We start from the raw sequence: 57,671 nt of genomic DNA on the forward strand, positions 1-57,671 counted from the left end.
CCACAACGCCTTCTACTCGTGCAAAAACACAAGGGAAAATAGATGTGTTTATTGCGCTAGCTGGAGCTTCTGGTGGAGCGATGTCAGGTATGGTAGTAGCGAATTCTAGTTATGCCGCATTATCATTAGCAGGAGGAGTGTTAGCTTGCATGCTTATTCCTGTTGTTATATGGTCTCGGACAGGTAAATAAAATTAAGATAAAAGAAGCTGCATTCAAAGAGAGGTAACCAATCTTTGAATGCAGCTTCTTTGCGATTAACTAATAATTTAACTGGAATCGTTGATATATTGTGAGTTGTGATAGATAAATTCGAAAAATCGTTGATATGATTTCATTTACCGTAATGTTAGTTGTATAAAAGGAAATTTCAGTCCTTCATTCCAGTTCTTTGCACAATCTATTCATCATTCGTATGGACCAACTTTTCTGAAACGTTATTAGACAATATTTGATTTGGAGCTTAAGTACCCATTGCAGTAAGATTTAGAATGCATAGGAACATCTCCTAACTTATTTTTAAAACTTGATTCTAGTACCAGATAATAACGCGGTCGATTTAAATTTCTTTAATCTAATATATTTATATAAATATAAATAAAAGGAGTTTGAGAGAGGATGTCAAAATAATATACAGGAAGCTTTTAAACTTGATAATGAAGGGGTTTGAGATTCTTGAAAAGAATCGTATATTTTTTGTCTCTTGTTTTAATATGTAGCGTTACTTATTTTATTTTGCCAGGGAAGTCTTATGCATGTGATTGTACGAAAATTGTACCAGAAGATGCATTTCAAAATAATGATGTAGTGTTTGAGGGGAAAGTAATTGAGGTTGGAAGAAAGGAAGGGGTTGGAACTGAAGTATTATTTGAAGTGAAGAAAATTTGGAAAGGGACAAATTCTTCGCAAATTATTGTGTATACAAATGGTGGTGATTGTGTGTATCACTTTATAGAAGGAGGAGAATATTTAGTGTTTTCTTCTCAAAGAGGGGAAGGGAAACAATTATTCACACATAGTTGCAGTGGTACGAAAAGGTTAGATGAGGCAGAGGCGGACAAAGTGGCTTTAAGCCATATTACAAAAGAGTCTAGTCCGACGAAGAAAGTAGATTTAAAAGGTGAGATGGTGAACGGTTTAAGTTGGTGGCAAGTTGCTATCATTTTCGTTGGTCTGTTATTAATCATTGCTTTTGTTATTTTTGTTGTGAGAAGAATGCGCAAAAAATGACGATGAAAGTAAAAATATAAAGATTTTCTTTCGGGTGATATAGGTTGTTAAACCTTGTGAAAGCGAATTACTTATGCTACACTTTATGTAACTTAAAATGAACGGAGGGGCTTCCTTTGATCTTAATCAGATTACGTCTCAATACTTTGTGCCAATAATTGAATAGCGCTCAAAGGCTCTGTCTGTGTACAGAGTGAACGGGATTGGTCTGCCTATTTTAAAGGAACCCTTTTATTAAGCTTATATGTGAAAAAGAGGGAGGGACGAATACGCCCTCTTTTTGTTTTGCCTTTATAAATAGAATGGGATCGTATAGGTGAACACTTGTTGTGGATACGTATATTATCTTGGGACTTTTTTACTATGAGATAGGATGAAAGCATAGCTTTCTTCTATTTCTTTGGTGAACCCTTATCCGTTTACGAAAACACAGGCAGTGACCTGTGTTTTTTATTTTGCGTAATCGAAATGGAGGAATAAATATATGGAAGAATTATTACAAAGAGCAGTTTTAGTTGGAGTAAATTTAGGTAATGAAGCTGATTTTGCATATTCGATGGAAGAGTTAGCAAACCTTACGGAAGCTTGTGATGTGGAAGTAATCGGTCAAGTGACGCAAAATTTACAACGAGTAAATCCGTCGCATTATATTGGAAAAGGAAAGATTGAAGAAGTAGCAGCTTATGTAAATGAAATAGATGCGAATATGGTCATCTTTAATGATGAGCTATCTCCTTCACAAATCCGAAATTTAGAAGAAGATTTAGATTGTAAAGTTATTGATCGTACCATTTTAATTTTAGATATTTTTGCGCAACGTGCGAAAACGAAAGAAGCGCAGCTACAAGTAGAAGTAGCACATCTTCAATATATGATGCCTCGCTTAATTGGTCTTCGTGAATCGTTAGGAAGACAGAGTGGCGGCGTTGGTACGAAAAATAAAGGTGTCGGTGAGAAGAAATTAGAGTTAGACCGTCGTAAAATTGAAGAACAAATTTCAGTTTTAAATAAAGATTTAGAAGCGCTTGTTGCCCAGCGTCAAACGCAGCGTAAACAACGTAAGAAAAATGAAATTCCAGTTGTGTCATTAGTAGGATATACGAATGCAGGTAAATCAACGATAATGAATACGATGCTTGAAATTTTTAATGGTACTGTAGAGAAACAAGTATTTGAAAAAGATATGTTATTTGCGACGTTAGAGACATCTGTACGAAATATTGATTTACCAGATAATAAATCATTTTTATTAACGGATACAGTTGGATTTGTAAGTAAATTACCACATCATCTTGTGAAAGCATTCCGTTCAACGCTAGAAGAAGTAGCGGAAGCAGATTTACTTATTCACGTTGTAGATTATGCAAATCCAAATTATGAACAGTTAATTGATATTACAAATGAAACGTTAAAGAAAATTGGCGTAGAAAATATCCCAACGATTTATGCTTATAACAAATCAGATATGGTAGATGTTGGAATTCCGAAAGTACAAGAAGACCGCGTGTATTTATCTGCGAAGAAACACGTTGGAATTGAAGAACTTGTAGAAATGATTCGCTCACACATTTATAAAGAGTATACGAAGTGTGAAATGTTAATTCCATATGATCAAGGACAGGTAGTTTCGTATTTCAACAATCATGCGCACGTTTTATCTACGAGTTATGAAAACGAAGGTACGAAAATTGCACTAGAATGTAAGACGAGTGATTATGAGAAGTATAAGCGTTTTTCTATTTAATACAAAAGGCGATCCTAATATGCTTTTAGGGTCGTCTTTTTCTTCATAGTTACAAGCCTTCCTTTCGTCCGGTCCCGGTATAAAAGCAAATACAGAGAGTTCATATAAATAAATCCGACAAAATATATAGAAAAAATATATTTTTTAGAAGTTGAATTTCTGGAAATTGAAACGAAACCAGTATAGAATAGAAATGTTTCAAAACTCAGAATTTAATCCGCTATTTACCGGGTAGTAAGACTCCCGCTTCAAAATTCGGCAAATGAGAGGAAGTTAGGTGGGAGATAAATGCCCGATTGGTGAAGGCTAATAATAAGTGAGGATGAGCCCTCGCTTATTACAGTTTCAATTTACTACACTTACTGTAATAAAATCTGAGTTTTGTATAGGAGGGAGGGATTCGTATATGCAGGCAGTTTTACAAAAAAATACAGTAGAAACACCGACGATATATCGAATATTGTTTGCGATTAGTTTCGGACATTTTTTGAATGATTCGATGCAAGCGGTTGTGCCAGCGTTGTTTCCTATTTTGGAAAAAACGATGAATTTATCCTACATGCAAGTAGGGTGGATAGCGTTCGCGTTAAATATGACGTCATCGATTATGCAACCGGTTTTTGGTATGTATTCAGATAAGAAGCCGTCACCATTTTTATTACCACTCGGTATGTTTTCGAGCATGCTTGGGATGATTGGGCTCGCGTTTGCCCCGAATTTTATTATTGTTATTATTTCTGTTTTATTTATTGGATTAGGTTCCGCAGTCTTTCATCCAGAAGGTGCCCGAGTTGCTTATATGGCGGCAGGTGCCAAACGTGGCTTAGCACAAGCGATTTATCAAGTGGGAGGAAATACTGGGAATTCGCTAGCACCTATTTTTACAGCGCTCATTTTCGTTCCGCTAGGTCAAATTGGTTCTCTAGGCTTTACTGCTTTCGCAGCGGTAGGGATTGTATTGTTACTTTTTGTTTCAAATTGGTATAAAAATGAATTAGCGACTGGTGCTGTAAGAAGGAAAAAGAGAGCTGCGATGGAGGCAGAAAATGCAATTGTAAGTAGGCACATTAAATTCGTTATTATATTACTTGTTTTTCTAACTTTTGTACGCTCTTGGTACGGTGCTGGTATCGGGAATTTCTATCAGTTTTACTTAATTGAGCATTACGGTTTATCTATAAAAAATGCACAGTATTTCGTATTCGCATTTATGATTGCTGGTGTATTAGGTACTTTCTTTGGTGGACCGCTAGCAGATCGACTTGGTAAGAAAAATATCATCGTATTTTCAATGTTAGGTTCAGCGCCACTTGCACTTTTATTACCACATGTTTCACTTGTATGGGTTGTACCGTTATTTTTATGTATCGGTTTTATTAGTTCAAGTAGCTTCAGTGTAATTGTTGTATACGCGCAAGAACTTGTACCTGGAAAAGTAGGGATGGTATCTGGATTAATTGTAGGGCTTGCGTTTGGACTGGGGGCTTTAGGTTCTGTAGTTCTTGGAAAATTAGCTGATATATATAGTCTACAATTCATTATGCTATTATGTAGTTGTCTACCATTAATTGGACTAACTTCATTGTTACTGCCAAATGATAAGAAAACGATAGAATAGGGGATGCGCTATGAAATTATGTGAAAATGTTACAGAATTAATAGGAGATACACCTGTCGTCCGATTATCTAAATTTGTTCCAGAAGACGCAGCGGATGTATATGTGAAATTAGAAATGTTTAATCCGTCTCGCAGTGTGAAAGATCGTGCAGCTTATAATTTACTTCACGTTGCGGAAGAACATGGTCTCATAAAACCAGGAGATACAATTATTGAACCGACGAGTGGGAACACTGGAATTGGTTTAGCGATGAATGCAGCTGCTAAAGGGTATAAGGCGATTTTAATAATGCCAGACAATATGTCAAAAGAACGGATTAATTTGTTAAAAGCATATGGTGCAGACGTAGTATTAACGCCAGCAGAACAAAGAATGCCAGGAGCAATTGCGAAGGCATTAGAATTGCAAAAGCAAATACCGAACAGTTTTATTCCGCAACAATTTGAAAACCCAGCAAATCCGAATATTCATCGTTATACGACTGCACTTGAAATTTATGAACAAATGGATGGAGAGCTCGACGCTTTTGTAGCAACGGCGGGAACTGGTGGGACAATTACAGGAACTGGTGAAGCGTTAAAAGAGAAACTACCAAACTTATATATTGCGGTAGTAGAACCGAAAGGATCACCTGTTTTATCTGGCGGTGTTCCAGGCCCTCATAAATTAGTAGGAACAAGCCCTGGGTTTATCCCGAAAAATTTAAATACAGAAGTGTATAACGAAATTATTCAAATTGCAGATGAAGAGGCATTAACGACAATGAGAAAATTAGCAAGACAAGAAGGTTTATTAGTCGGACCATCTTCAGGGGCTTCTGTGTACGCCGCCATTATGATAGCAAAGCGTCTAGGCGCAGGCAAAAAAGTTTTATGTATTGCACCAGATACAGGAGAACGTTATTTGAGTATGGGATTATTTGAATAAAAGTGATAGAAACACCTTAATAGCCATTATTAAGGTGTTTGTTTTAGGTTGTTAAGAGGGGGAGAATGACAATGAAACTATTAAAACCAATACATGAATATAGTGGAGAAATTATGGAGTATCAGCAGGCATTTTTAGATACAGGAGAACAACCACACGGTAGTAGTTCTTTACAAAATTTTGATTCTCTTGATGAATGGTTTGAAAAAGTGAGTATACAAGAAATAGGAGAAAACTTACCATGCAATCGAGTACCCTCTAGTCAATTTTTAAGTTTTGAAAAAGAAGAACTTATAGGTTTTGTGAATATTAGACATCGACTAAATCCAGAATTATTGTTGGAAAGCGGTCATATCGGTTATAGTGTTCATCCAAATAAACGTCGCCAAGGTTACGCTACGAAGCAACTGCAACTTGCGCTAGTTGAGGCACAAAAATTAGGATTGCAGAAAGTGTTAATAACTTGTGATAAATCAAATATCGGTTCTGCTAAAACGATTCAAAAGGTTGGCGGTGTGTTAGAAAATGAAATTGTTTCTTCTCATACCAATGAAATTGTTCAGCGTTATTGGGTAGGAATTTGATTAAGTATGAATTTGAAAAGGTAATATAATATACAATATCGAAATAGATAAATGAAAAGTAAGGGGAGTACTGCAATTTTAGGGGGAAATGCAATGGGATTAAAAGAGAAAGCGATAGAAATGGCGGAGATTTATAGGCAAAATCCGAAAGTTGAAGCTATTATTTTAGCGGGCTCTGTAGCAAGAAAATTAGAAGATGAACATTCAGATATTGAATTACATATTTTATGGTCAGAGCCACCAGAGGATGAGGATCGTAGGGCTCCTATTAATAGGATTGACGGGAAAATTTTGTCCTATCATCCTTATGAGGAAGAAGAATGGTCGGAAACGTATTTGACGAAAGAAGGAATTAAACTAGAAATTAGTAACTTCTTAACAGAAACAGTTGAAAAAGTTATTTCAGACGTTGTAAATCAATACGATATAAATTATGAAAAACAATGTATTGTCTCATCCGTTCATGATGGTGTGAGTTTGTATGGAGAAAAGAAAGTGAATGAATTAAAAGATAGAGTGGCGGCGTATCCAGAAGAACTAGCGAAACGAATGATTTCAGAAAACCTTTGGTTAAGCAATCGTTGGCATAATCGAGAAGCACTTTTGAAACGAAAAGATTGGCTTATGCTTTATGATGTTATTTGTGAAGTGCAAAGGAATATATTTGGTGTCTTGTTTGGAATGAACCGAATGTACGTGCATCATCCTGCATTTAAATGGATGCCATATAATGTGGAACACATGACTATCAAACCTGAAAATCTATATGGACGTATGACGAATACATTAATAGGGAGTCCAGAGTATAGCGTGCGAGAGTTAGAAGTACTAATCGAGGAAGTATTACATTTGGTAGAACAATATGCTCCAGAGTTAAATATTGCGGAACAACAAAAGCATATTCTATATGTGAAGTAAAAAACAAGAGATGTAACAACGAGTTACATCTCTTGTTTTTTTATTTTACTAACTTTCCTATTACAGGTAAACGTTGAATACGATTACCGAGAATATGCGAAGCAAGTCCACTCGTTAATACGAATAAAAGATAAACAAGTCCGCCTGCTGCGGCGCATATAAATACGATAATTAATGATTCTATATAAGATTGGCCAGGGATAATCCAGCTTATAAATACTCTTAATGCGATTACAACAGCAGACATTGCCGCGGAGTAAATCGTAATAAGGAATACTGTTTTTGCTGTTTCACCAATTTTAAATTTCGCAAACTTAATGATGCAGTACAACATAATAATATTCGAAACAAGGTATCCAAGAATTGTTCCGAGTACAGCACCGTGTCCACCAAATAAATGTAAGAGCGGTGTATTCACTAAAATCTTAACGAGAATACCGGCTGAGAATGCTATCATTGTTTTTCTTTGATAATCGATTCCTTGTAATATAGCTGCTGAAACTGTGAAAATCGCACTTAATATAGCAGATGGTGCAAATGAAATTAAATATTGTGATCCATCAAGTGCAATTTTAGGATCTACATAAACCATGCGGAATGCATCGTAAGCGATGCTAGCAAGACCGAATGCGGCTGGGATAGTGAAGAATAACAACACTTGGAATATCTTTGAGATTTGTTCTTGTAATTCTTCTAGTTTCCCGCTTGTAAATGATTTCGTTATAGCCGGAATAATTGTTAATGAGAATCCAGTTGCAAGTGAGGCTGGAATCATAATTAACTTTTGTGCATAGTTCGTTATATAAGCGAAAACTGCATTCGCGGTTTCTAAAGGCTCTCCCATCGCTCTAAGGACATCAGCTACGGTATATTGATCTACTAACGTATAGAGAGGGATTGCAATACCGACAAATACAATTGGGATTGCATAACGCAGTAATTCCATATAAATATTTTTTAACGGAATATTGGATGATCTCGTTTTCAGCTCACCTTCAGGAGGTTTTAATCCGTTATACTTTTTCCAATACATCATTAAAATAGAGACGCTGGCAAGTGCCCCAATAACAGCGCCAAACGTAGCAACTGCAACAGAAGAGGCTACAGAACCTCCTAATAGTTTGGAAACGATGAAGCTACCAACTAAAATGAAAACAACGCGCGCGATTTGTTCTACGACTTGAGAAACAGCGCTTGGTTTCATATGTTGAAAACCTTGGAAATAACCACGTGTAACACTCATAGCTGGTACGATAATAAGCGCGAAACTTAATGCTCGCATCGTAAGTGTTACGTCGGCAATAAATTGTGGATCTGGTGTTTTCGAGCGAATAATAAATTGTGATATGTACGGTGCTCCAATAAATAAAATTAAAAATCCTAAAAAGCCCATAAACAACATCAATTTTACGCTCGAGTTATACAATTTTTTACTTGTACTATAATCACCAAGTGCATTATGTTTTGCAACAAATTTGGAGACGGCAATAGGAATACCAGCTGTTGAAAAGCTTAATAAAATACCGTACCAAGAGTATGCATATCCATATAAAGCAACCCCTTGCGTTCCAACTAATAATTGAAAAGGGAAGAAGTATATAAACCCTAAAATACGTGAAATCATTGTGGCACCGCTTAATAAAGCAGTTCCTTTTAAAACTTTTGATGTAGACAAAATTCTTTCCTCCTACTCACGCTATCTTACATTCATCGTATACTACTATAAACCTGCTAGAGAAGTTAATACAGTATAAACCATAAATGTTCTAATACTATTCATTTAAAAGTCATATTTTGAATTTTTAAATAGAATGTAATACAGAAAAATTCAAAATATAAGTTGACACTATTTTTAATGTATGATAAAAATGATAGTAATCAATTCGGAAAATAATATTTGGGCAATGAAAGGGTATAGTAGTGAATATCTCCCTATTTCAGAGAGCTGATGGTTGGTGTGAATCAGTATATAGATTATTCATGAAGTTCGTCCTGGAGCATCTTTCATAAATCTCACATTATGAGGAAATGAAAGACGGTAGTTTATACCGTTATCAAATAAAGTGGTGAAGATTTTTTCACAACTAGGGTGGTACCGCGATATTTATCGTCCCTACGTATTTACGTAGGGACGTTTTTTATTTTAGATCCTAACTTTGTTGTGGCTTCATAACTAGGGTGGTACCGCGATATTTTATCGTCCCTACGTATTTGCGTAGGGGCGTTTTTATTTAGGGCTTACTTTTGTTGTATCTTCATAACTAGGGTGGTACCGCGATATTTTTGTCGTCCCTACGTATTTACGTAGGGGCGTTTTTTAGTTGAAGGGAAGTGGTTGTATTAGATCGGGGTGGTAGCAGAACAATATGAACATAGACAGATTATAACAAAAAAAGAAATAGAAACAGAGAGGAGATAAAAAGATGAATTCACAGCAATGGACATCGAAATTAGGTTTCGTATTAGCTGCAGCAGGTTCGGCAATTGGTCTTGGGGCGATTTGGAAATTCCCATATATGGCCGGTATTGGAGGGGGCGGTGCGTTCTTCCTTATTTTCATCGGTTTCACATTATTAATTGGATTACCGCTATTATTAGCTGAATTCGTTATTGGAAGAAGTACACAAAAAGAGGCCGTTGATGCCTACAGAGAGATTGCTCCTAAAACGTTATGGCCGTGGTTAGGTAAATTGGGGATTGTAACTTGTTTCATATTACTTTCTTTCTACAGCGTTGTAGGAGGTTGGATTATATTATATTTATGGAATGCAATTACAGGTAGACTATGGGAAGGCAATGGGGCATACGAAGCTACGTTTGGTGAAATCATTTCCAATCCGTATTTAGCAGTAGGATCGCAGCTATTATTCATCCTTATTACTATTTTTATCGTGAGTAAAGGTGTACAAAATGGTGTTGAAAAAGTAAATAAATATTTCATGCCAGCACTATTCGTTTTATTCTTTGTATTAATTGTTCGAGCACTTACATTAGACGGTGCTGGAGAAGGAGTGCGCTTCTTCTTACAACCTGATTTCTCAAATGTAACGTCAGAAATTATTTTATATGCAATGGGGCAATCGTTCTTCTCACTATCAGTTGGTGTAGCAGTAATGGTAACGTATAGCTCATACTTACCAAAAGAAGAAAGTTTACCACGTTCGGCATTTTCAATCGTAGCTTTAACGCTTGTTATTACATTACTTGCAGGACTTGCGATCTTCCCGGTTGTATTCGCATTTGGAATGGAACCATCTCAAGGACCCGGACTATTATTTATCGTATTGCCAGCTATTTTCAGTAAAATGGCGTTCGGAAAATTATTCTTCATCGTTTTCTTATTACTATTCTTCTTTGCTACTATTACATCAGCAATTTCGATGTTAGAAATTAGTGTTGCTTCGTTAACATCAAAAGGTAAAGGGAAACGCGAAAAAATGGCGTTAATCGTTGGATTATTAATCTTCGTTGTTGGGGTACCCTCAGCATTATCATTCGGTTTGTTAAGCGATGTGAAACCATTTGGAAAAACAATTTTTGATTTAGCAGATTATACGGTTAGTAACGTACTAATGCCACTTGGCGTATTGCTGGTTTCCATCTTCGTTCCTTTAAAAATGAAGAAAGATGTCTTGATGAAAGAGCTTGGTGTAAGTAAAAATAAAGGTTATAAATTATTCATATTATGGTTATTCTTACTTCGCTATATTGCACCAATTGCGATTATTATCGTATTCTTAAATGTACTTGGAATTATTTAATAAGAAAGGTAGCGTATCGTGGTATGATACGCTACCTTTTTATTTTGCTCTTTTTTGTAATTCGTTTACTGTTACGAACTGATAGCCCTTCTTAGATAAAGAGTCTAAAATACCTTCAATGGTCTGTAAATTTTCATTAGATTCATCATACATAGAGTGTAATAAAATGATAGAACCTGATTTTACATTTTTATTAACGTAGTCAATTTTATCAGCCGCAGATTTATAAAAAGTATCAGGCTCAAGATCCCATGTAATCGTTTCGATATTATTTTTATTTAAATAATATGGTAGTCCAATTAATTTTTTTCCGTTAGGGGGTCTAAAATCAATTTGGTCTGTAAATCCTGTTTGACGGATTAATGAATTCGTTTTTTCTATTTCTTCTTTAATAAAAGAAGGTGTTTTAAAAACCATTCTGTTATGAGAATATGTATGGTTTCCAAGTTGGTGTCCTGATTGAACAATTGCTTTTCCTAAGGGTAAATGTTTTTCTAATTCGTTTCCGATAACAAAGAAAGTAGCTTTCGCATTGTACTTATCTAAAAGTGGTAATATTTGTTCGATATTTTTTGTAGGACCATCATCAAAAGTTAAAGCAACCACTTTATCATTTGTTTCTATGCGATTTGTTAGATTACCAAATAATTGAAAGCTTCTTGCGTTCATCAATTTGTATGTTCCGAATAATGCTATAGTAATAATGAATAGTGTAACTATTGTAATGATTATTTTCTTCTTCATAACGCAACCTCACTATACTTTTTGATTGGACTAAAAAGTATTATATCAAACTGCGTAACTTGTTGCTTCAAAAAGTATGAAGGTGCAAGTAGTGGGAATTTATCATATAATAAAATGAAATCAAAAGGTATATTAGGAGGTGTTTATATGGCGATTACAATTCAATTGCCAGACACTGCAACGTCTCATGCAAAGCCAAGTATGGAAATGGCGATACTTTGCGTGAGGTAGACAAGTAATATACAATCGCCTAAATGAGCTCGTATCATTTTTATATTTGGCTTTGCACCTTATTGAAATGAACCATAAAAAATAAGGGGCGAGCAGAAATGAAATACGTAAAGGCTAAGACCGTTTTACCAGAGAGTTTAATTGCTGAAATTCAAAAGTATATACAAGGTGAAACAATTTACATTCCAAAACAAGAAACGAAACATTATAAATGGGGTACACGATCTGGAGGAAGAAAACAACTAGATGAAAGAAATAAAGCAATTAAAGAAGCGTTTAAAAGCGGAATTGCCATTCATCAACTTGCAGAAGAATATTTTCTTTCTGGAGAAACGATTAAAAAGATTGTGTATTCTAAATGAAAATAAAAGAGTCTAGTTCAAATGTTATTTTTGACTAGACTCTTTTTGTTTTGCACCTATCGGATATATTGGGTATGAATGGGCAAGATAATAGAAAAAGTGTGCCGTTTTTTTACTAAATAGAATATAGAGCATTTGAGTGAAAAGCAGAAAGGTGAACATATATGAATCATCTAGGACAAATAACGATAGAACTATTTTTTGGTTTTTTTGTGCTATTGATTGCTACTAAAATATTAGGGAAGACACAAATATCTCAGTTAACTCCATTTGATTTTATTTCTGCCATTGTTCTCGGGGAATTAGTCGGAAATACTATATATGATCCGGAAATAAAAGTATGGTCTATTTTATATGCTGTACTTGTATGGGTAGTGTTAATTTATACGATAGAAGTAATAACGCAAAAATTTAGAGGAACGAGAAGTTTTTTTGAAGGCTCTCCGTCAATCATTATCCGTAATGGATATATTGACCGGGAACAACTAAGTTCAAATCATTTGGATATTAATCAATTACAACAAATGCTTAGGCAACAAAAAGACATATTTTCAATCCGAGAAGTTGAATATATGATTTTGGAACCTAATGGGAACATAAGCGTTCTGAAAAAGAACAAATACGAATCTCCCACTATAAATGATTTAAGTTTAAAACATAAGCCTGTATACTTACCGATTTCATTAATTAGTGATGGAAAAGTAGTGAAAGATAATTTGAGGGAAGCTGGTTTTGATGAAGGGTGGCTATATAAACAAATAAAGCAAAAAGGGATTACTAAATTTGAAGACGTATTATATGCGGAATGGAAAACAGATGATGGTTTCTTTTGTCAGGAAATGAAGCGGTAGAGAATAATCGATGTATGTAATATTCGTTTCTAAGTTATCTTTTACATATCAAAAAGCTGGATCATTGTATACAATGAAACTAGATCAACAATTTGTATGGAGTGATAAAGATGGAAGCTTTTATTAGAAGTGATCAATATAATTTTATAAAGTCACAAGCTTATATTTTAGCAAATGGACATGCAACGGCAAATGATAGAGGAGTAATAGCGGCATTAAAATCGCTCGCTATGGAGAAAGTAATTGGTGTTTTTGAAAATTTAAATACGGAACAAAAAGAATTAATTGATACGGTATTAGAAGTTGAAAATAGAGAAGATGCAGAATCATTTTTATTGAAAATAAATCCGTATGTCGTTCCGTTTCAGGAAGTTACAGCACAAACATTAAAAAAATTATTTCCTAAAGCGAAAAAGTTAAAACTTCCTGATATGGAAGAACTGGATATGAAAGAATTATCTTATTTAAGCTGGATTGACAAAGGGTCAAGCAGGAAATTTATTATAGCGAAAAATGATAAAAATAAGTTTGTTGGTCTACAAGGGACGTTCCAAAGTTTAAATAAAAAGAGCATTTGTTCATTATGTCATGGACATGAAGAAGTTGGGATGTTTTTAGTTGAAATTAAAGGTGATATACCAGGAACTTTCGTTAAAAAGGGAAACTATATTTGCAAAGATGGTGTAGCTTGTAATCAGAATATGAAATCACTTGATAAATTGAACGATTTTATTGAACGATTGAAGAAATAAAGAACAAACCTCTAGTATTTAAACTGGAGGTTTTTATTTTTTGAAGAAGTAATAGGCTTTTTTTATAGTTGTAAATTTATAAAAAAAGTCGGGTCATTTATAATGAAATTAGATAAAAATATCTATTTGGATACAGTTGCTTATATGCAAGGAGGTAAAACATGAAGTACATTTCACCGAAAGAAGAGGTGTTAAAGGCGAAACGGTGGCCTAAAGACATGATTGCGGCGGGTCGTAGTCATACCGTTGCTCTTAAATCGGATGGCACGGTAGTAGCAGTGGGCCGAAATAAAGAAGGAGAATGCAATGTAAGTGGCTGGCGTGATATTGTAGCGGTCGCAGCGGGCAATGTTCATATGGCGACGAACACGGGTAATGCTCATACAATCGGTCTTACATGTGACAGTACTGCGGTAGCAGTGGGTTGGAATAAGCATGAACAATGTGATGTAAACGATTGGTATAATATTGTAGCGGTTGCGGCGGGGTGGCGTCGTACCATTGGCCTTAAATTGGACGGTACGGTAGTAGCGGTGGGCCGAAATAAAGAAGGAGAATGCAATGTAAGCAGCTGGCGTGATATTGTGGCGGTCACAGCGGGTGACTGGCATACAGTGGGTCTTAAATTGGACGGCACGGTGACGGCGGTGGGTAATAATCGATATGGCCAATGTAATGTAAGCAGCTGGCATAGTATTGTGGCGGTTGCGGCGGGTTATCTTCATACTGTTGGTCTTAAACAAGACGGCATGGTGACAGCAGTGGGGAATGATAAACATAACCAATGCGACGTAAGTGGCTGGAGAGGTATTGTAGCAATCGCAGCTGGTACGAATCATACAATCGGTCTTAAATTAGACGGTACTGCGGTAGCAGTGGGGTGGAATAAGTATGGCCAATGTAATGTAAGTGATTGGCGCGATATTGTAGCGATAGCGGCTGGTTGCGCGCATACGGTCGGACTTAAATCAGACGGAACGGTGGTCGCGGTAGGTAATAATGAATTTGGCCAATGCGATGTAGGTAGCTGGCGAGGTATCCGACTGCCTGGTAATTAATTTTTAATAACAATAAGCTAAGGAATCACTGAAAGAGTTAATGGGTATTGTTTTAGAAAAAGGCTATTCAATTGAATATAGAAAAAGCGTGTTCATGGCAATATAAAACGTATCTTGTAACAACTGATTGATCCAAATATTTTGTCAGTCTAAATATTTGTCGATGGGGAATAAGAATATTTAATTTCCAATAAATCGTCAGTAATAGTATTCTATTTCAAGAGTAATTATGGAATAAGATATGTATAACATGATAAAGCTTATATCTGCTGAATAAGAATTCTTTTTCAAAATGGATTCTTATTCTTTTTTCATTAAATGAGGGTATATATGACATTTTTGAACAAATTTTTTTCAAAGCTACAGTAGACGACCTAGTTAGGAGAGGAGAAGAAATGTTTAAAAAGTTTTTACTTTCTTTACCGGATTTTTCACTTGTATGTATCGTTCTCTACATAACATACACAACTTCTCTTAGTTTTGGGCAGATGTTAGTAATTTCAATTGCAATCGGAATAATGGGTGGTCTTCTTATAAGAATATGTAAGGATTTATTTACATTCGCCAAGTGGACAATCAAACAAAGGAAATCTTGAATATGTTTAATGGCTATAAGGAGAGAATGAAATGAATAAGAAAAAGAACAGAGTGAAAAATGAAATAGTACTTTGGACGTTAACAGTGGTTGTACTTTTAATTGTATGGTATTTTTTTGAGAAATAAAAACGCATCGCACTTTGAAAAGAAAGCACGATGCGTTTTTATTATTTTCTTTGCCAATTTTCTTTTATAAAGTCTTCACGGCCAGATTCTTTTCGCTCATTAGCATATTTCTCCGGATTTTTTTTATAAAAATGTTGGTGGTATTCCTCTGCCTCATAAAAAGGTGCAGCCGGACGAATGTCAGTTACGATAGGATCTTTAAACATACCGCTTTCAGCAAGAGTTTGCTTCGATCTTTCTGCAAGCTCTTTTTGTGTTTCATTATGATAGAAAATAGCAGTGCGATAAGATGGACCACGGTCGAAAAATTGTCCACCATCATCAGTTGGATCGATTTGTGGCCAATATAAATCTAATAATTTTTGATACGGGAAAATAGAAGGATCGAATGTAATTTGTACGACTTCTAAGTGTCCAGATGTTCCAGCTTTTACTTGTTCGTATGTTGGATTTTCTACATGACCACCTGCATAGCCGGAAAGCACTTTTTGAATACCAGGGAGCTCATCAAATGGCTTTACCATGCACCAAAAGCAGCCGCCTGCGAAAGTTGCGAGTTCGTATGTTTTTTCTGACATTTCTGTAATCCTCCTAAATATATATGTTTTATATAGTATTATATATTTAGTTTTATTACGCAATAAAAAAGATTTGAAAATATATGTTTTTTATATGGAAGACCCATTCAATTTATTGAATGGGTTTTAGTGATACATAGAGGGAAAAGAAAATCAGTATTATTGATAACAGGAGTTGTGCAACGTTTCTTTCGTAATAGGGTTTTTTTTATAAATAAAGAATAACGCGAAAACAAGCATTTGATATCAAAAGTAAATAAAATTTTGTTTAGATGTGATTCAAAATATTAGTTGGATGAAGGTTTAATTTGTTTAAAAAATCAAAAAATATATTGACAACAAAAAGAACAAAGTCCTATAATACGTTTAATAAATAAAAGTTAATTAAGAATATTCCGACTTTATATTTTGTATATGCAAAGAAGAGGAAAGTAGATGATTATGATCGTTTCAGAGAGCTACTCCAAGGCTGTGAGAGTAGTAACTATTGAATCATTGAAAATCACCTCGGAGCATCGCTTGCGAAAGGGAAACTGAGTAGAGAGCGGCGGCATCGTCTCCGGTAAAAGGACGGGGGTCTGGTTGGACCTACAGAGCTTATATTTCGTGAGAAGTGTAAGAAAAGCTGAGTGGTAACGCGAAACTCTCGCCTCAGCAATCAAAGCTACTATTAAGTAGTAGTTGATTGCTGAGGTGAGAGTTTTTATTTTAAAAGTAAGTAAGAGAAAAATGTGTAAGAAGGGATTTGACAAAATGAGAAGTGACATGATTAAAAAAGGTTTTGATAAAGCTCCACATCGTAGTTTATTAAAAGCAACTGGTTTAAAAGATGAAGATTTTGATAAACCATTCATAGCGATTTGTAATTCTTTTATTGAAATTATTCCAGGGCATAAGCACTTGAACGAGTTTGGAAAACTTGTAAAAGAAGCAGTACGTGCGGCAGGCATGGTGCCATTCGAATTTAATACAATTGGAGTAGATGATGGTATTGCGATGGGGCATATAGGGATGCGTTATTCTCTTCCAAGTCGTGAAATTATTGCAGATTCGGTAGAAACTGTTGTAAATGCACATTGGTTTGACGGCATGATTTGTATCCCAAACTGTGACAAGATTACACCTGGTATGATGATGGCGGCTCTTCGTATTAATATTCCAACTGTGTTTGTTTCAGGGGGACCGATGGCAGCTGGGAAAACATCTAAAGGTGAAGTTGTCGATTTGAGTTCTGTTTTTGAAGGGGTAGGAGCCTACCAATCTGGGAAAATTTCAGAAGAAGAATTAAAAGATATTGAAGATCATGGCTGTCCATCTTGTGGCTCTTGTTCTGGTATGTTTACTGCGAACTCTATGAATTGTTTATGTGAAGTGTTAGGTTTAGCACTTCCAGGTAACGGTAGTATTTTAGCAATTGATCCAAGACGTGAAGAGTTAATTAAACAAGCAGCAGAGAAATTGAAAATTTTAATTGAAAGAGATATTAAACCACGCGACATTGTAACAGAAGAAGCAATTGATGATGCTTTTGCGCTTGATATGGCGATGGGAGGATCAACAAATACAGTGTTGCATACATTAGCGCTCGCACAAGAGGCTGGATTAGATTACGATATGAACCGTATTGATGCAGTTTCAAGACGTGTACCACATTTATGTAAAGTAAGCCCTGCTTCTAATTGGCATATGGAAGATATTGATCGTGCAGGTGGGATTAGTGCAATTTTGAAAGAAATGAGCCGAAAAGAAGGGGTACTGCACCTTGATCGTATAACTGCTACTGGGCAAACATTAAGAGAAAACATTGCGCATGCAGAGATTAAAGATAAGGAAGTTATTCATTCTCTCGAAAACCCTCATAGTGAAGAAGGGGGCCTACGTATATTAAAGGGCAACCTTGCGAAAGACGGAGCGGTTATTAAAAGCGGAGCAACCGAAGTAAAACGATTTGAAGGACCTTGCGTTATTTTTAATTCACAAGATGAGGCGCTCGCCGGCATTATGCTTGGGAAAGTGAGAAAAGGAGATGTAGTTGTTATTCGTTATGAAGGACCAAGGGGCGGACCAGGAATGCCAGAAATGTTAGCTCCAACGTCAGCAATTGCAGGCATGGGATTAGGTGCTGATGTCGCACTATTAACGGATGGACGTTTTTCAGGTGCATCACGCGGTATTTCAGTAGGACATATTTCACCAGAAGCAGCTGCTGGAGGAACGATTGCACTTCTTGAACAAGGGGATATGGTTTGTATTGACGTTGAAGAACGCTTGCTAGAAGTAAGAGTGAGTGATGAGGAATTAGAAAAGCGTAAAAAAGAATGGAAACGACCAGAACCGAAAGTAAAGACTGGGTGGCTTGGACGTTATGCACAAATGGTAACATCGGCGAATACAGGGGCTGTTCTGAAAATCCCGAATTTTGATTGAGCCAATTTAAAAGAGATGAGGAATGATGTGAGATGGTGCAAAATGTAAAGGAGAGAGTGAAGATTGAAGATATCCTTATGGCTCATAATTGTATGAAGGATATCGTCATAAAAACGCCATTGCAACGAGATAAGGTTTTGTCTGAAAAATATGAATGTGAAGTGTATATTAAGCGAGAAGATTTGCAAGTAATTCGTTCTTTCAAAATTCGTGGTGCATACAATTTAATTCAAAGCTTGTCAAAAGATCAATTGCAAAATGGTGTTGTATGTGCAAGTGCTGGTAATCATGCACAAGGAGTTGCATATACGTGCAATTTATTAAATATTCCATCGAAAATCTTTATGCCAACAACAACACCAAAACAGAAAGTATCACAAGTTCAATTTTTTGGTGGTAGTTTTGCAGAAATCATATTAGTTGGTGATACATTTGATAGTGCTTTCCAAGAGGCGCAGCGCTATTGTGAGGAAAATAGGATGACATTTGTGCATCCATTTGATGATCCGTATGTGATTGCAGGGCAAGGAACGGTAGCTGTGGAAATTATGCATGATATGGATAAGGCAGTTGATTATCTCTTTACCGCAATTGGCGGTGGTGGATTAGCCTCGGGTACTGGTATATATGTAAAGGGAGTAAGTCCAGCTACAAAAGTAATTGGTGTAGAGCCGTTGGGAGCTGCATCTATGAAAGAGGCTTTTCTTCAAAATGAAAATGTTGCATTAGAGAAAATTGATAGCTTTGTTGATGGAGCGGCTGTAAAAAAAGTAGGGAAATTAACTTTTGAAACTTGTAAAGACGTACTCGATGATATCGTATTAGTTCCAGAAGGGAAAATTTGTACAACAATTTTAGAGCTATACAAGAAAAATGCGATTGTAGCAGAGCCTGCGGGTGCACTCTCTATTGCAGCACTTGATCTATACAAGGATGAAATAAAAGGAAAAACAGTTGTATGTACATTAAGTGGGGGAAATAATGATATTGATAGAATGCAAGAAATGAAAGAACGTTCGCTCATTTATGAAGGATTAAAGCATTACTTCATCATTGAATTCCCGCAGCGTTCTGGAGCCTTAAGAGAGTTCCTGGATAAGGGATTAGGCCCAGAAGATGATATTACTCGCTTTGAGTACATTAAGAAACATAATAAAGAAAATGGGCCAGCGTTAGTCGGTGTAGAATTAAAACATAAAGAGGATTATGAGCAATTAATTACCCGTTTTAAAGAAAATAATATTCAATTTATGGAGCTTAATAAAAATCCTGTTTTGTTTGATTTGCTTATTTAATAGAAGGAAAAAGTTAGAATCCAATTGTAATTAAAATAAAAAAGATAGATACAAGCGGAGGAAAATAATGCTTGTTCTATCTTTTTTATAGTTAAGCTAAATACTCACCATATTCAAGCAGTAGAAAGCTAGCTAACCAAAAAAATATTGCAATACGAATGATTACGTACATAGTAAATTCAAAGGGAGAAAGCTTTCTCTCTCGCTTTATTTTTTTTAGAAGTCTAACAGAAAAAAAGGAACATAAAAGCAGAACTGCTATAGACATTTTATATACGTTTTCTATGAGACTTATATTTTCTAATAAGTCTTTCAGCATATTCATCACCTATTCCGTAATGTAAGTTACAGAGAAATGGATCTCGCGCTGTTTAGTTGCGTTTGTTAATTATTTTCCCAGTATCATCAATCTCTACATCAGTTGAAACTGTTTGTAAATATTGTAGTGCCTTTTTCTTTTCTTCTTCACTTACAGGAGAAACTTGGTTGTTACGAATGATGTAAGGGTTAAAGGACATTTGGACATCTTCCCCTTTAAATGTTAAGGTCAATACGCCTGTTTCGGCACTCTTTCCATTTACATAACTCGGGAATAAAAAATTACCTAACGAGTATGCGATAGGAACTTTATTATAATACTCAAATCCTTGTAGCCAATGCGGATGACTTCCGACAATAGCGTCAGCCCCTGCTTCAACCATTTTAGGTACATATTGTTTTTGGTATTCTACCGGACGATTTGATTTTTCAACGCCCCAATGCATATAGACGATTACATAATCAGCATCTTGCTTTTGTTCTTTAATTGTTTTTGTTACAAGATCTAGATCATATCCGTTTGCAACACCAGGTTTATTGTCACCAGCTACCCAAGTAAAGTCAGGCATAAATCGAACGAAGGAAAGGAATTTGAATTTTTTTCCTTTTACAGTTATTTCTTGCGCTGTATATGCATCTTTTGCATTTTTTCCGGCCCCAATGTAAGGGAGCTTTAATTTTTCTACGTGAGAGATAGTATCTAATAATCCATCCTGTCCATAATCGAGTGTATGGTTATTCCCAATGTTCACGATGTCATATCCAGTGTTTTTAATTGCTTGTAGTGTAGATGGATCACTTTTAATCCAAAATTGTTGCCCAGGTACTTTCTTTTCTCTCGTTGTAAATGCTGACTCTAAATTGACAAAAGAAATATCAGCTTTTGTTATTTCTTCTTTTACATGTTGGAATGGATAATCTGCTCCATTTTTTTCGATTATAGGACGCAATTGCCAATCGAACATTGTATCACCAGAGAAGGTGAGTGTAATCTCGGGATCTTCTACTTTCTTATCACTTGTTGAAGCTGTTTTGCTCGATGTGTTTTTAAAATCTGGTTTGTCTTTCGCTTTTGAAATAAAAGAGTAGTTGATTAATAAAACAATAGGTGTAATGAAAATGGCTATTAACAGAAATCGTTTTAATAAAGTTTTCATAGATACCTTCCCTTTTGATTTTATCCCGCAATTAGGTTGGCAATGAATCTACTAAAAGGAAGTTGCCGAAACATATATTTGCAAAGAAATAGCGGGTTATAGCAGTGGAAATTGTTTGTTAATATTCTCAATATTAAGTTAACATATAGGTAACCTGTAAATCAATGTATAAACCAAAATATAGAAATAAAGAATTCGAAAGGTGAAGAATGAGAAATGGTTATATTAGGAGCAGTTGTAAATGGGATTTGTATTATATTTGGTACTTTACTTGGTAAATTATTTAGTGCGATTCCAGAAAGTATGAAAGGGACGATCATGCATGCAATTGGTTTAGCGGTTACTGTGCTTGGACTTCAAATGGCATTAAAAAGTGAAAATTTTCTTGTTGTGATACTAAGTTTAGTAATTGGTACGGTAATCGGAGAATGGTTGCGATTAGAAGAAAAGTTAAAACTATTAGGGGATTGGCTAGAAAATAAAGTTGGATCGAAGGGGAAAGGAAGCATATCAGAAGGTTTTGTAACAGCTACTTTAATTTTTGCAATTGGCGCGATGGGGATACTTGGTGCATTGGACAGTGGTATTCGCGGAAATCATAATATTTTATTTACAAAGGCGATTATCGATGGATTCATTTCTATTATATTAACGACAACTCTAGGGATTGGCGTAGTATTTTCAGCGATTCCAGTTATTTTATATGAGGGAGGTATTGCGATTTTTGCAACACAAATTAATAGTGTTGTCCCAAAAGAATTAATGAATCAATTTATAGTGGAAATGACAGCTACGGGAGGGATTATGATATCTGCTATCGGATTAAACTTACTGGGTGTTATTAAAATTAAGGTTGCAAATTTACTTCCAGGGATATTGGTAGTTGGGATAATTGTTTCTATTATTTATGGTTATGATTCGATACTAAGCCATTAGGAGAAGAGACATATGGAGGAATTTCAATTTACAAAACGTGTGCATAAAATATTTGAGGTTGCTGCAGAAGAGACTAAGTATAATATAATTCAACCAATGCATCTGTTCATCGGTATGTGTAAAGAAGGTACCGGAGTTTGTGGTGAGTTATATATGTATTTGTTTCGTAACGTGGGTACGGATTTTGTAGAAGAACATTTGTTACAAAACCAATTTGATTTAAATGATCAAGAGTATATAAAAATAGGACAATATAAATTATCTTATAAGACAATAGAAATTTTACAAATCGCGAAGAAACGTATGGAACGTTTTCGGCAAGTATTAATAAATGAAGGGCATGTTTTATATGCGATTTTTCAAGTGAACAAATTTATTAATAGGGTTTTAAGTGAAAATGCACAGAAAATGCTATTACGTATTACAGCTGAGCCAAGAGATTTAGCGGTTGATTTAAAAAACTTTGTTCCGATTTATAATAATTTAGTTTGTACTATTAGAAGAGCTAGTTCTTCAGATTTTGAAAGATTATCAAGTTTTGTTAAGGATGAATTTGGAGAACGCTGGTTACATTCGATAGACTATGGATTTCGAACATATGAAGAAAATTTACCTATTTATATAGCAGAACAAGAAGAAGTGATAGTAGGTTTCGCTTGTTACGATGTAGTGAGGGGAAAGAAAGGATTATTTGGTCCGATGGGGACAGCGAAACAAAATCGTGTGAGAGGTGTAGGGAAGGAATTGTTGCACCATTGTTTATACAATATGAAGCAAGATGGGTATGAATATGCAATTATTGGACAAGCGGGTCCGATTGAATTTTATGAGAGAAGTTGTCATGCGCGTTTAATACCGATAGAAGATAATTGACCAACTCCATATTTGGGAGTTGGTTTTATTGTGAAAATAATGTGGAATTCAAGTGGTTTTTGCTAGGAAATATCGGGTTTAGTAATTAATATTACGTATAAATCAAATTACTAAACTTTTTACAAAAAAAGGTGTAGAATGGGTATCGAATGAAAGAAGGTGTGAAAATGGCCAGCTGGAAACGGAACTTAATGATTTGTTGGCTAGGTTGTTTTACCACTGCAGCCGGTATGAGTTTAGTAATTCCTTTTTTATCTTTTTATATTGAGGAATTAGGGGTGACTGGCACTTCTAGTATTGCACAGTGGTCGGGACTTGCATTTGGTGTAACATTTCTGATGGGTGCGATTGTATCACCGATATGGGGAAAACTTGGTGATATACATGGACGGAAATTGATGCTTATTCGTGCTAGCCTTGGTATGGCGATTATTATGACGCTTATGGGTTTTGTAACGGATGTGTATCAACTTGTCGCACTAAGATTTTTGATGGGAGCAGTATCTGGTTTCCTTTCAACGGCGATGACATTTATTGCTGCTGAAACTCCGAAAGAGCATTCAGGTTGGGCGATTTCCACAATTTCAACTGGTGGCGTGAGCGGTTCGTTACTTGGGCCATTACTTGGAGGCTATTTGTCTGAGTTAATTGGAATGCGCCATGTCTTTCTTGTTACAGGAGCTTTTTTATTTCTTTCCTTTCTCATCGTCTTTTTCTTCCTACATGAAGAAAATCATTCTGCCAAGGCAAAAAAAGCACAGCCGAAAAAAGTATGGACGATGGTCCCAGCTAAGAATTTAATTATTAGTTTATTTGTCACAACATTTATTATTCAACTTGCGAATATGTCAATTCAACCGATTATTACATTGTATGTAAAGAATTTGGAAGGACCAGGAACATCTCATATCGAAATGATTGCAGGGGCAGTCATGTCTGCGACAGGATTAGCAGTTATTTTGACAGCGCCAAGAATTGGAAGATTATCAGATCATATCGGTCCTCAAAAAACGTTAGTAGTAGCATTGTTTGCTGCAGGAATTATCTTTATTCCGCAAGCCTTTGTAACCTCAGCGTGGCAACTATTAATTCTTCGCTTTTTATTGGGTATCGCACAAGCAGGATTATTACCTTCCGTACAAACTCTACTAAAACAACATACACCAACCCATGTTACGGGACGCATATTTGGGTATAATCAGTCGTTTCAATTTTTAGGAAATATGATTGGTCCAGTGCTTGGGGGACAAATTGCAGCTCATGCAGGCTTCCAATATGTTTTCTTCTCTACATCATCACTATTGTTTATTGCGTGTATTTGGGTTTATTTTCATAATAAGAACGAAGAGGCATCAGAGAAGCAACATTTGGAAGTTAGTTAACTAAGTGAATGAAAAAGAAAAAAGATGAAGCAACGATTGCTTCATCTTTTTTCTTTAAAATTGGAGACAAAGATAACTTAACGTACCGAGCTCGTAACTACGGTGAATGACTTCTCCGTTATTCTCACCACTGCCCATAGCGATAAATAAAGGAACAAAATGCTCTGCTCTTGGTACTGCTAATTGCGCATGAGGAGCATTTTTCTCCCAATTAAACAATGCATCTTTATTGTTAACCTGCATATGTTTAATAATCCAATCATCAAATTCAATTGCCCATTTTTCAGGTGTGGTTTGATTCCATTTCAGTGCTCGTAAATTATGAACGGTAACACCGCTGCCGATTACTAAAATATCTTCTTGTCCAAGTCCTTTTAGTGCTTCTCCAATTTCAAACTGTTCTTTTGCAGGAAGGAATGGATTTACTGATATTTGTACGACAGGAATATTTGCTTCTGGATACATGCGATGCAGGAGTGTCCATGAGCCATGATCTAAACCTCTCGTCATATTATGATGGACTGGAATGCCATTGTTTTTAAATTTTGTTTCTAGCATAGAGGCAATGCTAGAAGAACCTTTCGCAGGATACTTGATTTCGTATAACTCAGGAGGGAAGCCTCCAAAATCATAAATTGTTTCATATTCGTTATCTGAAGAGGAAATCGTTAATATTTCACTTTCCCAGTGAGCGGTGAAAATAACAATTGCTTTCGGCTTATATGTTTCTCCAAGCGTTTTTAAAAAGCGTGTATAATCTGTATCTTGAATAGCAAGCATCGGTGAACCATGTGCTAAAAATAGTGATGGCATCATAGTAGAAACCTCCTAAAAATATATTAATTACTTTATGTAAGTAACTATATAATTTTATTTTAAATTCGTCAACATATTAGTTTAAGAGCTAATGGGAAAAGTGCGTCATTTGTCATAATGAAAGCAATTGCATATAATACATAGTAAGAATAATGAATAGATATTCATTTTTTTAGAGATACATAATAGATTTGGGGGCTGACGAAATGAACGTACAGGAAAGTTTCGTTACGGCATTGGATGGATCGGAAATTTATTTGCGTAAGTGGTTACCAGAAGAAAATCCGCGAGGGATTATTCAAATTGCACATGGTATGACAGAACATGCAGGTGTTTATACAGAATTTATTGATGCTTTATTAGGTGCAGGATATGGTGTTTATGCTCATGATCATAAAGGGCATGGAAGAACAGTAAAAAGAGAAGAAGACTATGGTCATTTTGAAGCGAATATAGGGTGGAATCAAGTTGTATCTGATGTTATCTTTGTTTCGGAAATGATAAAAGAAGAACAGACATGTCCATTGTTTTTACTTGGTCATAGTATGGGATCTTTCTTATCAAGACGCGCTGTACAACTTAGAGGTGAACTATATGATGGATTTCTTATTTCAGGAACTGGTGGAAATCCAGGACTTTTAGGAAGTATTGGTCATAAAGTAGCAACAATCGAAATGAAACTACGCGGAGCAAAAACGAAAAGCCCGATGTTAAATTTCTTATCTTTCGGAAACTTTAACTCAAACTTTAAGCCAAATCGTACAAAATTTGATTGGTTATCTTCAGATAATGATCAAGTTGATAAATATATTGCGGATCCGTTATGTGGATTCATTTGTACGACAAGTTTTTATCGAGAATTATTTTCTGGTGTATTAGAAGTAAATAAACTAGAAGAATACAAGAAGACACCAACCAATCTTCCAATACATATTTTCTCAGGGGATCGTGATCCTGTTGGGGATATGGGGAAAGGTGTAAAAGAAGTATATGAAAATTATAAAAAATGTGGTGTGAAAGATGTAACACTGCGTCTATATGAAAATGGAAGACATGAAATGTTCCATGAAGTGAATAGAGAAGAAGTATTTCAAGATTTGATTTCATGGTTAGATGAGCATATTGTATAAGAAAAAACCTCACTTCATGCTGAAGTGAGGTTTTTTGAAAAACTGGAGGAATGGTTATGAGTGAATTTGTAAATAAAGAATATGTAGAAATAGATTTTCAAGATGTTAAGAATAATTTCTAATCAAACTTTTTATACAGCAACAGATGGTCGTTCATAATAGTAGTATAATAGTGAATGAGGTGTTAATAGTATGGAAGATAAAACATTAGGCTTACTACTAGATGTTGTTGGTGAATTATTTTCAGATGAAATTTCAATTGCCGTTTCGAATACGAAAGAATATATCTACTATCGGCCAAGTAAAAGAATTGATTTAAAGATTAGCGTCGGCGATCCTATAAAGGAAGGAACGATTGCCCATAAAGCAATGGTGACGAAGCAAAAAGCCTCTGAGTTTATTAATCGAGATGTTTTTGGTATTCCTTATCATGGAATGGCCGTACCATTTTCAAATAACGGGAAAATTGAAGGTTGCGTGACGGCAATTTATCCGGCCTTAACGGATGGAAAGTCAGTCGTTACTTTAAAAACAACAGACGGATGGATTCCGGTTTCTTTTTCAAAGGTCATGTATTTAGAGGCGAAAGATAAAAAGACGTATGTGAATTCAGAAGAATTATCAGGAACACATAAATATTCTCTGCAAGAATTCGAATACTTACTTCCTAAGGATTCATTTATTAGATGCCATCGTTCATTTATTGTAAATGTAAATCATATTAAGGCGATATATCCTGATACTCATTCTACTTTTTTACTTTCAATGGATAATGGTGAGAGGGTACCAGTTAGTCAATCATACGCTAGTTATTTTCGTAAGCTTTTAGGATTCTAGATTTTTCTGCTTTAGAACCTAGATTCGCTGCTCTGTCTAAATTTTCGGCATTGTATACTGAAATCCCTATTTTGATGGTGTTAATGTGTAAAATAATTATGAATATTCAATGGGAGAGGGATTACATATGGAGAATAATTTGGATAGAATCAGAGATCAACGCCTGAAAGATCGGGTAGTTACACCTGAAGAAGCAGCTTCATGGATTCAAAGTGGAATGACTTTAGGCTTAAGTGGGTTTACACGTGCAGGTGATGTGAAAGCTGTCCCATTTGCGCTGGTAAACCGAGTTAAGAATGATAAATCTTTTAAAGTAAATGTTTATACTGGGGCCTCTTTAGGTTCGGATGTAGATAAATTATTTGCTGAGGCAGGAATTTTAGGGAAAAGATTGCCTTTCCAAGCCGATGCGACTATGCGAAAAGGAATTAATAATGGAGACTTTTTATTTGTAGATCAACACTTGTCTCATACAGCAGAGTTACTCCGAGCTGACGTTATGGATATAGATTTCGCTATTTTGGAAGCGGTTGCGATTACTGAGGATGGAATGATTATTCCATCTACTTCAATTGGAAATTCCTTAGCATTTTCCTTAAATGCTAAGTCCATTATTATTGAAATGAATATGGCTCAATCTACACAATTAGAAGGGCTGCATGATTTATATGAACCAGGTAAACAAGGGGATAGGCTTCCAATTCCAATTGTGAAAACAGATGATCGAATTGGAACAATCGGTATTCCGATTGATGTTGAAAAAGTGAAGGGGATTGTGTTTACGAACCAACTGGACTCGCCATCGACAATTGTTCCCCCGGATGAAGAAACTGTTATTATGGCACAGCATTTAATAGAGTTCCTGCGAAAAGAAGTAAAAGTAGGCCGATTAACAAATAGTTTAGCACCGTTACAATCGGGAATTGGTTCAGTGGCCAATGCAGTCCTACACGGAATGCTAGATTCGGAGTTTGAAGATTTAGAAGTGTATTCTGAGGTTTTACAGGATGCGGTCTTTGATCTTATGGATGCTGGCAAAGTTCATTTTGCTTCCTGCTGCTCGATCACGCTTTCTGAAGAGAAGATGCAACAAGTATTTTCCAACTTTGAAAAATATCGTGACAAATTAATGATGCGCCCGCAAGAGATTTCTAATCATCCTGAAATCATTCGCCGCCTTGGATTAATTTCGATTAATACGGCTTTAGAATTAGATATATACGGAAATGTCAACTCTACTCATGTTTTAGGTACAAAAATGATGAATGGTATTGGTGGTTCTGGTGATTTTGCAAGAAATGCACGCTTAGCTATCTTTGTTACTAAATCCATTGCGAAAGGCGGTAACATTTCAAGTATCGTTCCTTTCGTCTCTCATGTAGACCATACGGAACACGATGTTGATGTTATCGTTACTGAACAAGGATATGCTGACTTAAGAGGGTTGGCGCCAAGAGAAAGAGTAGAACTCATTATTGAGAACTGCGCACATCCAGTGTATCGTGACCAGCTACGAGCTTATTACGAAGAAGCACAAACAAGAGGCGGACAAACCCCTCATGTTTTAGAAAAAGCTTTTTCTTGGCATACGAATTATGCTAAAAATGGAACAATGCTTGAAGCGGTAGTAGAAACTGTATAGGTGTGTATGATAAGAAATAGTAAAACGAGTGATGGAGTTTGAAGTTCACTACAATATGTTATAAATATAAAGTGCCCAAGAGGGTTAAATTTAGAAAAAGAACGCTAATTTTTAGGGATGTGAACTGCACCCCAATTGTTAGACACAGTCTAACAATTGGAGGTGCAGTTTTTCTTTGGCTCTGTTAAAGGTAAATGTTGATATTTGCAGTAACGAAACCACTAAACACAATATAGAAGAGTTTCTCCTATCGTCATTTGTGTATGAAATGATCGATACGTATGAAAGCTTACGTTTAGCGTGTAATTGTTCATTCTTATACACCAAAAAATAATTACCGTTTACTTTTTAAAATGGTAAAATCATAGTTGGAGGTGTAATTATGGGAAAATTCAGTGTATTGTCAATAGTCCTTATGTTTATAGGACTATTATTATTCGGATTAAATTGGATAATAGATGGCTATTCTGAACCGATTGTCCTTTTTAGTTTTATTTCTTTCTTAGTTGGAAGTGTACTAAGTCTTATAGCAGTTGCTAAACGGGAAAAAGGAACGCTAAAATTCATATCCCTTATTTCTGTCTTCGTTGTGATGTTTTTAATTACTTGGTTTGAACCATTTCAGGTACTTCGAATTATTACTTGGTTAAAAAATGTCTATTAATAGTAGAGGAAGCTGAGAATGGATAATGTGAAGGAAAAGACAACAAAAAATTAATATTATCTTTTGACTCTTAATCTTTAATGAGTTACTATAATGGTGGTAACTCATTAAAGGGAACTTCATAGAGTTGAAAGGGGAAATACTTTTGAAAACAGCTTATGTAAGCGCTACTATTGTAACGATGAATGAACGAAATGAAGTAATTGATAATGGATATATCATTGTAGAAGATGATCGAATTATAGAAGTAAATAACGGGAAAATCCCTTCACATCATGAAGTGGATGAAGTCGTTGATATGAAAGGGAAATGGCTTTTACCCGGGCTTGTCAATACACATACACACGTTGTAATGAGCCTTTTAAGAGGTATTGGCGATGATATGTTATTACAGCCATGGCTTGAGACTAGAATTTGGCCACTTGAAAGCCAGTTTACTCCAGAGCTTGCAGTTGCTAGTACGGAATTAGGATTACTTGAAATGGTGAAAAGTGGTACAACAACATTCTCAGATATGTTTAATCCAATTGGAGTAGATCAAGATGCAATTATGGAAACGGTGTCAAAAAGCGGAATGCGAGCTGCTGTTTCAAGAACTTTATTTAGCTTTGGAACGAAAGAAGATGAAAAGAAAGCAATCGAAGAAGCTGAGAAGTATGTGAAGCGCTACTATAAAGAAAGTGGAATGTTAACTACGATGGTTGCACCACATAGCCCATATACATGTTCTACAGAATTGTTAGAAGAGTGCGCACGTATTGCAGTAGAAAATCAAACGATGGTTCATATTCATCTTTCGGAAACAGAGCGTGAAGTACGTGATATTGAAGTGCAGTACGGAAAACGTCCGGTAGAATATGCAGAGAGTTGTGGATTGTTTAAACGTCCAACAGTCATTGCTCATGGTGTAGTATTAAATGAAGATGAGCGTGCTTTCTTAGCGGAACATGATGTTCGAGTAGCTCATAATCCGAATAGTAATTTAAAACTAGGTTCTGGTATAGCGAATGTAAAAGCGATGCTAGAAGCAGGAATGAAAGTAGGAATAGCAACAGATAGTGTGGCGTCTAACAATAATTTAGATATGTTTGAAGAACTGCGCGTTGCAACTTTATTACAAAAAGGTATTCATCAAGATGCAACAGCACTGCCAGTTGAAACAGCCCTTTCTCTTGCGACAAAAGGAGCTGCGGAAGTAATTGGCATGAAACAAACGGGATCACTTGAGGTTGGAAAGTGTGCCGATTTTATTACGATTGATCCGTCTAATAAGCCGCATTTACAACCAGCAGATGAAGTGCTATCACACCTTGTATATGCTGCTAGTGGAAAAGATATAAGTGATGTAATTATTAACGGTAAACGTGTTGTTTGGAATGGTGAATGTAAAACATTAGATGAAGAGCGTATTATATTCGAAGCAAGTCGTTATAAACGAGGTTTACAAAGATAAGTATTTACATGTCAGTTGAAAAAGCTATCCTTTTTAAAAAAGGATAGCTTTTTTGAACGAATAAATATTCAATAGAATGTCGCGTCTTTCTGTTAGTATTTCTGATATAATATATTACGCTTTATAATATTTTATATGTAAGGAGAACAAGTGATGAAGCGAAAAAAGAGCCGTTTAATGGTAATGGTACTTGTTACATCTTTATTTTTAACAGCTTGTAATAATAAAGCGAATAAAAGTGATACAGAGACTAAAAAACAAGTGTTAAATGTAACAGTATCAGAAGAAATTCCTTCTCTTGATACTGCGAAAACGATGGATGGTACATCAGCACACATTATGCAAAACATATTTGAAGGATTGTATGTGCTAGATGATCAAGATCAGCCTATTCCAGCAGTAGCAAAATCGTTTACAAGAAGTGAAGATGGTAAAAAATATACATTTGAATTGCGTAAAGATGCAAAATGGTCAAATGGAGATAATGTAACAGCAAATGATTTTATGTTTGCGTGGAAACGTGCAGTTAATCCACAAATGGCATCACAATATGCATACATGCTCTTTCAGGTGAAAAATGCGAAAGAAATAAATAAGGGAACAATGCCACTTGATGAACTTGGGGTTAAAGTCATAAATGATTATAAGTTAGAAGTTGAACTCGAACAGCCGATTCCATATTTCTTACAGTTATTAGCTTTACCCATATACTTACCACAGCATGAATCATTTTTGAAAGAACAAGAGGGCAATTACGGACTTGAACCTAGTAATCTCATATACAATGGCCCATTCGTGTTAGAAAAATGGAAGCATGAACAAGAGTTTCAATTGAAGAAAAATGATATATACTGGGATCAAAAGAAAGTGAAGTTAGACGAAATAAACTTTCATATTGTAAAAGACACAATGACGGCTGTAAATTTATATGAAGCCGGTGATTTGGACCGAGTACCTGTTAATTCACAAGTTGTAGACAAGTATAAAGAGAATAAGGAATTACATATGTCGAGTGATCCTGGAATTGCGATGCTCCGTTTTAACGAAAAAAATAATGCACTAGCAAATAAAAAAGTACGTCAGTCTATCTCATTAGCGTTAAATAAAGAAGATTTTGTTGCTCACTTTATTAATAACGGGGCAAAACCTGCAAGTGGACTTGTACCAGTTGGTCATGTGAATGAAAAGACTGGAAAAGATTTTAGAAAAGAGAACGGAGATATTTCTTCATATGATTTACAAAATGCGCAAAAGGTTTGGGAAGAAGCGAAAAAAGAACTTGGAGTAGAACAAATAAGCCTCGAGTTTTTAACGTTTGAACAGGATAACGCAAAACGTATGGCGGAATATATAAAAGGTGACTTAGAAAAGAATTTGCAGGGATTAACGATACAAATTAAACAACAGCCGTTTAAACAAAAGTTACAACTAGAACAAACAGGCGATTACGATATATCTATGGTAAATTGGGGACCTGATTATAAAGATCCAATTAGTTATTTAGAGCTATTTACGACGAGTAATCCAAATAATAAAATGAGTTACTCCAATTCTCGTTACGATGAATTAATAAAGAAGGCGAAAAATGAGCTAGTATTAGATCAAGAAAAACGCTGGGAAGCTCTGCAAGAGGCTGAACGTATTCTATTAGAGGACGCCGCAATAGCACCGCTTTATCACATTGGCTCAGCTTATGTACAAAAGGACTATGTAAAAGGAATTGAAAAGCATCAATTTGGTGGCGTGTATACGTATAAAAATGCTTATATTGATAAGAAGTAAATAAAAAACCTTACTTTTAAAAGAATAGTCATTGACTATTCTTTTATTTATTACCTCGGTATTTTACATGAAACTCGTTACAGAAGAGGGTTTTCAAAACAAGAGTAAACATATTCTTTATATTCAGCTAAGTGGCGAACAACAACAACGTGTAGCAATTGCTAGGGCACTATCTTACAATGTTGATTTACTTATGGCTGATGAACCAACAGCACATACCCTTTACTATTTCTATAGTCTTACTCAAATAAACGATATTCCGTAAAGTCTTGATGGTGATGGACGGGACCAAAATTAAAATTTTTTAAACCTAATTGGACTTACCATTAAGAGAGCGAGGATTAATGTAATCCATGCATTGCTATATGAAAACAATGCCATACCAGCCAATGGTAATCCAGCAGCTGGAATAGGTAATCCCTTAAAATATCCAACGGTTGGTTTAACACTAAATTTAGCTAATCTTAAAGCACCCATCGTTGGGAAAAGGATAAATGCCAAAGAAGTTAAAACAGATGGTGTCGCTATCGAATGAAATAAAAGTGCAGGAGCAACCCCGAAACTAACAATATCAGCTAAGGAATCTAATTCTACACCAAACTCACTGTTCACTTTTAATTTTCTCGCAATCCTTCCATCAAAAAAATCAAAAACAGCTGAAAAGAAAATGAAAATAGAGGCTACTTCCAAATAGTCATTCATATTCATAGTAATTGAAAAAACACCGCATAATAAATTTCCAATCGTAAATAAATTCGGTATAGCTTTTACCGTCTGATTGAACAAGGTTGTCCCCCCTAAGTTGATTAAACTTCACATTTATGTAGCATTTTCTATATATTCTTCCGTTATTCTTAAAAATATATGACCACTGTATGCTAAGTAAATTTCAACAAGAGAAAAATCGATTTCCTGTCCGTTAATAAGGATTCTACTAGCGCTATTTTTGCGGATCATATGCATAAACTTGTTAAAAAAGAAGTTGTAAATGGTGTTATTATTACAGAACCAGATAAACATGGAACGCATATCTCACGTATTGACCTTACTTTTACAAAGCAAGATGGAAAGCTGCTTTTAAAAGATAAAACAGCTACCGTTATACCTGAAAAACACCTTACTTTTAAAAGTAAGGTGTTTTTATACATAAATTCTATTAAATAGATTTTAATAAAGAATAAAAATTCGTATCATATGGGATATCATCTTGATACATATAGTTTTTTAGAACACCTTCTTTTTCAAAACCTAATTTTATTAGCACTTTATTTGAAGCCTCGTTTTCAAGAAAGACAATTGCTCCAATCCGTTTTAAATGAATCGTGTGGAATCCATATGATATAACTTCAGAAACTGCCTCAGTAGCATATCCATTTCCCCAGTGTTCAGGCAAAAAGGCATAACTAATATTTGCTCGTTTATGCTCAGAAGACCAATCGTGAAAACCAATCGTTCCAATGATCCCTTTCTTGTCTTTTAATTCGATACCCCATTTAATGCCGCTTCTTGCGTTGTAACTCACCTTAAAATTATTAAGGATTTGTTTTACTTGATCTAAATTTTGTAATGGTTTTTGGCCATAATGACGCAATACCTCGGTATTAGAAAAGCAATGTAATATACTTGGTGCATCTTCTTCAGTAAGTTCTCTTAAAATAAGTCGCTCAGTTTTTAATAAAGGAAACATGTTTTCACTCCTGTTCAAATGAAACTAGAATGTATTTGTTATTATATAATTTAATCTGAAAATAAAGATTATTCAAGGTGTAATGAAGTTATTGTCTTGAAATAAACTATAGAATTTATTTTGAATAGGTGTTGGGATGTGAAGAGGATCGAAAGTTTTCTTAAAAAGAGTTTATAGGGCTAATACAAATAATGAATTGAAAAAGGGTATTCCAAGTTTAATTTGGAATACCCTTTTTCATTACCCTACAAATGTCTGATACAGTAAGAAAATATTTAAAACGATAACAAGTGCAGCGATTAACCAAGCCATGAATGTTGTGATGCGGTGGTTAACGAGTGCGCCCATAATCTTCTTATTACTTGTAAACATAATAAGTGGTACTAATGCAAAAGCAATACCGAATGATAAGACAACTTGGCTCATAACGAGAGCGTAAGTTGGATTTACGCCTAAAGCGATAATAACGAGAGGCGGAATCATTGTAATAAATCGGCGTAAATATAACGGGATATGCATTCGAATGAATCCTTGCATAATAATATCACCTGACATTGTACCGACAGAAGAGCTAGATAATCCCGCTGATAAGAGTCCAATTCCGAATAAAGCAGCGGATGCTGGGCCGACTAAGTTGCTAAATTGGTTAAAAGCAACATCAAGGTCTTCAACGTGCAAGCCATTTTTAAAGAATAGTGCAGCAGCTACAATTAACATACTTGCGTTAATTGCTCCAGCGATAATCATTGCGATAATAATATCGATGAATTCGAAACGGAAAATCTTTTTCTTTTGTTCGTCATTTGTTCCGACTACGCGGCGCTGCGTTAAGGCGGAATGTAAATAGATTGCGTGTGGCATTACTGTCGCCCCTAAAATTCCAGCTGCTAAAAGTATGCTATCTACACCTTGGAATTTTGGAGTAAATAGTCCTGAAAGAAGAGGGCTTAATTCCGGTTTTGCGTAAAAGACTTGTATACCAAAAGCGATAACAACGATAAAAATCATCCCTGTAATAATAGCTTCTAACGGTCGAAAGCCTCTACGTTGAAATTCAAGAATAATAAAGGATCCAACCGCTGTAATTAAAGCGGCAGGTAACATTGGAATTCCAAATAATAAGTACAATCCGAGTGCTGCTCCGATAAATTCAGCTAAATCTGTAGCCATAATTACAAGCTCACCTTGTATCCATAAACCGATGGAAACTGGTTTTGGGAAGTTTTCACGAGCAACTTCAGGAAGATTTCTCCCAGTAGCAATTCCTAATTTGGCTGATAAAGTTTGGATTAATACAGCCATTAGATTAGAAGCGAGTATTACCCAAAGTAATAAATACCCATATTGTGATCCAGCCGCGATATTGGTAGCGAAGTTCCCGGGATCAATATAAGCAACTGATGCGATAAAAGCAGGTCCTAAAAATGGTAACAGTCTTTTTAACCCTTTTGTTTGTCCGCTTAACGCTAAATGGGCGGATTGAACTGTTGTACTTTGAGAAGGGACTTGTTCATCTTTTGATATATCCTTATTCATAGTAGTATTCCCCTTTGAAATCTTAACTTGATGAAATTATTGTATTTATTATTACTTATTATTTCAATACATTTAAATATATTATATGTCAATTTCATTTGAACATAAAAGTTTCCTTAATGCAAATTATATGACTTTGCGCAATAAATGGTGTGGAAATACAAAAAAGTTTTGGGAGTTTATGGTCGCTGAATAAAGGAAAAGATAATAAATTAGAGGGTTGTTTTTGAAATTTATGTGAACATACAGCCTATATTACAGCATATTAATTGATGGAAATGAAATTGTATGATATATAATATATTGGGATTACAACTTAACCGTAGTGTTTTGTTCTGTAATCTTGTTTTTATTTCTGTTAACTTATAGAAAAAATTGTAAATAGAAGAAAATAGGCTAAGTACAATTTTGTATATATTTTCTTATTATATATGTTTTGATATGAACGTTAACTTATACATGATTTTAAAATTTAGATAGGTGGTAGAAATACATTGGCAACTACAAAACCATATAGAGTATTACTATATTACATGTACACAACAATTGAAAACCCAGAAGAATTCGCTGAACAGCATTTAGCATTTTGTAATTCACTTGAGTTAAAAGGAAGAATCCTTGTAGCAAAAGAGGGAATTAACGGAACTTGTTCGGGAACTGTTGAACAAACTGAGAAATACATGGAAGCAATGAACAATGATCCACGCTTTGATGGAATCGTGTTTAAAATAGATGAAGAAGAAGGGCATGCATTCAAAAAAATGCACGTACGTCCTCGTCCAGAGTTAGTTACACTTCGTCTAGAAGACGACATTAACCCACACGAAATTACTGGGAAGTATTTAGAACCAAAAGATTTTTATGAAGCAATGAAACAAGAAGATACAGTTATCATTGATGCGCGAAATGATTATGAATTTGATTTAGGTCACTTCAAAGGTGCAATTAAACCAGATATTGAATCATTCCGTGAATTACCAGATTGGATTAGAGAAAACAAAGAAACACTTGAAGGTAAAAAGATTTTAACGTACTGTACAGGCGGAATTCGTTGTGAGAAGTTCTCTGGTTGGTTAGTTCGTGAAGGGTACGAAGATGTAAGTCAGCTTCACGGCGGAATTGTAACGTACGGAAAAGACCCAGAAGTACAAGGTGAACTTTGGGATGGTCAATGTTACGTGTTCGATGAGCGTATCGCTGTACCAGTAAACCAAAAAGAACATGTTATTGTTGGTAAAGACCACTTTACAGGTGAACCTTGTGAGCGCTATGTAAACTGTTCAAATCCAGAATGTAATAAGAAGATTTTATGTTCTGAAGAAAACGAAGCGAAATATTTACGTGCATGTTCTCATGAGTGTCGTGTAAGCCCACGTAACCGCTACGTAATACAACATGAATTAACTGAAGAGCAAGTAGCTGCTGCATTAGAGAAGATCGAAGCAGGAAAATAAGTATAATAGAAAACAGATGGTAGCACCGTGCTGCCATCTGTTTTTTACTTTGTATCATCTTTCTCCTTCACAGCAGACAGCACAGTTTGTTTTACCCATGCTTTTCTTCTTCTATGCTGTATACCCCATTGATACAACCCTTGCGCACCTAGAATAAGTGAAATGATTATACCGCTAAGCGCTATTAAAAGAGCAAAAAATTCAAGAGGTGATGATATTTTGTTTGAATCGGTATTCTTTAAAAGGTCAATCATAGTAAAACCTAACATTTGGCCTACTACAGAATAGAGCGTTAAAATTAATAATAGAAGGCTATCTTTTTTAGAGGCGACATTTTCTTGGTATTTAAATAAGCTATCAAGGTTTTGTTTAGCGTTTGAGTATAGTATTTCGATGTTAAAAAGCTTTCTTAAACGAAAGAATATATCTTCACTTTGTGATTGAGATACTAATTCTAAAGAAAAGTAATTTGCTGTAAATGAATTAATAGAGTAGATTAACTTCTCTATCTCGTTTGTATCTTGTTCAATATTTAGCTCGGCATAAGCGTTTGCCATCTTTAATAAAACAACTTTATGAAATAAGTTTAATAATAGAGCGTAATAAAATTCCCCGTACATTTGACTAGCAAGTTTCGCGATTTCTTGTTCATCTTCATTAGTTATACATGTGAAAATATGTTCTTCCATTATGAAATAACGATTAGGAGCCCACCTTTGATAGGCGTGTTGCTTTAAATAATCATGAATATAAGGTAAGTTATTTGCGCTCACATAGGGTTTGCCATCACTTGTTAATCCAGAAAGACTGGAAGTACGATAAACATCAATTACATTAAGTTCCATATCTTCTTTTAGAGATAGTAAAGTTTGAACGTACATTCTTTGGTCTTCGAAGAAAGGGAAGGTTTGAAAGTATGAACTTCTTAATCTTTTCTTCTCAAAGAAGTCTGTTAAACCGTTAAATAAATAACCCAAAATGAACTTTTCAACTTGTGAATATCTTTTTCCGTTACATTCTATGCAAATGTTCTCATCCTTTTCATTTCTTGTTTCAAGTACACGGAATCGTGCAGCGAATTCTATTGCTTCTGATAATGTCATATTTGGAGTAATATTAACTTCAGTTCGAATTGTTAGGAATCCAAGTTCATAAGGGCATAGTGTTACATCGATTGAATGCACTGTGAACGGGACGGAGATAAGATTTGTTGTTAAGTGTCCATTTAAATTAAGATCTTTAGAATGGCGCTGTAGTCCTTTTTGATGTTCTGAATGAGGAAAAAGAATTTTATTTGTAAATGAAAGATAGTATGCTTCCATATTTTGATGTGAAACTTTAAATTTCCCGTAATATGTATTTTCATCTTCAAGATGGTCGAGCCGGAAAGGATGAAAATCATTTTTTTGTAAGAAAGGGAACATATTTTGTTCATATCCAGTTTTAAACGAGAACGGGAATATAAATTGAAATATAGCTGTTGTTACATCTTTTTCTTCGATTGTTTGTATTGCCTCCATTTACATTGTTTCCTTTCCATATAAGCTATAAAAACAACATGCCCAAATTAGCTTGAAAATAACCTCTCTTTTTCACTAGATTAAGAATGAAAATTCAACTTATTTGACAGGGGACATGTATAATATTATGTATACTAAAGCTAGTATAATTATGTTATGAAAAGGGGGATTAGTATGCGTATTTTAGTATTAGGAGCTGGAGGCGTGGGGGGCTTTTTTGGTGGCCGATTAGTAGAAAAAGGAGAGGATGTTACGTTTCTCGTCCGCAGCAGAAGAAAACAGCAATTAGAGGAAAAAGGACTTATTATTCGTAGTGTTAACGGGGATTTTTCATTTCAACCGAAATTGATAACGAAAGAAGATACTGCTTCTCCATTTGATGTAATTTTATTCTCAACAAAAGCGTATCACCTAAACGAGGCAATAACAGATTTGAAACCATTTGTAGGTGAGAATACAGTTATAATCCCGTTATTGAATGGTATCGCTCATGTATCACTATTACAAAAGGAATTCGGCGGGGAAAAAGTAATTGGAGGTTTATGTTTTATTGAGACGACGTTAAACGATCAAGGAGAAATTGTACAAACTAGTGCTGCCAACAGACTTGTATTTGGGGAAATAAATCCTCAAGCTTCAGGAAGAATAAAGCTTATTTCTAAAGCATTTGCAGATACAAAAGCCAGTTTTGTCTTAAGTGAAAATATTACGCAAGATATGTGGCATAAATATTTGTTTATTACTGTAATGTCGGGTGTGACAACATTAATGCGTGCACCAATTGGTCCGATTCGTGAAAGCGAAGGTGGTCGTGATTTTATCCGAAACTTATTTGAAGAATCCATGCAAATCATGAGGGCATTTGGAGCTCCAGTGAAGGATAATATTGCCCAGGAACATATGAAAACAATTGATAAAATTTCGTATGATATGAAGTCATCGATGCAGCGTGATATGGAAAAAGGTTCGTTTATTGAAGGGAAGCACTTACAAGGATACTTACTGGATGTAGCAGAGCAATTTTCTATAGAAGCACCATTATTAGGCGCTGTATATCAAAATTTAAAGGTGTATGAAGAGATAAGCTTTGGTAAGGCTTTAATTGAATTAGATGTATGAAAAAACAAAAAAGATAGCAANNTTGCTATCTTTTTTGTTTTTGTATGACAAATTATTTGTTTCTTTTCGTTCTATCTGTCAAATTTATTTCCTGTTCACGTTTACCGTATAACTGATTAATTTCATTTGCTACTGCATCTAAATATGAATCGGAAAAAATAGGCTTCTTTTCTTTAGACATATGGGTCTCCTTTGCGGATTTTTTAGTATTCATTATGTATATTTATCGGTGGATTATACGCAATCATTTTAATTATTTTCTTTTTGAAAATTTTTGTTTACTTTTTGAAAATAAAGGAGTATTATAATCCACAGTTTCAATTTTCTAAATCGCTGAAACCGCATGGTACGGGGGACCCGTTCTTATGGATTGGTACATAATCCGATGGGGTGAATCCTTGAAAAAGGTAGGGCTACTCATAGGCCCGAATCCGACAGCTAACCTCGTAAGCGTTATATTGAGAAGGAAGGTGGAGCTTGTGCGACAAAAAAAATAATGTCTACAAGTCTATTTCGCTATGGCTTGTAGACATTTTTTGTTTTCTGAAGAATTAGTTTGCTGGCTGTAACAAGCAGAATCGTTCGTACAAAATTATTGGAGAGTGGACAGCAGTGGTTTCATCTATCAAAAGGTTTTTAATTGGAAGGCCGTTAAAATCAACAGAGCTTGGAGAACAAAAGCTTAATAAAACGAAAGCGCTAGCTATTTTATCTTCTGACGCGTTATCATCAGTTGCTTACGGCCCAGAGCAAATATTAATCGCGCTAGCGGGTCTTGGAGCCGTAGCTTATTGGTATTCTATTCCGATTGCTATAGGGGTATTAATATTATTGACAGCTCTTATTTTATCTTATCGACAAATTATTTTTGCTTATCCTCATGGCGGGGGCGCGTATGTTGTATCGAAAGAGAATTTAGGAATGAATCCAGGCTTAATAGCAGGAGGGTCGTTACTAGTCGACTATATTTTAACGGTCGCAGTAAGTGTATCTGCAGGTACAGATGCGCTCACATCTGCTTTTCCTAGTTTACATGCACATAATGTAATCATTGCGATTATATTTGTCATATTGATTACGATCTTAAATTTAAGAGGCGTAACGGAATCAGCTTCCGTTTTAGCATATCCTGTTTATTTATTCGTTTTAGCGTTATTTATATTAATTGGTGTAGGGATATACAATATTTTAACTGGTCATGTTTCACCTACTTTACATGCGCCACTTGGAACACCGGTTGCAGGAATTAGTTTGTTTTTACTGTTAAGAGCATTTGCATCAGGTAGTTCAGCTTTAACAGGGGTTGAAGCAATTTCAAATGCAATTCCAAACTTTAAAGATCCTGCACCAAATAATGCGGCAAAAACATTGCTTGCGATGGGGGCTTTACTTGCCGTTTTATTTTCGGGAATTGTCTTTTTAGCTTATTATTATGGTATTAATCCAAGTAAACAAGTAACAGTTGTTTCACAAATTGCTGAACAAACATTTGGACGTAATTTCATGTACTATTTCATACAAGGTACAACAGCTTTAATATTAATTCTTGCTGCTAATACAGGATATTCTGCATTTCCATTATTGGCGGTTAATCTTGCGAAAGATAAGTTCATACCGAGAATGTTTACGATTAGAGGAGACCGTCTAGGGTATTCAAACGGTATTATTATACTTGGGCTTGCTTCGATTATTTTAATTGTAGCTTTCCAGGGGAAAACGGAACATTTGATTCCGTTATATGCAGTAGGGGTATTTATTCCGTTTACACTTTCTCAAACTGGAATGGTATTAAAATGGCTTCGTGAAAAGCCTGAAGGATGGGCTTTGAGATTAACGGTTAATTTAATTGGTGCAGTTATTAGTTTTATCGTAATGAGCATGTTCTTTTTAACTAAATTTGCACAAGTTTGGTCGATTCTTATTTTCTTACCTGTCATTATCTTCTTGTTCCATCGAATTAAGAAGCATTATGATGCAGTAGGCGACCAATTAAGTTTAAAAACTTGTGAACGGATTGTTCCGATTGAGGGGAATGTAATTGTCGTTCCTGTAGCAGGCATGACTCATGTAGTAGAAAATTCATTGAACTATGCGAAGGCTCTTTCTGCAGATCAAGTTATCGCTGTATATGTTGCTTTTGACAGAGAAGAGGAAAAGAAATTTGAAGAGAAATGGAAGAAGTGGCAACCTGAAGTGAGGCTTGTTACATTACATTCTCATTATAGAAGTATTATTCAGCCACTAACGAAGTTTATTGATACAGTGCAATATAAAGCGAGTGAATCAAATTACCGAGTTACGGTCGTTATACCACAGTTTATTCCGAAAAAAGGTTGGCATAACATTCTTCATAACCAGTCTAGTTTATTAATTCGTGCGTATTTACTGTATCGAAGAAATGTTGTTATTACGACAGTTCCATATCATTTGAAAAAGTAAGTAGATTTTTTAGGATAGCTTCGCGAAAGTGAAGCTATCCTTTTTGTGTATACGTTATGCATAATTGCATATACACCCGAAAGATATATTAATATAATTTTATTTGTTGTGAGTAAGTAGTGTTTTCTGTTGTGATATATGGATATTTAAATCGAGAAAGTGAATCGGATTTTATTTTGAAATAAGGACAGGAGAGCTTGAAAATAAAGGGAATGAAAATACTTCTTTACGGTAGATAAATAGCTGTGTTTAAATGACCTTACAGTACAAAACTTACATGAAAACAAAACAGAATTTCATACTTTCGTACGTTAATTAGTTTAAAATGAATAATATTTTCAGGTAATATATTCACTGTGTGAATGCGGGACTTGTGATAATATAGAAATTTTATACAATATTATTCATACTAAGCATATATGAAAAGTTATGAAATGTTTTATAACAATAAGTTAGTACTGTAGTAACAAATTTTGAGAGAGGTGATTCGTATATGAATCACGGTGAGAATGTTCTCTATTTTAACCATCTCAAATCATGTGCAAGGAAATAGAATAATAAAATGCGATAGTAATAGTTGCTAATACATAGGAGGAGTTAAAGTGAAAAAGACTTTAATTACAGGGTTATTGGTTACAGCAGTATCTACGAGTTGCTTCGTTCCTGTAAGCGCTTACGCTAAGGAGGGGCAAACAGAAGTGAAAACAGTATATGCGCAAAATGTAATTGCTCCAAATACATTATCTAATTCAATTAGAATGTTAGGATCACAGTCACCGCTTATACAAGCATACGGATTAGTTATTTTACAACAACCAGACATTAAGGTAAATGCTATGAGTAGTTTGACGAATCATCAAAAGTTTGCAAAGGCGAACGTACGAGAGTGGATTGATGAATATAATCCGAAGCTAATCGATTTAAATCAAGAGGTGATGAGATATAGCACTAGATTTAATAGTTATTATAGTAAGTTATATGAACTAGCAGGAAACGTAAATGAAGATGAACAGGCAAAAGCAGATTTTACAAGCGCATATGGGAAATTGCAAGTGCAAGTACAAAGTATCCAAGAGAGTATGGAGCAAGATTTATTAGAGTTACATCGATTTAAAACGGTATTAGACAAAGATAGTAACAACTTATCACTTAAAGCTGATGAAGCAATTAAAACAATGCAAGGATCAAGTGGAGATATTGTGAAATTAAGAGAAGATATTAAAAGAATTCAAGGGGAAATTCAAGCTGAACTAACTAATATTTTGAATAGACCACAAGAAATTATTAAAGGTTCTATTAATATCGGTAAACAAGTATTTACGATAACAAATCAAACTGCACAAACGAAAACAATCGACTTTGTATCTATCGGGACTTTAAGCAATGAAATTGTAAATGCTGCAGATAGTCAAACGAGGGAATCTGCTCTTCGTATTCAACAAAAGCAAAAAGAGTTATTGCCACTAATTCAAAAGTTATCACAAACTGAAGCAGAGGCAACTCAAATTACATTTATTGAAGATCAAGTAAGTAGCTTTACAGAACTAATTGATCGCCAAATCTCAACTTTAGAGACGTTATTAACAGATTGGAAAGTTTTAAATAATAATATGATCCAAATTCAAACAAATATTGAAGAAGGCACGTATACAGACAGTAGTTTACTTCAAAAACATTTCAATCAACTCAAAAAAGTAAGTGATGAAATGAATAAGCAAACGAATCAATTTGAAGATTACGTTACAAACGTTGAAGTACATTAAAAAATAAGTAACCATATAGGGAGAGAAGAAAAATGACAAAAAAACCTTATAAAGTAATGGCTCTATCAGCGCTTATGGCAGTCTTTGCAGCAGGGAATATTATGCCGGCCCATACGTATGCAGCAGAAACTGCAGTAAAGCAAGCTCCAGTTCATGCGGTAGCAAAAGCTTATAATGACTATGAAGAATATTCATTAGGACCAGAAGGCCTGAAAGATGCAATGGAAAGAACAGGTTCAAATGCTTTAGTAATGGATCTGTACGCTTTAACAATTATTAAACAAGGTAATGTTAACTTTGGTAATGTATCATCTGTTGATGCAGCTTTAAAAGGAAAAGTGATTCAGCACCAGGACACAGCTAGAGGAAATGCGAAGCAATGGTTAGATATATTAAAGCCACAGCTTATTTCAACGAATCAAAATATTATTAATTACAATACGAAATTCCAAAACTATTATGATACTTTAGTTGCAGCGGTTGATGCAAAGGATAAAGCAACTCTTACGAAAGGTTTAACTAGATTATCAAGTAGTATTACTGAAAATAAGGCACAAGTAGATCAGTTAGTAGAAGACTTGAAGAAATTCCGAAATAAAATGACGTCAGATACGCAAAACTTCAAGGGAGATGCAAATCAAATTACAGCTATCTTAGCTAGTCAAGATGCTGGAATTCCGCTATTGCAAAATCAAATCACAACGTATAATGAAGCAATTAGTAAATATAATGCAATTATTATCGGTTCATCTGTTGCGACCGCATTAGGACCAATTGCAATTATCGGTGGTGCAGTTGTAATTGCTACTGGCGCAGGAACTCCGCTAGGAATCGCATTAATTGCAGGTGGAGCAGGAGCTATAGGCGGTGGTACAGCTGGAATCGTATTAGCTAAAAAAGAGCTTGATAATGCACAAGCTGAAATTCAAAAGATAACAGGACAAGTTACAACTGCCCAATTAGAAGTAGCAGGGTTAACAAACATTAAAACACAAACTGAGTATTTAACAAATACAATTGATACAGCAATTACAGCGTTGCAAAATATTTCAAATCAATGGTACACAATGGGATCAAAATACAATTCTTTACTTCAAAATGTAGATTCAATTAGTCCAAACGATCTTGTTTTCATTAAAGAAGATTTAAACATTGCGAAAGACAGCTGGAAAAACATTAAAGACTATGCAGAAAAAATTTATGCTGAGGATATTAAGGTAGTGGATACGAAAAAAGCATAATAATAATTAAACTGTTATAGCATTACGTATAGATAAAATATTTTTAAATAATAGAGAGCTCCTGTTCAGTAGTGAGCAGGAGCTCTTTTTACCTCTAACGTTTCATATCCTCATAAAAAGAATAGGTGATAAGTATGCGTAATAATTTCTATAAAAAATGTCTTTTAACGATAATGATTGCTGGAGTCGCAACGAGTAATGCGTTTCCTTTACATCCTTTTGCAGCAGAACAAAACGTAAAAACATTGCAAGAAAATGCGGGGAATTATTCTCTCGGGCCAGCAGGGTTCCAAGATGTAATGGCGCAAACGACATCAAGCATATTCGCAATGGATTCATATGCAAAATTAATTCAAAATCAGCAAGAGACTGATTTGAGTAAAATAAGTTCAATTAATAGTGAGTTTAAAGGAAATATGGTTCAGCATCAAAGAGATGCAAAAATTAATGCGGCGTATTGGTTAAATAGTATGAAGCCTCAAATTATGAAAACGGATCAAAATATTATTGATTACAATAATACTTTTCAAGCGTATTATAATGACATGCTAATAGCGATTGATCAAAAGGATAGCGGTAAACTAAAAGCGGATTTAGAAAAATTGTATGCGGATATTATAAAGAATCAAACTGAAGTAGATGCATTATTAGGGGATTTAAAAGCTTTTCGCGATAGAATGGCAAAAGATACAAATAGTTTTAAAGAGGATACAAATCAATTGACAGCGATTTTAGCGAGTACGAATGCAGGAATTCCAGCATTAGAGCAACAAATAAATACATATAACGATTCAATTAAAAAGAGCAATGATATGGTTATTGCTGGTGGTGTACTTTGCGCAGCACTAATAACATGTCTTGCGGGCGGACCGATGATTGCGATTGCGAAAAACGATATCGCAAATGCAGAAAGAGAAATAGCCAATTTAAAAGATAGAATTTCTGGAGCGCAAGCAGAAGTCGCAATTTTGACAGATGTGAAAAATAAAACAACAAATATGACAGAAACAATTGACGCAGCAATTACAGCGTTGCAAAACATATCAAATCAATGGTATACAGTAGGTGCAAAATATAATAATTTACTACAAAACGTAAAAGGAATCAGTCCAGAAGAGTTTACGTTTATAAAAGAAGATTTGCATACGGCGAAAGATAGCTGGAAGGATGTAAAGGATTATACAGAAAAATTACATGAAGGCGTAGTGAAGTAAACAGTGGACTAGTTCTACTGTTTATCTTTTTATCCTGTTTTTTGTGAGAGGTGGACTTGTAATTTGATAAATAAATTTTCCATGTGTTTTATCAATGTAGCTTTTGGATAGTGTTTAGTCAAATTGATACTAATAACTTAGATAAAATTCTGATCAAGCCTTTAATATTTAATATTTAATATTTAATTTTTTAATGAAAAAAGCTATACTGTAATCAAAACTAAAAATTGGAAAGGAAACACCAGAACATGGAAAATTATTTATTGTTTATCCTTACAGCAATGCTAATCATAATGATGCCTGGTCCCGGTTTTGCACTAGTTACAAAAAATACTATCTCACATGGTAAAAATGGTGGGATCAAGACCGTCTTAGGAACGGTATCTGGAATGATGATTCATACAATAATGGCTACGTTAGGACTCTCTGCCATCCTAATGAAATTTGCTATGTTATTTACATTTATAAAATATGCTGGGGCTTTTTATTTAATTTACTTAGCTGTAAAGTCAATTAAAAGTGCCTTATATAAAAAAGAAGCTCTGTTAGGTTCAGTAGAAATGGACTCTAAGGATATGGGAGCAATTAAAAGCTTTAGACAAGGATTTACTACGGCAATTTTAAATCCAAAAACTGCTGTGTTTTTCCTTAGTTTTTTACCCCAATTTATTGTGAGTAATCAAAATCATTTCCTCCAATTTCTTTTATTAGGAGTCACATTTACGACTTTGACAGCAATATGGTATGTACTGTATATCTCACTTATACGTCAATTAAGAACTTTTCTAAGAAAAGAACGAGTGAACCGTACAATAGAGGGTATTACGGGCGCAGTATTATTAGTATTTGGAGTGAGGTTGTTTTTCCAAAAATAAATATGTATATGAAAAGAGAAATAATCAATAGTGATTATTTCTCTTATTTATTTATTCTAAAACTACTATTTTACAATTGATTTCATACACTCATACTAATTTTATTCACATATCTAATTGGAACTTTAAAAATGACTTCCTCAATAACCTGACCGGTTTGCTTTATAAGAAAAAATCTTACATTATGGGGGCGGGCTGATCATCCGTAGGGGATGGAAAAAAACCATTGATTAAAGTTTTATTGTAAATACTAAGTGGAGTAGAAGTATGGGTGGATAAAATTCGGCAGTCGAAATTTCTTGCATAAAGCTGTATAATGCTTGTAACGAAAAGGAAATACAGGAAAGGATATGTAACAAGTTACTATGGATAAGGATAAACAACAATTAAGCGTTGAAGTTGCAAGATTATATTATCAATCAGATTATAGTCAGCAAGAAATTGCTAACAAATTAAATATTTCAAGGCCGACGATCTCTAGATTATTAAAATACGCGAAAGAAAAAGGATTTGTTCAAATTAGCATAGCCGATCCATTTGCTGATTTAGATAACGTTGGGAATTTACTGAAAGAAAAGTACAACTTGTTAGAGGCACATGTTGTGTTTTCACCAGTGCCAGAATATGCAACGATTACAGAGTATATTAGTAAATATGCAGCTGAGTATATGGAAAAGACGGTTAAAAACGGTGATATCGTTGGTGTAAGTTGGGGAATGACGATGTATGAAATCGCTAGAAAAATTGTGCCGCAACATGTAAAAGGTGTAGAAGTTGTCCAGTTAAAAGGTGGTATTAGTCATTCGAGTGTAAATACATATGCGAATGAGACGATTGCTTTATTTGCAGATGCTTTTCAAACGACGCCAAGAAATCTACCCCTTCCAGTTATATTTGATAATGCGGTGACGAAAGAATTAGTAGAGCAGGATCGACATATACATCACATTATCGAAATGGGGAAACAAGCGAATATTGCAATTTTTACTGTAGGAACAGTACGAGATGAAGCACTATTATTCCGATTAGGTTATTTTGATAAGGATGAAACGAGTTTACTCAAAAAACAATCGGTCGGTGACATTTGTTCACGTTTCTTTGATGGAGACGGAAATATTAGTAGCGAAGAAATCAATAAGCGGACCATTGGAATTGAGTTAGAGGAACTGAAATTAAAGAAACGCTCTATTTTAGTTGCAGGTGGTAATAGAAAAATAAAAGCAATTGATGGTGCGTTACGTGGCGGGTATGCAAATGTATTAATTATCGATCAGCATACAGCAAAAGAATTGTTACATTATCAAAAAGGTTAGGAAATAAAAGGCTTTCTCAAGNNCTTGAGAAAGCCTTTTATTTTGTGATGCATGAATTATAGGAGTTCTTCATGGAACACAAATTTTCTTTTTAAAAATAATTATGGATATTGAGATACATACTACCATTGTTAACATACAAGTTACGCTTTCACCTTGTGATTTATATCGGTTGTTTCCCAGTTAGACTACGTTTAAAATACTGCAAGAAATTCCCTTTTAAAAAAGGATGAACAAAATTTCAAAAGTATATTTACATTTGTTCAACTAAGAGTTAGAATGAAGTTGTTAAAAGATACGAGGAGTGAATATAATGAACATTGCAAAGTTAATTGACCATACAGTTTTAAAACCAAATTCAACTAAAGAAGATGTTATGAAAGTAATCGAAGAAGCAAAGGAATATAAATTCGCTTCTGTTTGTATTAATCCTACATGGGTAAAGCTAGCGGCTGACGAATTAGCTGGACATGATGTAGACGTTTGTACTGTAATCGGTTTCCCATTAGGAGCAAGCACTACTGAAACAAAAGCATTTGAAACAAAAGATGCTATCGCAAAAGGTGCAACTGAAGTTGATATGGTAATCAACGTAGGTGCATTAAAAGATGGCGACAATGAGCTTGTTGAAAAAGACATTTATGAAGTAGTACAAGCAGCAAAAGGAAAAGCTCTTGTAAAAGTAATTATTGAAACTTGTCTATTAACAGATGAAGAAAAAGTACGCGCTTGTGAATTATCAGTAAAAGCTGGTGCTGATTTCGTAAAAACTTCAACTGGATTCTCAACTGGCGGAGCAACTGCTGAAGACATCGCATTAATGCGTAAAACAGTTGGACCAAATGTTGGTGTAAAAGCATCTGGCGGCGTTCGTACACGTGAAGATGCAGATAAAATGGTAGCTGCTGGAGCTTCTCGCGTTGGAGCTAGCGCTAGTGTTGCAATCGTATTAAATGATGCAAAAGGTGCTACAGATAACTACTAATTACTAATGAGTTAAAGGGCACTAGATACACGTTTCGAGTAAATTGTATCTAGTGCTTTAACAATTGAAAAAAATGTAAGCGGGTACAAAGGGGAGGAGATGGCTTATGAAATACTTAATAGGTATTTTAGGCCTCGTATTGATTTTAGGTATCGCTTGGCTTGCTAGTAATGATAGAAAGAAAGTCAAATATCGTCCAATCATAACGATGGTTATATTACAATTCATTTTTGGATTTTTATTATTAAATACAAGCGCTGGGAATATATTAATTAGCGGAATAGCAGATGGTTTTGGAGAATTATTAAAATATGCCGCTGATGGTGTGAATTTCGTATTTGGTGGATTAGTAAATCAAAAAGAGTTTTCATTCTTTTTAAGTGTATTAATGCCAATCGTGTTTATATCAGCTTTAATAGGTATTTTGCAACATATTAAAGTACTTCCTATTATTGTGAAATTTATCGGTGTAGCATTAAGTAAAGTAAATGGGATGGGGAAACTAGAATCGTATAATGCGGTCGCTTCTGCGATTTTAGGACAATCGGAAGTGTTTATTTCCGTTAAGAAACAACTAGGATTATTGCCAGAGAAAAGAATGTATACTTTATGCGCATCTGCGATGTCAACAGTATCTATGTCTATCGTTGGATCGTACATGATGTTATTAAAACCGCAATATGTTGTAACCGCTTTAGTGCTTAACTTATTTGGTGGTTTCATTATTACTTCTATCATTAACCCGTACGAAGTTACTGAAGAAGAAGATATGTTAGAAGTACAAGAAGAAGAGAAAAAGACCTTCTTTGAAGTATTAGGGGAGTACATTATAGACGGATTTAAAGTCGCGATTACAGTAGCAGCTATGTTAGTTGGTTTCGTTGCTCTTATCGCATTCATTAATGCAGTATTTAAAGGTGTAATCGGTGTCTCATTCCAAGAAATCCTTGGTTACGTATTTGCACCATTTGCATTTATTATGGGTGTTCCATGGCATGAAGCAATTAACGCAGGTAATATTATGGCAACAAAACTTGTATCGAATGAATTTGTCGCTATGACAGATTTAGCACAAGGGAACTTCAACTTCTCAGATAGAACGACTGCGATTATATCAGTATTCTTAGTTTCATTTGCAAACTTCTCTTCAATTGGAATTATTGCAGGAGCGGTTAAGAGTTTAAATGAAAAACAAGGAAATGTAGTCGCAAGATTTGGTTTGAAATTACTTTTCGGTGCAACATTAGTAAGTTTCTTATCAGCAACAATCGTGGGCTTATTATTTTAACAGATTCATATAATATAAAAAGGAATGGTGATTATAATGAGAATGGTAGATATTATTGCGAAAAAACGTGACGGAAAAGAATTAACGACTGAAGAAATCAAATTCTTTATTAATGGATATACAGATGGAAGTATTCCGGATTATCAAGTGAGTGCACTTGCAATGGCAATTTTCTTTAAAGATATGACAGATCGTGAACGTGCAGACTTAACGATGGCAATGGTTGAATCTGGAGAAACAATTGACTTATCAGCAATTGAAGGCATTAAAGTAGATAAGCATTCAACAGGCGGTGTTGGTGATACAACAACATTAGTATTAGGACCATTAGTTGCAGCATTAGATGTACCAGTAGCAAAAATGTCTGGCCGTGGTTTAGGACATACAGGCGGAACAATTGATAAATTAGAAGCGGTGGAAGGATTCCACGTTGAAATTACGAACGAGCAGTTCATTGATATTGTAAACCGTGACAAAGTAGCTGTTATCGGACAAACAGGAAACTTAACACCTGCAGATAAAAAGATTTATGCATTACGTGACGTAACAGGAACAGTAAACTCGATTCCTCTAATTGCAAGTTCAATTATGAGTAAAAAAATTGCAGCTGGTGCTGACGCAATCGTACTTGATGTAAAAACAGGTGCTGGCGCATTTATGAAGACAGAAGAAGATGCGAAAGAATTAGCACATGCAATGGTACGTATCGGAAATAATGTTGGACGTCAAACGATGGCTGTTATTTCAGATATGTCACAGCCCCTTGGTTTTGCGATTGGTAATGCTCTTGAAGTGAAAGAAGCAATCGACACATTAAAAGGCGAAGGTCCAGAAGACTTAACAGAATTAGTACTTGTATTAGGAAGTCAAATGGTTGTACTTGCTAAAAAAGCAAATACGCTAGAAGAAGCACGTGAAATGTTAATTGAAGTTATGAAAAACGGAAAAGCAACAGAGAAATTTAAAGAGTTCTTAAGCAATCAAGGCGGAGATAGCTCGATTGTAGATCATCCAGAAAAAATGCCACAAGCGAAGTATGTAATTGATGTACCTGCTAAAACTTCAGGTGTTATTTCTAACATTGTTGCAGATGAAATCGGTATCGCAGCTATGCTACTTGGTGCAGGTCGTGCGACAAAAGAAGATGAAATTGATTTAGCAGTAGGATTAATGTTACGTAAAAAAGTTGGCGATGCAGTAAAAGAAGGCGAACCATTCGTAACAATTTACGCAAATCGTGAAAATGTAGAAGATGTAAAAGCGAAAATTTATGAAAACATTTCTATCTCGGAAACAGCAGTTGCTCCTAAATTAGTTCATACAGTTATTACTGACTAATCATCATTACATTTACTTTGAGGGGGAAATAATATGGATAAGAAAAAATATATTGAAGAAGCAAATAAAATGTTATCAAAAGCGTATATTCCGTATTCAAAATTTCCTGTTGGTGCAGCTTTAGTTACGAAAGAAGGTAAAATCTATACTGGTTGTAATATAGAAAATGCTTCTTACGGTTTATGTAACTGTGCAGAAAGAACGGCAATCTTTAAAGCAGTATCAGAAGGTGAGCGTGAGTTTAGTTACTTAGTCATTACAGGAGAAACTGACGGACCAATTTCACCATGTGGTGCTTGTAGACAAGTTATTGCTGAGTTCTGTGATCCGGAAATGCCTGTATTACTAACGAATGTAAAAGGTGATGAAAAAGAAGTGACTGTTGGACAGTTACTGCCTGGTGCCTTCTCAATTGAAGATTTAAAATAAATTGAAAAGCCATTTCACAATTATTAATTGTAAAATGGCTTTTTGATTTTCGAAATTAGGGTAGAAAATGAGTAATGTAATACTCCGTTCATATTCCGTTCATAAACTTTTCATAGAATGACTGCAGCGAATGATGAAAGTGACGATTTTAATTGTCATTTTACAGCAGGAGGAATATAATGAAGAAGTTATATAATGCAGCATTCATTTACTTAATTATTGGTTTATTATCAGGTGTATTTGCAAGAGAGTATACGAAAGCACAAGGAATTAAAGGATCTACTATGTTACAGTTAGTGCATACGCACGTATTAGTGCTCGGATTCATATTCTTTTTAGTCGCTTTCGCTTTATTTAAAGTATTTCAAATACAAGAAACAAAAAGTTTTCGTGCATGGTTTGTTGTATATAATGTAGGATTAATTTTTACTATCGCTACAATGGTATTTAGAGGTCTTTTACAAGTAAACGGAACAGACTTTAACGGTTTAAGCCATATGGCTGGATTAGCTCATGTCATTATAAGTGTCGGGCTCGTTTGGTTTATGATTTTGCTTAAAAAGTCTTTTAAATAGGTAGGAGTGGAGAATATGAATAATATAGCACTTTTATCAAGTGTTGTAGCAATTTGCATGGCCGTTGGAGTAATGTTTCTTCGCTTTAAGTCAGCAAAAAAACCGGTAACGAAAAAGAAAATTATATTGCCACCAATTTTTATGAGTACTGGCGCAATGATGTACTTCTTACCGGAATTCAGGTTAACATCGTTAGAAATAGGAGAGGCAATTATCATAGGGCTTATTTTCTCTATATTTCTTATTAAAACAACTAAGTTCGAAATAAGAGGCGAACAAATATATATGAAACCGTCAAAAGCATTTATATTTATTTTAGTTGGGTTATTAGCAGTGCGAGTAGCAATGAAATCGTATTTAAGTCAATCGATTGATTTAACGCAGTTAAGCGGAATGTTTTTCTTACTCGCATTTGCGATGATTGTATCGTGGAGAATTGCGATGTATCGCTCGTATACTAAATTAGAAAAGACAATAAAAAGAGCTGGAATTTCTATATAGGAAATCCAGCTTTTTTTATGTTTTATTAAAATTCTTTAGCTCGGAACTCATTTACTAAATTTTAAACGATCTTGAGCATCTTGTAATGCAACTGGCGTAACATTAATACCAGTTGGATCAACAATTTTTGTGTTTAATAAAATAGAATCTAAGCTACCGCGAAATGTTTTTGTATAGTTTTGACGCAACATTTGTCGTTCTTGTTTTTCATCAATCGTTAATCCAGATGTTCTTTCTTTTTTTGCTAATTCGTTAATACGGAATAAAATGTTTTGCATGTGTTTTCACCTCTAGTTAGATTTAATTAAATTAGTTACTTACTAATTTATAGTTATTTTAACGCGTGATTTTTATTATGTCAACACCATCTAAAAAGGTTAACAATTGACGAAAAATTATAACAATAATAAAATGAATAACAGAGGACAATTAGCTTTAAATGCATACATAGAATGCTAGGGGGATTATTATGAAATCAACATTTTTTGCTCAAAATAGAGAAAGATTAATGAAAACATTGCCAAATGAATCGATTATGATTTTATTTGCGGGACAGGCACCTCATATGTCAGCCGATGCGCATTATAAATTTGTGCCGAATCGAAACTTTTACTATTTAACGGGAATAGATGAGCCCAATGTTATTTTCACATTGAAAAAGTTTGGAAATAGTGTAGAAGAAACTCTTTTCATTGAAAAGTCAGATCCAGTAATGGAAAAATGGGTAGGAAAAACAGTTTCTAAAGAAGATGCAGAACAAATTTCAGGTATAAAAAAAGTTGTATATATAGAAAGCTTTGAAAAGACAATTGCAAATACACTTTTCGCAGAGAATGTGAAACATGTGTGTTTAGATTTAGAGCGTCGTGAGTGGAATGGTACGGAGACAAAAACGTTAGCGTATGCTAAACATGTAAGAGAACAATACCCACACATTACAATTGGTAATGTATATCCGAGCATTTGTGAATTACGAGTCTTTAAAACAGAGGAAGAAATTGAAATTATTAAAGAAGCAATTGCTATAACGAAAGATGGTATTTACAATGTGTTAAAGCATGCAAAATCAGATATGATGGAATATGAATTAGAAGCAAATTTTGATTTTACGCTGAAATCATCTGGAATTAAGCATCATGCGTTCAATACAATTTTGGCAAGTGGAAAAAATGCTACTGTCCTTCATTATGAAGATAATGATGCACAAATTCAAAAAGGTGATTTAGTACTGCTTGACTTAGGTGCTCAAAAAGACTATTACAACGCTGATATTAGTTATACATTCCCAGCAAGTGGAACATTTTCTAGTCGCCAAAAACAAATATATAATATCGTGTTAAAAGCATTGAAAGAAACAACTGAACTTATTAAGCCAGGAGTAAAGTTTGCTGCATTAAATGAGCATACAAAAAAGGTACTGACAGAAGAGTGTAAAGCAATTGGTTTAATTCAAGAAGATGAGGAACTGTCTAAATACTATTATCATGGTGTGAGCCATTTCCTTGGTTTAGATACGCATGATGTAGGAACGTATAAAGATAGAGTATTAGAAGAAGGAATGGTTATTACGATTGAACCAGGTCTATATATTGAAGAAGAAGCAATTGGTATTCGTATCGAAGATGATATTCTTGTAACGAAAGATGGGTATGAAAACTTGTCAAAAGATATCATTAGAGAAGTTGAAGAAATTGAAGCGTTTATGAGAGAAAATAATGTAAATGTAACAGAGGATGAAGTTGTTACGAAATAATGATTTGGAAAGGCGCTCTGTTTTTGAGCGTCTTTTTTATTTATAAGTAGGTGAAAGAAACTGTTATATAATGAGTTTCTATTGTGAAGCCATAAAGAATAAGCGTATAATATTATAGTTATCCCATTACTCGGGGTAACCCGCGAATGATAAATAAGATTGTCGTTTTATCATCGCTTCTAAACATATATACAGCGAAAGTAACACTGGAAAACAGATAGGGAGTTATAAAATGAAATTAATTATTGCCGAGAAACCAGATCAAGGTTTGGCTCTTGTTTCACAGTTTAAATATCGCAGGAAAGATGGATATTTAGAAGTAGAAGCGAATGAGTTATTTCCAAATGGAGCGTACTGTACATGGGCAATTGGTCATTTGACGCAGTTATGTAATCCAGAACATTATCACGCAGAGTGGAAAAAATGGTCACTTGATACGTTACCGATGATTCCTGAACGTTTTCAATTTGAAGTAACAAAGTCGAAGTATAAACAATTTAATGTAGTGAAACAGCTGTTACATAATCCTCAGGTAACAGAAATTATTCACGCGGGCGATGCTGGGCGCGAAGGGGAACTAATCGTACGAAACATTATTAATCTTTGCAGTGTGCAAAAGCCGATGAAACGTCTTTGGATTTCATCTTTAACGAAGCAAGCAATTTATCAAGGATTTAAAAATTTACTTGATGAATCAGATACGATTAATACGTATTACGAAGCATATACAAGATCTTGCGCTGACTGGGTTGTTGGCATGAATGCATCACGTGTGTTTAGTATTTTACTAAAGAAAAAAGGAATGAACGATGTATTTTCCGCCGGTCGTGTACAAACACCAACGTTAGCATTGATCGTAAAGCGTGAAAAAGAAATAGAGAACTTTAAATCAGAGCCGTTTTGGGAAGTGTTCGCAACCTTTAATATAGAAGGAAAGAAGTATGAGGGAAAGTGGGAGAAAGATAGTGAATCTCGCTTAAATGATCCGGATTTGGCTAATAAAATTGCAGCGTTTTGTCAAAACAAACCAGCTGTAGTAAAAGAAATGAAAACCGAGCGTAAAGAGTTTCAGCCGCCGTTTTTATTTAATTTATCAGCACTGCAAGCGACAGCGAATAAAGCTTTTAAATTTTCACCGAAAAAGACGCTTGATATAACACAAGCGCTATATCAAAAAGGAATAGTCTCTTATCCTCGTTCAGATTCTAACTATGTTACACAAGGAGAAGCAGCGACGTTCCCTGATATTTTACAAAAATTAAGTCAATTTGATGAATATAAAGGCTTATTACCAGCACCAATTGAATCGATTATGAATAACAAACGATATGTAAATGAGAAAAAGGTTACAGATCACTACGCAATTATACCGACAGAGCAAGTTACAAACCCAAGCAAGCTATCAGGTGACGAAAAGAAAATTTACGATATGATTGTAAGAAGACTTATTGCGGCGCATTATGAAGTAGCAATCTTTGACTATACAACGATTACAACTCTTGTAGACGAACGTGCTGAGTTCATCTCGAAAGGAAAACAGCAAATTCAAGAAGGTTGGCGTAAAGTTATTTTCCAAGACGATAAAGATGACGAAACGCTTCTGCCAATTGTAGCTGAAGGCGAACAAGGAAAAGTTGTAAAGGTGAAAGTGAAAGAAGGAAAAACACAACCACCGAAGCGTTATACAGAAGGACAACTTATTACGTTAATGAAAACAGCAGGTAAGTATTTAGAGAATGAAGAGCTTGAGAAAGTATTGAAGAAAACAGAAGGTCTAGGTACAGAGGCAACTCGCGCTGGAATTATTACGATGCTGAAGGATCGTAAATATATAGATGTGCAGAAAAA

The 57,671-nt window shown here is 34.9% G+C and carries 52 protein-coding genes, 2 pseudogenes, 1 riboswitch and 2 other annotated features (2 of these 57 cut by a window edge); of the genes and pseudogenes, 42 read left to right on the plus strand and 12 right to left on the minus strand.

Features of this window, described 5'->3' with window-relative positions; all coding sequences use genetic code 11:
* The 7 genes from COI75_RS16365 to COI75_RS16395 form a co-directional block, all read left to right on the plus strand.
* Positions 1-191 carry the end of an MFS transporter gene (locus tag COI75_RS16365; RefSeq protein ID WP_098448466.1) on the plus strand. 1,078 nt of this gene lie to the left of the window's left edge, so only the last 191 of its 1,269 coding nucleotides appear in the window; its start codon lies off the left edge, out of view; the stop codon is at positions 189-191.
* A gap of 483 nt (positions 192-674) precedes the next feature.
* The gene (locus COI75_RS16370) at positions 675-1,229 is read left to right on the plus strand and encodes a cobalamin biosynthesis protein CbiN (protein WP_098448467.1); all 555 of its coding nucleotides are present in this window, start codon (positions 675-677) and stop codon (positions 1,227-1,229) included.
* A gap of 484 nt (positions 1,230-1,713) precedes the next feature.
* A complete protein-coding gene (hflX, locus tag COI75_RS16375; protein ID WP_098448468.1) occupies positions 1,714-2,973 on the plus strand; it encodes a GTPase HflX in 1,260 nt (419 codons plus the stop codon).
* Positions 2,974-3,379: 406 nt separating this feature from the next.
* Positions 3,380-4,591, plus strand: coding sequence for an MFS transporter (locus tag COI75_RS16380; RefSeq protein WP_098448469.1), 1,212 nt, complete (start codon positions 3,380-3,382; stop codon positions 4,589-4,591).
* Positions 4,592-4,601: 10 nt separating this feature from the next.
* Entirely contained in the window at positions 4,602-5,519 is a 918-nt protein-coding gene (gene cysK / locus COI75_RS16385; protein ID WP_098380427.1) for a cysteine synthase A, read from the plus strand.
* Positions 5,520-5,590: 71 nt separating this feature from the next.
* Positions 5,591-6,103 carry a GNAT family N-acetyltransferase gene (locus COI75_RS16390; protein ID WP_098448470.1) on the plus strand — a complete coding sequence of 171 codons (513 nt, stop codon included), beginning with the start codon at positions 5,591-5,593 and terminating at the stop codon, positions 6,101-6,103.
* A 93-nt stretch (positions 6,104-6,196) separates the two neighbouring features.
* Positions 6,197-7,021: a DUF4037 domain-containing protein gene (locus COI75_RS16395; protein ID WP_098448471.1), complete on the plus strand. Its 825-nt coding sequence runs from the start codon at positions 6,197-6,199 to the stop codon at positions 7,019-7,021.
* A gap of 40 nt (positions 7,022-7,061) precedes the next feature.
* On the opposite strand, the gene COI75_RS16400 is transcribed toward COI75_RS16395, so the two are convergent.
* Positions 7,062-8,696, minus strand: coding sequence for a putative polysaccharide biosynthesis protein (locus tag COI75_RS16400; RefSeq protein ID WP_000107872.1), 1,635 nt, complete (start codon positions 8,694-8,696; stop codon positions 7,062-7,064).
* A 220-nt stretch (positions 8,697-8,916) separates the two neighbouring features.
* Positions 8,917-9,139: a binding site (T-box leader), on the plus strand.
* Positions 9,140-9,444: 305 nt separating this feature from the next.
* Between COI75_RS16400 and COI75_RS16405 the strand changes: the two genes are divergently transcribed.
* Complete coding sequence (locus COI75_RS16405) at positions 9,445-10,782, plus strand: sodium-dependent transporter (RefSeq protein WP_001088177.1); 1,338 nt, start codon at positions 9,445-9,447, stop codon at positions 10,780-10,782.
* 39 nt (positions 10,783-10,821) lie between these two features.
* Here COI75_RS16405 and COI75_RS16410 read toward each other — a convergent pair whose 3' ends face one another.
* Positions 10,822-11,526, minus strand: a complete 705-nt coding sequence (locus COI75_RS16410) for a polysaccharide deacetylase family protein (protein WP_000726871.1) — start codon at positions 11,524-11,526, stop codon at positions 10,822-10,824.
* Between the two features lie 329 nt (positions 11,527-11,855).
* Between COI75_RS16410 and COI75_RS16415 the strand changes: the two genes are divergently transcribed.
* The 5 genes from COI75_RS16415 to COI75_RS16440 all read left to right on the plus strand — a co-directional run bounded on the left by COI75_RS16415 (position 11,856) and on the right by COI75_RS16440 (position 15,376).
* On the plus strand, positions 11,856-12,119 hold the full coding sequence (locus COI75_RS16415) for a CD3324 family protein (protein WP_000878323.1): 264 nt from the start codon (positions 11,856-11,858) through the stop codon (positions 12,117-12,119).
* A gap of 164 nt (positions 12,120-12,283) precedes the next feature.
* A complete protein-coding gene (locus COI75_RS16420; protein WP_001015960.1) occupies positions 12,284-12,970 on the plus strand; it encodes a DUF421 domain-containing protein in 687 nt (228 codons plus the stop codon).
* Between the two features lie 110 nt (positions 12,971-13,080).
* A complete protein-coding gene (locus tag COI75_RS16430) occupies positions 13,081-13,722 on the plus strand; it encodes a FusB/FusC family EF-G-binding protein (RefSeq protein ID WP_000387056.1) in 642 nt (213 codons plus the stop codon).
* A 161-nt stretch (positions 13,723-13,883) separates the two neighbouring features.
* Positions 13,884-14,780, plus strand: a complete 897-nt coding sequence (locus COI75_RS16435; RefSeq protein ID WP_000875256.1) for an RCC1 domain-containing protein — start codon at positions 13,884-13,886, stop codon at positions 14,778-14,780.
* 395 nt (positions 14,781-15,175) lie between these two features.
* Entirely contained in the window at positions 15,176-15,376 is a 201-nt protein-coding gene (locus COI75_RS16440) for a hypothetical protein (protein WP_000473061.1), read from the plus strand.
* Positions 15,377-15,544: 168 nt separating this feature from the next.
* On the opposite strand, the gene msrA is transcribed toward COI75_RS16440, so the two are convergent.
* Complete coding sequence (gene msrA / locus COI75_RS16450; protein ID WP_001291901.1) at positions 15,545-16,081, minus strand: peptide-methionine (S)-S-oxide reductase MsrA; 537 nt, start codon at positions 16,079-16,081, stop codon at positions 15,545-15,547.
* Positions 16,082-16,491: 410 nt separating this feature from the next.
* Positions 16,492-16,738 (plus strand) — a binding site (T-box leader).
* 96 nt (positions 16,739-16,834) lie between these two features.
* On the opposite strand from msrA, the gene ilvD reads away from it, so the two are divergent.
* Together ilvD and ilvA are read left to right on the plus strand one after the other, a co-directional pair.
* A complete protein-coding gene (gene ilvD / locus COI75_RS16455; RefSeq protein ID WP_001255826.1) occupies positions 16,835-18,508 on the plus strand; it encodes a dihydroxy-acid dehydratase in 1,674 nt (557 codons plus the stop codon).
* Between the two features lie 32 nt (positions 18,509-18,540).
* Complete coding sequence (ilvA, locus tag COI75_RS16460; RefSeq protein WP_000250551.1) at positions 18,541-19,803, plus strand: threonine ammonia-lyase IlvA; 1,263 nt, start codon at positions 18,541-18,543, stop codon at positions 19,801-19,803.
* Positions 19,804-19,894: 91 nt separating this feature from the next.
* Here the strand turns inward: ilvA and COI75_RS16465 are convergent, their stop codons facing one another.
* Positions 19,895-20,122 carry a hypothetical protein gene (locus COI75_RS16465; RefSeq protein WP_000910219.1) on the minus strand — a complete coding sequence of 76 codons (228 nt, stop codon included), beginning with the start codon at positions 20,120-20,122 and terminating at the stop codon, positions 19,895-19,897.
* Between the two features lie 52 nt (positions 20,123-20,174).
* Complete coding sequence (locus tag COI75_RS16470; protein ID WP_000854549.1) at positions 20,175-21,278, minus strand: CapA family protein; 1,104 nt, start codon at positions 21,276-21,278, stop codon at positions 20,175-20,177.
* A gap of 216 nt (positions 21,279-21,494) precedes the next feature.
* Between COI75_RS16470 and COI75_RS16475 the strand changes: the two genes are divergently transcribed.
* The 3 genes from COI75_RS16475 to COI75_RS16485 all read left to right on the plus strand — a co-directional run bounded on the left by COI75_RS16475 (position 21,495) and on the right by COI75_RS16485 (position 24,469).
* Positions 21,495-22,214, plus strand: coding sequence for a DUF554 domain-containing protein (locus tag COI75_RS16475; protein ID WP_000236013.1), 720 nt, complete (start codon positions 21,495-21,497; stop codon positions 22,212-22,214).
* A gap of 12 nt (positions 22,215-22,226) precedes the next feature.
* Entirely contained in the window at positions 22,227-23,087 is an 861-nt protein-coding gene (locus tag COI75_RS16480; protein ID WP_000390841.1) for a GNAT family N-acetyltransferase, read from the plus strand.
* Positions 23,088-23,254: 167 nt separating this feature from the next.
* Positions 23,255-24,469 carry a multidrug efflux MFS transporter gene (locus COI75_RS16485; protein ID WP_098448472.1) on the plus strand — a complete coding sequence of 405 codons (1,215 nt, stop codon included), beginning with the start codon at positions 23,255-23,257 and terminating at the stop codon, positions 24,467-24,469.
* Between the two features lie 54 nt (positions 24,470-24,523).
* On the opposite strand, the gene COI75_RS16490 is transcribed toward COI75_RS16485, so the two are convergent.
* Positions 24,524-25,285 (minus strand): DODA-type extradiol aromatic ring-opening family dioxygenase, encoded by a 762-nt coding sequence (locus COI75_RS16490; protein WP_000982889.1) that lies wholly within the window; start codon positions 25,283-25,285, stop codon positions 24,524-24,526.
* A gap of 191 nt (positions 25,286-25,476) precedes the next feature.
* On the opposite strand from COI75_RS16490, the gene COI75_RS16495 reads away from it, so the two are divergent.
* The 7 genes and pseudogenes from COI75_RS16495 to COI75_RS27340 all read left to right on the plus strand — a co-directional run.
* Positions 25,477-26,415 carry an alpha/beta hydrolase gene (locus COI75_RS16495; protein WP_141530710.1) on the plus strand — a complete coding sequence of 313 codons (939 nt, stop codon included), beginning with the start codon at positions 25,477-25,479 and terminating at the stop codon, positions 26,413-26,415.
* A 192-nt stretch (positions 26,416-26,607) separates the two neighbouring features.
* Complete coding sequence (locus tag COI75_RS16500) at positions 26,608-27,252, plus strand: LytTR family DNA-binding domain-containing protein (protein WP_000389710.1); 645 nt, start codon at positions 26,608-26,610, stop codon at positions 27,250-27,252.
* Between the two features lie 127 nt (positions 27,253-27,379).
* A complete protein-coding gene (locus COI75_RS16505) occupies positions 27,380-28,894 on the plus strand; it encodes an acetyl-CoA hydrolase/transferase family protein (RefSeq protein ID WP_000429826.1) in 1,515 nt (504 codons plus the stop codon).
* A 382-nt stretch (positions 28,895-29,276) separates the two neighbouring features.
* Positions 29,277-29,558, plus strand: a complete 282-nt coding sequence (locus tag COI75_RS16510; RefSeq protein WP_000514629.1) for a hypothetical protein — start codon at positions 29,277-29,279, stop codon at positions 29,556-29,558.
* Between the two features lie 127 nt (positions 29,559-29,685).
* A complete protein-coding gene (locus COI75_RS16515; RefSeq protein WP_002095756.1) occupies positions 29,686-31,011 on the plus strand; it encodes a bifunctional S-methyl-5'-thioadenosine deaminase/S-adenosylhomocysteine deaminase in 1,326 nt (441 codons plus the stop codon).
* A gap of 153 nt (positions 31,012-31,164) precedes the next feature.
* Positions 31,165-32,793, plus strand: a complete 1,629-nt coding sequence (locus COI75_RS16520) for a peptide ABC transporter substrate-binding protein (RefSeq protein ID WP_098448473.1) — start codon at positions 31,165-31,167, stop codon at positions 32,791-32,793.
* Positions 32,794-32,893: 100 nt separating this feature from the next.
* Positions 32,894-33,010, plus strand: a pseudogene (locus COI75_RS27340) (ATP-binding cassette domain-containing protein); the annotation flags it as partial.
* A gap of 77 nt (positions 33,011-33,087) precedes the next feature.
* On the opposite strand, the gene pssA reads toward COI75_RS27340, so the two are convergent.
* Positions 33,088-33,579: a CDP-diacylglycerol--serine O-phosphatidyltransferase gene (pssA, locus tag COI75_RS16530; protein WP_000483167.1), complete on the minus strand. Its 492-nt coding sequence runs from the start codon at positions 33,577-33,579 to the stop codon at positions 33,088-33,090.
* Positions 33,580-33,729: 150 nt separating this feature from the next.
* Here pssA and COI75_RS16535 point away from each other — a divergent pair.
* Positions 33,730-33,909, plus strand: a pseudogene (locus COI75_RS16535) (metallophosphoesterase); the annotation flags it as partial.
* Positions 33,910-33,949: 40 nt separating this feature from the next.
* Here the strand turns inward: COI75_RS16535 and COI75_RS16540 are convergent.
* Both COI75_RS16540 and COI75_RS16545 read right to left on the minus strand, forming a co-directional pair.
* The gene (locus COI75_RS16540) at positions 33,950-34,480 is read right to left on the minus strand and encodes a GNAT family N-acetyltransferase (protein ID WP_000484227.1); all 531 of its coding nucleotides are present in this window, start codon (positions 34,478-34,480) and stop codon (positions 33,950-33,952) included.
* Between the two features lie 240 nt (positions 34,481-34,720).
* Positions 34,721-36,016 (minus strand): Nramp family divalent metal transporter, encoded by a 1,296-nt coding sequence (locus tag COI75_RS16545; RefSeq protein WP_001030671.1) that lies wholly within the window; start codon positions 36,014-36,016, stop codon positions 34,721-34,723.
* A gap of 494 nt (positions 36,017-36,510) precedes the next feature.
* Here COI75_RS16545 and trhO point away from each other — a divergent pair, with 494 nt between their 5' ends.
* Positions 36,511-37,470, plus strand: coding sequence for an oxygen-dependent tRNA uridine(34) hydroxylase TrhO (gene trhO, locus COI75_RS16550; RefSeq protein WP_000246240.1), 960 nt, complete (start codon positions 36,511-36,513; stop codon positions 37,468-37,470).
* Positions 37,471-37,514: 44 nt separating this feature from the next.
* Here trhO and COI75_RS16555 read toward each other — a convergent pair whose 3' ends face one another.
* Positions 37,515-38,990, minus strand: a complete 1,476-nt coding sequence (locus tag COI75_RS16555; protein WP_098448474.1) for a hypothetical protein — start codon at positions 38,988-38,990, stop codon at positions 37,515-37,517.
* 174 nt (positions 38,991-39,164) lie between these two features.
* Between COI75_RS16555 and panE the strand changes: the two genes are divergently transcribed.
* Positions 39,165-40,109 carry a 2-dehydropantoate 2-reductase gene (gene panE / locus COI75_RS16560; RefSeq protein ID WP_098448475.1) on the plus strand — a complete coding sequence of 315 codons (945 nt, stop codon included), beginning with the start codon at positions 39,165-39,167 and terminating at the stop codon, positions 40,107-40,109.
* Positions 40,110-40,161: 52 nt separating this feature from the next.
* On the opposite strand, the gene COI75_RS27345 is transcribed toward panE, so the two are convergent.
* Entirely contained in the window at positions 40,162-40,290 is a 129-nt protein-coding gene (locus COI75_RS27345; RefSeq protein ID WP_000031873.1) for a hypothetical protein, read from the minus strand.
* 140 nt (positions 40,291-40,430) lie between these two features.
* Positions 40,431-40,577: riboswitch (cyclic di-AMP (ydaO/yuaA leader) on the plus strand.
* A gap of 144 nt (positions 40,578-40,721) precedes the next feature.
* Here COI75_RS27345 and COI75_RS16565 point away from each other — a divergent pair.
* The 12 genes from COI75_RS16565 (at position 40,722) to COI75_RS16625 (ending at position 54,070) form a co-directional block, all read left to right on the plus strand.
* A complete protein-coding gene (locus COI75_RS16565) occupies positions 40,722-42,548 on the plus strand; it encodes an APC family permease (protein WP_098448476.1) in 1,827 nt (608 codons plus the stop codon).
* Between the two features lie 602 nt (positions 42,549-43,150).
* The gene (gene nheA, locus COI75_RS16575; RefSeq protein WP_000751872.1) at positions 43,151-44,311 is read left to right on the plus strand and encodes a non-hemolytic enterotoxin NHE subunit A; all 1,161 of its coding nucleotides are present in this window, start codon (positions 43,151-43,153) and stop codon (positions 44,309-44,311) included.
* Between the two features lie 32 nt (positions 44,312-44,343).
* Entirely contained in the window at positions 44,344-45,552 is a 1,209-nt protein-coding gene (nheB, locus tag COI75_RS16580; RefSeq protein WP_000162991.1) for a non-hemolytic enterotoxin NHE subunit B, read from the plus strand.
* Between the two features lie 134 nt (positions 45,553-45,686).
* Positions 45,687-46,766: a non-hemolytic enterotoxin subunit C gene (gene nheC / locus COI75_RS16585; protein WP_001245420.1), complete on the plus strand. Its 1,080-nt coding sequence runs from the start codon at positions 45,687-45,689 to the stop codon at positions 46,764-46,766.
* Positions 46,767-47,014: 248 nt separating this feature from the next.
* A complete protein-coding gene (locus COI75_RS16590) occupies positions 47,015-47,641 on the plus strand; it encodes a LysE family translocator (protein WP_000433002.1) in 627 nt (208 codons plus the stop codon).
* 365 nt (positions 47,642-48,006) lie between these two features.
* A complete protein-coding gene (locus COI75_RS16595; protein WP_000356564.1) occupies positions 48,007-48,954 on the plus strand; it encodes a sugar-binding transcriptional regulator in 948 nt (315 codons plus the stop codon).
* 313 nt (positions 48,955-49,267) lie between these two features.
* Positions 49,268-49,939: a deoxyribose-phosphate aldolase gene (deoC, locus tag COI75_RS16600; RefSeq protein ID WP_001017454.1), complete on the plus strand. Its 672-nt coding sequence runs from the start codon at positions 49,268-49,270 to the stop codon at positions 49,937-49,939.
* A gap of 106 nt (positions 49,940-50,045) precedes the next feature.
* On the plus strand, positions 50,046-51,227 hold the full coding sequence (locus COI75_RS16605) for a NupC/NupG family nucleoside CNT transporter (RefSeq protein ID WP_000876174.1): 1,182 nt from the start codon (positions 50,046-50,048) through the stop codon (positions 51,225-51,227).
* A 36-nt stretch (positions 51,228-51,263) separates the two neighbouring features.
* Positions 51,264-52,565, plus strand: a complete 1,302-nt coding sequence (locus COI75_RS16610; protein ID WP_002095753.1) for a pyrimidine-nucleoside phosphorylase — start codon at positions 51,264-51,266, stop codon at positions 52,563-52,565.
* A 33-nt stretch (positions 52,566-52,598) separates the two neighbouring features.
* A complete protein-coding gene (locus COI75_RS16615; protein ID WP_000358543.1) occupies positions 52,599-52,994 on the plus strand; it encodes a cytidine deaminase in 396 nt (131 codons plus the stop codon).
* 179 nt (positions 52,995-53,173) lie between these two features.
* The gene (locus COI75_RS16620; protein ID WP_000737868.1) at positions 53,174-53,569 is read left to right on the plus strand and encodes a DUF2871 domain-containing protein; all 396 of its coding nucleotides are present in this window, start codon (positions 53,174-53,176) and stop codon (positions 53,567-53,569) included.
* Between the two features lie 15 nt (positions 53,570-53,584).
* A complete protein-coding gene (locus tag COI75_RS16625) occupies positions 53,585-54,070 on the plus strand; it encodes a CcdC family protein (RefSeq protein ID WP_001059388.1) in 486 nt (161 codons plus the stop codon).
* A 47-nt stretch (positions 54,071-54,117) separates the two neighbouring features.
* Here the strand turns inward: COI75_RS16625 and COI75_RS16630 are convergent, their stop codons facing one another.
* Entirely contained in the window at positions 54,118-54,348 is a 231-nt protein-coding gene (locus tag COI75_RS16630; protein ID WP_001179611.1) for a DUF896 domain-containing protein, read from the minus strand.
* A gap of 191 nt (positions 54,349-54,539) precedes the next feature.
* On the opposite strand from COI75_RS16630, the gene COI75_RS16635 reads away from it, so the two are divergent.
* Positions 54,540-55,823, plus strand: coding sequence for an aminopeptidase P family protein (locus COI75_RS16635; RefSeq protein WP_000842975.1), 1,284 nt, complete (start codon positions 54,540-54,542; stop codon positions 55,821-55,823).
* Between the two features lie 232 nt (positions 55,824-56,055).
* Positions 56,056-57,671, plus strand: partial view of a DNA topoisomerase III gene (gene topB / locus COI75_RS16640; protein ID WP_098448477.1) — the 5' portion only. Its footprint extends 529 nt past the window's final position; only the first 1,616 of its 2,145 coding nucleotides appear in the window; it begins with the start codon at positions 56,056-56,058; its stop codon lies off the right edge, out of view.

Origin of the sequence: Bacillus cereus, from assembly GCF_002564555.1 — a bacterium.
GTDB classification, from domain to species: Bacteria; Bacillota; Bacilli; order Bacillales; family Bacillaceae_G; genus Bacillus_A; species Bacillus_A cereus_K.

Coding starts and splice junctions, on each gene's coding strand:
- COI75_RS16480 (WP_000390841.1), top strand. CDS start 22,227: ATGGAGGAATTTCAATTTACAAAACGTGTGCATAAAATATTTGAGGTT.
- COI75_RS16545 (WP_001030671.1), bottom strand. CDS start 36,016: ATGAATAAGGATATATCAAAAGATGAACAAGTCCCTTCTCAAAGTACA.
- COI75_RS16630 (WP_001179611.1), bottom strand. CDS start 54,348: ATGCAAAACATTTTATTCCGTATTAACGAATTAGCAAAAAAAGAAAGA.
- COI75_RS16635 (WP_000842975.1), top strand. CDS start 54,540: ATGAAATCAACATTTTTTGCTCAAAATAGAGAAAGATTAATGAAAACA.
- COI75_RS16595 (WP_000356564.1), top strand. CDS start 48,007: ATGGATAAGGATAAACAACAATTAAGCGTTGAAGTTGCAAGATTATAT.
- COI75_RS16590 (WP_000433002.1), top strand. CDS start 47,015: ATGGAAAATTATTTATTGTTTATCCTTACAGCAATGCTAATCATAATG.
- COI75_RS16505 (WP_000429826.1), top strand. CDS start 27,380: ATGGAGAATAATTTGGATAGAATCAGAGATCAACGCCTGAAAGATCGG.
- COI75_RS16520 (WP_098448473.1), top strand. CDS start 31,165: ATGAAGCGAAAAAAGAGCCGTTTAATGGTAATGGTACTTGTTACATCT.
- COI75_RS16615 (WP_000358543.1), top strand. CDS start 52,599: ATGGATAAGAAAAAATATATTGAAGAAGCAAATAAAATGTTATCAAAA.
- COI75_RS16430 (WP_000387056.1), top strand. CDS start 13,081: ATGGAAGCTTTTATTAGAAGTGATCAATATAATTTTATAAAGTCACAA.
- cysK (WP_098380427.1), top strand. CDS start 4,602: ATGAAATTATGTGAAAATGTTACAGAATTAATAGGAGATACACCTGTC.
- COI75_RS27345 (WP_000031873.1), bottom strand. CDS start 40,290: ATGTCTAAAGAAAAGAAGCCTATTTTTTCCGATTCATATTTAGATGCA.
- COI75_RS16620 (WP_000737868.1), top strand. CDS start 53,174: ATGAAGAAGTTATATAATGCAGCATTCATTTACTTAATTATTGGTTTA.
- nheB (WP_000162991.1), top strand. CDS start 44,344: ATGACAAAAAAACCTTATAAAGTAATGGCTCTATCAGCGCTTATGGCA.
- COI75_RS16510 (WP_000514629.1), top strand. CDS start 29,277: ATGGGAAAATTCAGTGTATTGTCAATAGTCCTTATGTTTATAGGACTA.
- COI75_RS16435 (WP_000875256.1), top strand. CDS start 13,884: ATGAAGTACATTTCACCGAAAGAAGAGGTGTTAAAGGCGAAACGGTGG.
- COI75_RS16420 (WP_001015960.1), top strand. CDS start 12,284: ATGAATCATCTAGGACAAATAACGATAGAACTATTTTTTGGTTTTTTT.
- ilvD (WP_001255826.1), top strand. CDS start 16,835: ATGAGAAGTGACATGATTAAAAAAGGTTTTGATAAAGCTCCACATCGT.
- panE (WP_098448475.1), top strand. CDS start 39,165: ATGCGTATTTTAGTATTAGGAGCTGGAGGCGTGGGGGGCTTTTTTGGT.
- COI75_RS16380 (WP_098448469.1), top strand. CDS start 3,380: ATGCAGGCAGTTTTACAAAAAAATACAGTAGAAACACCGACGATATAT.
- COI75_RS16500 (WP_000389710.1), top strand. CDS start 26,608: ATGGAAGATAAAACATTAGGCTTACTACTAGATGTTGTTGGTGAATTA.
- nheC (WP_001245420.1), top strand. CDS start 45,687: ATGCGTAATAATTTCTATAAAAAATGTCTTTTAACGATAATGATTGCT.
- COI75_RS16395 (WP_098448471.1), top strand. CDS start 6,197: ATGGGATTAAAAGAGAAAGCGATAGAAATGGCGGAGATTTATAGGCAA.
- COI75_RS16410 (WP_000726871.1), bottom strand. CDS start 11,526: ATGAAGAAGAAAATAATCATTACAATAGTTACACTATTCATTATTACT.
- COI75_RS16390 (WP_098448470.1), top strand. CDS start 5,591: ATGAAACTATTAAAACCAATACATGAATATAGTGGAGAAATTATGGAG.
- COI75_RS16540 (WP_000484227.1), bottom strand. CDS start 34,480: ATGTTTCCTTTATTAAAAACTGAGCGACTTATTTTAAGAGAACTTACT.
- COI75_RS16555 (WP_098448474.1), bottom strand. CDS start 38,990: ATGGAGGCAATACAAACAATCGAAGAAAAAGATGTAACAACAGCTATA.
- COI75_RS16405 (WP_001088177.1), top strand. CDS start 9,445: ATGAATTCACAGCAATGGACATCGAAATTAGGTTTCGTATTAGCTGCA.
- COI75_RS16610 (WP_002095753.1), top strand. CDS start 51,264: ATGAGAATGGTAGATATTATTGCGAAAAAACGTGACGGAAAAGAATTA.
- COI75_RS16475 (WP_000236013.1), top strand. CDS start 21,495: ATGGTTATATTAGGAGCAGTTGTAAATGGGATTTGTATTATATTTGGT.
- COI75_RS16485 (WP_098448472.1), top strand. CDS start 23,255: ATGGCCAGCTGGAAACGGAACTTAATGATTTGTTGGCTAGGTTGTTTT.
- COI75_RS16415 (WP_000878323.1), top strand. CDS start 11,856: ATGAAATACGTAAAGGCTAAGACCGTTTTACCAGAGAGTTTAATTGCT.
- hflX (WP_098448468.1), top strand. CDS start 1,714: ATGGAAGAATTATTACAAAGAGCAGTTTTAGTTGGAGTAAATTTAGGT.
- COI75_RS16490 (WP_000982889.1), bottom strand. CDS start 25,285: ATGATGCCATCACTATTTTTAGCACATGGTTCACCGATGCTTGCTATT.
- COI75_RS16440 (WP_000473061.1), top strand. CDS start 15,176: ATGTTTAAAAAGTTTTTACTTTCTTTACCGGATTTTTCACTTGTATGT.
- deoC (WP_001017454.1), top strand. CDS start 49,268: ATGAACATTGCAAAGTTAATTGACCATACAGTTTTAAAACCAAATTCA.
- COI75_RS16465 (WP_000910219.1), bottom strand. CDS start 20,122: ATGCTGAAAGACTTATTAGAAAATATAAGTCTCATAGAAAACGTATAT.
- COI75_RS16470 (WP_000854549.1), bottom strand. CDS start 21,278: ATGAAAACTTTATTAAAACGATTTCTGTTAATAGCCATTTTCATTACA.
- ilvA (WP_000250551.1), top strand. CDS start 18,541: ATGGTGCAAAATGTAAAGGAGAGAGTGAAGATTGAAGATATCCTTATG.
- msrA (WP_001291901.1), bottom strand. CDS start 16,081: ATGTCAGAAAAAACATACGAACTCGCAACTTTCGCAGGCGGCTGCTTT.
- COI75_RS16625 (WP_001059388.1), top strand. CDS start 53,585: ATGAATAATATAGCACTTTTATCAAGTGTTGTAGCAATTTGCATGGCC.
- COI75_RS16605 (WP_000876174.1), top strand. CDS start 50,046: ATGAAATACTTAATAGGTATTTTAGGCCTCGTATTGATTTTAGGTATC.